Consider the following 57,671-nt stretch of genomic DNA (forward strand, 5'->3'; position numbering starts at 1 on the left):
ACGAAGATGTAGGCAGCCGCCGCACCTTGGCCGGAGGCCCATTGCCAGGCGCCCAGCAAGGCCAGCGGCAACAGCGCGCCCTTGATGATCTGGATCAAACGTTGTTTCATATGGACTCCCCGTTACGCTTCCAGCGCATCAGCCGCGCTTCCAGCGCATGGCAGGCACGGTCCAGGCCGAAGCCGATCACGCCAGTCAGCACCACGCCCACCATCACCACGTCGAGGCGGAACATTTGCCGGCCCATTTCCATCATCTGGCCCAGGCCGCTGTCGGCGGCCAGCAATTCCGCGCCCACCAGCACCATCCACGAGCGCGACAGGGCGATGCGCATGCCCGTCAGCGCGGCCGGCACGATGGCGGGCAAGACGATCAGGCGGATGCGCTGCCAGCGCGAAAAGCAATACACGTGCGCCACCTCAAAGTAGCGCTGCGACAGGTTGCGGATGGCGTCATGCACGGCCAGCGCCACGATAAAGAAACTGGCCTTGGCCACGATAAACACTTTAAAACTCTCGCCTATGCCGAACAGCAAGATAAACAGGGGGATCAGGGCCACCGTGGGCAGTTGGCGCAAGACATTGAAGGTGGGGTCGACATAGCTGCGCAAGCCAGGCGACAGGCCCAGCACGACGCCGAAGGCCAGGCCCGCGCTGGCGCCCAGGCCGAAACCGGCCAGCAGGCGGAACAGGCTGATACCCAGGTGCTGGCCCAGTTCGCCGCTCTCGGCCAGGTCTGCCGCCGTCAGCAGTACTTGCCACGGCGACATCAAGATGTGTGCGGGCATCCACTCGAAGGTGGTGGCCGCCGTCCACAGCAGCAGCAAAGCCAGCGGCGAAGCCCACACGGACCAGCGCGAGCGCACGAAACGTCGCAGCCAGGGGATAGGCGCCGCACGCACTGGAGCAGGGACGCGCGGCAAGGCGATGGCGTTGACGAGGGAAGTCATGGCGTCCAGTAGGTTTGCAGCTTCAGCTGCGCCAGCGCCTGGTTGACGAACTGGGGCGCGAACAGACTGTCGACTTGCAGGGGCCGCGCGATCAGGCCCGCGCTCTTCGCATACGCCGCCTCGCCCACGTAATGCTGGCGCAAGCTGGGCGTAAACAACGGCGACCAGCGCGCCTGCCATGGCGTATGGTCGCCCGCCAGTTCGCGCCGCACCACGCTTTCCACCTGGCCCGCCGCCGCCTCGCTGCGCACATAGTCATCTTCGCCGCCCGCGCCGGCCGCCCGGTGGTGTTCGCGCACATACGCCGTCACCACCAGCTGGGCCAGCTGCGGATAGCGTTGCAGGAAGCCGCTGTCGGCCCACAGCTCGGCGCGCATCTTCCAGTCCTGCGGCGGCACCTTGCTGGACCAGATGATCTTGCCCACCTTTTTATCTTCCAGCAGGAAGGCGTCGCTGAGGGTAAAGAAGGCGTCGGCGCCGCCCGTGGCCACGGCCGCCGCGCCTGCCTGCGGATTGAGGTTGAGGATCTTGACGTCGCGCAAGCTCATGCCATTGGCTTCCAGCAGGCGGGCAAATGGGTATTCCCACGGCCGCCCACGGTGCAAGGCGATCTTCTTGCCCTTCAAATCCTTGATCGAACGGGCCGTGGAACCATTCGGCACCACCAGATAGGTGTTATTGGCGCTGCCGCCGGGCAGTATCAGCCGCGTCTGCAAGCCCGAGGCATTGGCGATTATCGACGGCAAATCGCCGTACTGGGCCAGGTCGATCGAGTGGTTGGCAAACGCTTCGTTGACTTGCGTCGCCACGGAATTGGTGGTGACGGGCACCCATTCCAGCTTCACGCCCAGCTTGCCCAGTTCGGCCGCCAGCCAGCCCTGCGCGGCCACCTGGGCGGCCGAACCTGCAAACACGGTCTTGCCGGACGATGCCGTGCGGGCCACGACGGCGATGCGCACGGCGGCCGGCAGCGCTTCTGCCGCCAGCGCGATGGCGGGCGCCAGCAGGCTGGCCGCCATCGCGCTGGCGAGTACCTTGCGCCAGGTCAAACGTAAGAATTTCAATGACATCTCGGGCCCATTCTTGAAAGGGTTACACCAGATCGGTGGCAGGCAGCAAAGACAAAGCGCGCGCCGTATCGATCAGCTTGCTCATCTTCCATTGCTGCAGCAACACGCCGGGACCGAAATCGCGCGAGCCGCCGATGGCTTCGGCCGCGATCTGGATCTTGGCGCCCTCTTCCAGCAGCAGGATGAACTCGGCCAGCTTCAGCAAGCCCTGCTTGCCCCACACGGTGGCGCCGCCATTCGCTTCCAGGATGGCCGTCGCGTGCGTGTTGCGCGCGATTTCACCGAGGATGAAATCGACTTCCGGCTGGCGGCGGTCGATATAGATGGGAATTTCGCGGATCAGCTGGAAGCGCTGCACGGGCACGTAGCGGATCGGCAGGGTGCGGTGCGTTTGCGCCCACGCGCCCAGGGACGGCGAGTGCACGTGCGAGATCGACGTGACCTCGGGCCGTTCGCGGAACAATTTTAAATAGCGCGCGCCGCCGTTGTTGGCATCGCCCACAATCACCGTGCCATCGAGCGCCAGCACGGCCGCCTTCAGGGGCTGGCCGCGGCGGAACGGGCCCGGGTCGTTGACGACCACCACCTTGTCACCGCCAGGGGTGCGTTCGACAAAGCCCACCGTGCCGTTGGCCGTCAGGCTGCCCGTCTCGCGCAAGCCGTCGAAGGCCGTCTGCGCATCGCGCCGCACCTGTTCCACGAAGGCCAGTTCGGCCGCCGTCAACTCCTGCACCTGTACTTGTTGTGCTTGCGCTTGTGCCACGTCCGTCATGTCATGCTCCATTCTTTGAGGTTAAGGTACGAATCAGTCATGCCTCTACTTTTGCAAGACGCGTGCCAGCGCCAGGGCCGCATCAATGCTGGATGGCTGCTGCCTGTGCAACAGCGGCTGCTGGCGTGGCAGCAGCGCTGGACGCAGGCGCTGTCGCCAAGCCAGCAAGCGGCGCGGGCACGTTTCCTGCACAGCTCAAGGCTCCACCCACCACGAAGGAATCCCATGACTACCGCACCATCCCCTGAAGTCGATACCGTCTGGTTCACGCGCTGCCCCGTGCCCACGGCCACGGGCCTGGCCTACAAACTGGGCTGGCTGGACGAGGAATTCGCCCGCGACGGCATCGCCCTGAAAACCCTGCAGGAAGTGGGTGGAGAACTGGCGCGCCACCACTACGACCATGGCATGTCCACGCTCGTGCGCGAAGGGGGCAACCTGCTGGCCCTGCCCGCGCGCGCGCAAGGGGCGCCCACGCGCCTGATCGGCCTGACCTGGATCGACGAATGGCAAGCCATCCTCGTGCGCCCCGGTTCCGGCATCACCACGCCCGCGCAGCTGCAGGGCAAGCGACTGGCACTACCCGTGTTCCGCGCGGAAGACTTGCGCGAGAACCGGCGCGGGCGCAGCATCGCGCGCGGCATGAGCCTGGCCGGCTACAAGGGCGTGCTGGCCTCGGCCGGCTTGACGCTGGACGATGTGCGGCTGGTGGAAGTGGGTGGCGAGGCGCCAACGCAGGCCAATCTGGGCGCGGGCCTGTGGCAAGGCATCGCGCCGCTCTTGCGCGGCGAAGTCGATGCCGTCTACGTGAAAGGCGCGGCGGCGGCCGAAGCGGCCCGCGCGGCCGGGCTGGAAGTGGGCATAGACATCGACGCCCTGCCCGACCGGCGCTTCCGCGTGAACAACGGCACGCCGCGCCCGATCACCGTGCATGAAACGATGCTGGAACAGCATTTCGAGCTGGTCGTGCGCTTTTTGACGCAAACGCTGCGCGCCGCCCACTGGGCGCGCAGCCACCAGGCCGACGTGCTGGCCATCCTGCAGGGCGAAACGCGGGCCGGCGCCGACGCCGTGGCCGAAGCCTACCGCGACGGTTTTCATTTGACCCTGGCGCCCGACCTGTCCGACGAGAAGGTGGCCCTGTTCCGCCAGCAGAAGGATTTCCAATTGCAGCACGGTTTTCTCGACCGCGACGTGGATATCGACGCCTGGATCGACCGCCGGCCGTTGGAGGAAGCGCAGCGGCGCCTCGACGCGCTGCTGCGGCAAGCCGCATAAAGAAACGGGGCCAGCACATGGCAACATGTGCTGGCCCCGGGTACTACGGCATCAAGGCAAACGGCGCCCTAGGCGGCCAAGGCCTCGTGCGGCGCGCTAGCCGGTTGCGCCAGCCGCTGCAGCGAGTGGATGGTGGCCGCGCAGGCAGTGGCCAGTTCGACGCCCTTGACCTTGAAGTGCTGGAAGTAGAAATCCTGGTGCTCGTGGCCCGCATGGAAGTGGTGCGGGGTCAGCACGGCCGACAGCACGGGCACGCCTGTCGCCAGCTGCACCTGCATCATGCCGGAAATGACGGCATCGGCCACAAAATCATGCCGGTAGATGCCGCCGTCCACCACCAGGGCGGAAGCGGCAATTGCCGCGTACTGGCCGCTCCTGGCCAGCACTTGCGCATGCAGGGGAATTTCAAAGGCGCCGGCGACGTCGATGACATCGATATCGTCCTGCGTGAAACCCAGGGTCGCCATTTCGGCGATGAAGGACAATCGGCATTGCGCGACGATGTCGCGGTGCCAGCCCGCCTGGATGAAGGCGATGCGTTTGGCTGGTATTGCGTGTGACGGTTGTGACATATAAAAGACTCCTGTTTTCAAGAATGACAAAAAAACAGGGCATAAAATCGAAGGGGATATGACAGGCGCAAGAAAGCCACGCCCAACTGCGCATGCAGGCACGCGCGCCCGCGCACCGACGGCAAACGCAGGCCGTCCATGCGCCGGGCGTATGCCGGCACAGACACAATGATTCCATCCCGCTCTCTCTTTATCCGGACTATACCGTCGGCCCCGGAATCACACCGGGTCTGCTGACCTTGCCGGCATGGTCCAAAGACCATGCCGGCAAGCGCTCGCGGGCTAGGCACGCATGCCATTACCGCCGGTGGGGAATCGCACCCCGCCCTGAGAACGTTGCGTGGCCAGCGCACAGGTGCGGCAGCCACGCCCGGCGACTATAGCATATCGCCCCTGCCCTGCGCGGTCAGAACTGCACCGTGTACGACGCGCCCACCGTGCGGCCCTGGCCGATGATCACCGTGTCGCCGTTGACGGCACCGGGCACGAAGCTGGTGAGCGTGTGGTTGCGGTAGACCTTGTCGGTCAGGTTGTTCGCATACGCCGTGATGCGCTGCTTGCCGCCCGGGAGTACATACGACAGGCGCGCATTGGCCAGCGCGAAGCCGCCCTGGTTCAGCAAGTCGCGCGCGGCATTTTGCGGGTCGACATAGTAGTACTGCTTCGACGTGTAGCGCACATCGCCGCTGAAGACCAGCTGCGCGCCATTGCCCAGCGGGTAGCGGTAGTCGGCCGCCAGCAAGGCCGTCACGTGGGGCGAGCGCACGAATTCATTGCCGGAGCGGTCGCCGCCATTGTTCTGGATGGCGAAATCGTCGAATTCCGTGCGCAGCAGGCCCAGATTGGCATTGATGTGCAGGTTGTCCGTCGGCTGCGCCTCGATCTCGAATTCCGCACCATTCACGTGGGCCTTGCGCACGTTCTGCAGGTAATTGACGCTTTGCGTGGGGTCACCGTTGTACACGCCCGTGATATTCACCTGCACGTTCTTGTAGTCATAGTGAAAAACGTTGGCGTTGAAATTAAGGCGCCCGTCCAGCCATTCGGACTTGATGCCCGCCTCGAACGAGTTCAGGGTTTCCGGCTTGACCGTGTTCAGGGCCCGCACGTCCGTGGCACTCGTGTTGTAGCCGCCGGACTTGATGCCGTGTGCGTACTTCAAATAGCCGCGCAGGGTGCTGCTGAAGCGGTATTCGGGCGTGACGTCATAGGTCAGTGCATTCCACGTGGTGGACGGATTCGATGTGAAATTGTTGTTGGCGACCGAGGCGGCCGTGTAATTGCCGCCCCGGACCGTGGTCCACCAGTTGGCCGCGTCACCAAACGTCACCGAATTCGATGCGGCCTGCACGCGCTGCAAGTCCAGGTCCTTGGTTTCCGTGGTCCAGCGCAAGCCGAAGGTGGACAGCAACTGCTCGCTGAAGTTGACGGTCGTGCTGCCGAAGATGGCCGCGCTGCGCGCCTTGTGCTGGTAGATGGTGCGGTTGTAGCCGACAGGCTGCGTGCTGCCCGCCAGCGCCGGCACGCTGCCGTTGGGCAGGCGCGCGCCGGCCGAATCGGAATCGATCTTTTCATTGAAGTAGAACAGGCCCGCCACCCAGCTCACGGCACCGTTTTGCGGCGACGTCAAGCGCAGCTCCTGCGACACTTGCCGGCTGCTGGCCTTCGAACGGCTGCGGCCCACTTCCAGCGGCGTGTTGTCGCTGTCGCCCGTCGCTTCGTTGCGGAAGTTTTCATAGCCCGTGATCGACGTCAGGGTCAGCTCGCCCAGCGCATACTCGAGGTTCAGCTGGGCGCCGCCCTGTTTCACGTCGCTGTCGGCCGGCGCATTCGTGCTGACATCGTCGGGATTGGTGCTGGGGACGTAGCCGTTGCGGTACACGCCATTCGCGCCGTAGCTGGCCACCGTGGTGGTGGCGCCCTTGGTGGTGTAATCGCGATAATGCAGGTTCAGGTTCGCCGTCAGGTCGCGCCCGATCAGGGCCTTGAGCTGGCCGCGGATGGCGCTATCCTTGAGTTTTCCATCGCGCTCGCCCGTAAACTGGTTGTGGAAGCGGCCCTTGTCCTGCTGCTCCGTGTGGAAAGACAAGCGCCCCGCCAGCACCTCGTCGACCAGGGCGCCGCCGATGGCCCCTTCGGCCAGGGTGGTGTCGTAGCTGCCGTAATCGAGCTTGGCGTAGCCGCTGGACTTGAACGAGGGCTTGCGCGAAATCACATTGATGGCGCCGCCCGTCGTGTTCTTGCCCCACAAAGTGCCTTGCGGGCCGCGCAGCACTTCCACCCGGTCCAGGTCGAACAGGGGAAAGCCCGTGGCGCTGGAATTGCTGATGTAGACATCGTCGAGGTAAAAGCCGACGGGGTTCGGGAAATCGATCTGCTGCTGGCCCGCGCCCACGCCGCGTATCCACCAGCGCGGACGGCCATGCTGCTGCGTGCCGGCCGAGGCGTTCGGCACGTAATTGAGGATTTCGCTGGCCGAGCGGCCGATGCCCGTGTCAAGCAGCTCCTTGCCACCGAGGACCGTGATCGCGCTCGGTACTTTTTGCGCCGATTCTTCGCGCTTTTGCGCCGTCACCGTCACCGATTGCAAGGAGGCACCCTCGCCGGCGCCGTTGGCGTCGGCAGCGGCAATAACATCGGCGCCAGGCGTTTCCGCGTGGAGCATGCCATGGACGAGCATCAAGCCGCCGATGGCGAAGGCCGAGCGCAGCGCGCGGCGCAGCGGGGTCAGATGAAAGGGAAAGGAAGAAAAGGCGGCGGGGGAAGTCGAACGGCGCATAGGTGGTTATCCTTGAGTAAAGTCAAAACGCGAGATGGTGATGACTGTTATTGCAAGGCGCATGCCCGCTGCCGCAGTGCAGCAATATATACGTTAAGTGCTTGATTTAAAAGGAAGACTATCATGATGATAGTGCTGTTGATTTGGCAGCAGCGGCGCCGCCGCGTGCTGCCTGCGCGACAGCAGGCGGTGGCGCTGCTGTCGCGGCAACAGGGGATACTCAGGCGGCGCGCAAGAGTGCCGCCGTATGCCCACGCACCAGCGGCAGCACTTCTTCACCCACCCGGTACGCTTCTTCCAGGTGCGGCGTGCTGGCGAGGATAAAGGCGTCGGCGCCCAGTTGCACCAGTTCGTCGAGGCGTTCGGCCACCTGCTGGTAGCTGCCGACGATACCCTGCGTCTGCCCGCCGCGCAGCAGGTTGAAGCCGGACCAGATATTCGGCGCCGTGATCAAGTCCTTGTAGCTGTTCAGGGTGGTCGGACGGTTGCCCCGCTGGCGCGCCGCGCCCACGGAATCGCCGCCATCGGCGCCGAGGAACTGGCGCAGGGTGGCGGCATCGACGGCGTCAAAGCCCTTGCGCACCTCGTCCCACGCCTCTTCCTCCGTGGCGCGGGCCACGATGTCGACGCGCACGGCGCACTTGATCTTGCGCCCCAGGAGCGCCGTCTTTTCATGCACGCGGGCGAATTTCTCGCGCAGCTGCTCGAACGGCTCCAGCCACGTCAGGTAATAATCGGCGTGCTTCGAGGCGGAACCGAGGGCCGCATCGGACGAGCCGGAAAAGTAAATTTCGGGGAAGTCCTGTTCCGACAGGGGCGTAGCCAGGCCCGCGTCTTCCACCTGGTAGAACTTGCCCTGGTAGGAAAACGGCCCGCCACGCCACACGCCGCGCACCACGTCGAGGAACTCGGTCGTGCGCGTGTAGCGGTCGTCGTGGCCGGCCGAATCGCCCCACCACAGCTGCGCCGGGCCGCCACCGCCCGTGATCACGTTGTACAGGGCCCGGCCGCCCGTGGCCCGCTGCAGGCTGGCCGTCATGCGCGCCGCCACCACGGGGTTCAAAAAGCCGGGCTGGAACGGGATCATGAAGCGGAAGGTGCTCGTTTCGCGCGCCAGCAGCGCGGAAATGGCCCACGGTTCATCCGTCATGGGAAAGGACGGGATCAAGCCGCCCTGGAAGCCCGATAGCTCGGCCGCGCGGGCGATTTCGGCCAGGTAGTCGACGTAGGTAAAACCGTCGGCGCCGCCGCCACCGAGGCCCGCCTGGCGCAGGTTGTCATTGCCGGGAAACCAGTCGCCGCGAAACGGCGTGCGGGCGCGGTGCGAACTCGGTTCGCCATGTGTGGGGATGCGCCAGAAAAAATCGATTGCCATCAAGGTACTCCTTCAGTAGGTTGGATACAGGAACTCAAGCCGCTTGCAGCTGCGCGCTCAACGCTGCCCGCACGCGTGGCAGCACGTGTTCGCCGATGCGGTAGGCTTCCTCGAAATGGGGGATGGCGGCCAGCACGAAGCTCGACACACCGGCCTGCGCGTAGGCTTGCAACGCCGCGCTGACCTGTTCATAGCTGCCGACCAGGGCGCCGTGTGCGCCCGTTTGAGCTTGCGCAAAGCCGGGCCAGAAGGCGGCAGCATCATCCTCGAACGGAGCATCGTCAGGTAGCCCCGCCCCGCTGCGGTAGCGGCGCGCGTCGCGCAGCGCTTCTTCAAACGTTTCGCGCGCCAGCACGTCGATGCGCAAGCCCGCCGCCACGGTGCGGCCCAAGTGGCGCGCCTGCGCTTGCAGGCTGTCGATGGAAGGCTGCAAGTCCGTCGCGGGCGCCGCGTCAAACACGTGCACGTTGGCCTGGCGCGCCGACAGGGCCAGCGCCTCGGGCGACTCACCGGTCAAATAGATGCTGTTCACAGGATGGTTTGCCAGCGGCCCCTTGAAGCCGCCGTCCTGCACTTCGAAGAACTTGCCCTTGAAGCTGAACGGTGATGTGCTTTGCACGCCGCGCGCCACCGTGATGAATTCATCGATGCGCGGCAGAATATCGGCGTCCGGCGCCGCATCGCCCTGACGCCGGCGCGCTGCCGCATCGCCGCCATGACCGATTTGCCAGGCGAAGCGCCCGCCCGTGAAGCGCTGGAAGCTGACGGCGTTCTTTGCCGCGTACACGGCAGAACCCCAGGCGGCGTCGAATTCGGCGATCAGTTTCAGATGGCGCGTGCTGCGCGCCAGGTAGCCGGCGACGATCCAGCTTTCATCACCCTGCGTATCGTGGCGTATCTGGATGCCGTCGAAGCCGGAAAGATCGGCGGCGCGGGCGATCTGGTGCAGGTAGTCGAAATAATTGAACGGCGGACGCGCGCCGCGCGGGTCGCTCACGCCCGCCTGCAACGGGCTGGGGGAGCCAGCATTTCGCTCGCCCCTGCGCGTGATGCCGGGCGCCGCGTAACGGCCGTCGCCGCTGGTGGGCAATTGCCAGATGAATTCGATGGTCATGCATGGACTCCTGTCGTGGGTCGAAGAAAGGGCCTGCACGCGCATGGTGAGCAATGCGCGCACTGGCCTGCCCTTTCCTCCTCGCAGAAAACATGCCATGCCGCGTGCACCCGCCAGCGCCCTTCGCTGCTGATTTGGCAGCAATCCGCTGCACCCACGGCAGCAGCGTGCTGCGCGCGCAGCAGCAAAAAAAAGCCGGAACCGCATCGCTGCGGGTCCGGCTCCAGGAGATTGGTCATGCGCCTAGTCGATGGCGCCCGCCTTTTTCAAAAAAGTGCGCAGGATGTTACGGCTGAGATTCAGGTGCTTGGCCGTGCGCACCTGGTTGCGCTCATTGCGCTCCCACGCGGCGCGCACCAGTTCCTGCTGCATGGATTCGAATTCCACGGCCTCGCCCGAGTCGAGCAAGGCTTGCCAGGCACGGGCGAAACGTTCGGCCGCCAGCAAGTCATCCTGCCCGGCCGCGCCGTGGGCCGCGTAGGCGATATCGGCAGCGCCAGCCCAGGTGTCCGGCACAGGCACCGGGGCCGCTGCGGGTACGGAAGCCATCGGCCTGTGCCAGCCCGACAAACTCAAGTCTTCGGCGCGCACCACGCCGCTGCGGCAGACCAGCAGCGCGCGGTGGATGACGTTTTCCAGTTCGCGGATATTGCCCGGCCACGGATACGCCAGCAAGGCTTGCTGCGCGTCAGAGCCCAGCTCCACCTCGCCCAGGTGCAAGCGCTGCGCATAGATGGCCATGAAGTGGCGCGTCAGCGGCATGATGTCGCCCGGGCGCTCGCGCAAGGGGCGCAGCGGCAGGCCGATCACCTGCAGCCGGTAATACAGGTCTTCGCGAAAGCGTCCCGCCCGCACGGCTTCGGCCAGGTCCACATTGGTGGCCGCAATCAGGCGCACGTCGATGGGGATGGCGCGCCGCGCGCCCAGGCGCACCACTTCGCGCTCCTGCAGCACGCGCAGCAGCTTGACCTGCATCGCCAGCGGCAAGTCGCCGATTTCGTCGAGGAACAGGGTGCCGCCGCTGGCCGTCTCGAACCAGCCGGGTTTACCCTGCTGCGCGCCCGTAAACGCGCCTTTTTCGTAGCCAAACAGTTCGCTCTCGACCAGGGTTTCTGAAAAGGCGCCGCAGTTGATCGCCACAAAGGTCTGCTCGGCGCGCCCGCTCAAGCCGTGCACATGGCGCGCGATCAGCTCCTTGCCCGTCCCTGTTTCGCCCGTGATCAGCACCGTCGCCTCGCTGGGAGCGATGCGTTCGATCAGTTCGTGCAACTGGCGCGAACGGGGGTCGGCAAAGACAAAGGCCGTGGCGCGCACCAGCAAGCTCATTTGCTGCGGGTCGCGGAAGGCGACCAGCGCCTCGCTATCGCCGTCATCGCCGGCGCCGCGGGCCAGGTGGGCGCTGCGCGCGAAATCGCTGCTGAAATTGTGGGCTAAGAGTTCCATGAGCCGACTATACCGCGCGCCATCGCCAGGCGTGAACGAATGGTGCCGCGCTAGCTTATCCGGATTTTGCATATGCGGGGCATTGGCCCGAACCTTGCTGCAGCAAAGGCGCAGGCAATGTCGCCTCCCTACCACGGAGCCCCCATGCCAGCACGCCAGCTTGTCCTGAACGTCTTTTTGCAACGTCACGGCCACCATCCCGCCGCCTGGCGCCATCCGTCTGCCAGCGCCAACGGCCGCCCGACCTGGCCTGGTGGCTGCGCGCCGCCATCGGCCTGCCCTTCGAACCTTTTACCCTGCTGTCGGCGATTGCCGCCGTCACCAGCCACATCGGCCTGATCGCCACCGTCAACAGCAATTACGAACACCCGTATCACGTGGCGCGCAAATTCAGTTCGCTCGACCACCTGAGCGGCGGGGGTGCGGGCCGCCTGACCACGGCTTGACTAGGCTTGATCAGGATAGAAATGCTTGCGCAAGCCTTGCCAGCATTCGAAATAATCGTTTTGCAGCAGGCCGCCGTCCAGGGCGAACGGCGTGGGCTTGAGGATGGTGCGCGTCTCGAACATGAAAGCCATGGTGTCGGCCACCTTCGCGGGAGCGGACGTGTCACTATGCGACGCCTTCTCGAACGTTTGTGCATCGGGGCCGTGGCCGGACATGCAGTTGTGCAGGCTGGCCCCGCCCGGCACGAAACCGGCCGCCTTGGCGTCGTACACGCCGTGGATCAGACCCATGAATTCGCTGGCCACGTTACGGTGGAACCAGGGCGGGCGGAACGTGTGCTCGGCGGCCAGCCAGCGCGGCGGGAAGATGGCAAAGTCGATGGCGCCAAACAGCGGATTTTCGCTGGGCGCCTGCAGCACGAGGAAGATCGACGGGTCGGGATGGTCGTAGCTGATCGAGCCGATGGCGTTAAAACGGCGCAAATCATATTTGTACGGCGCGTAATTGCCGTGCCAGGCCACCACGTCCAGCGGCGAATGGTCGAGCGTCGTGCGCCACAGATGGCCGCCGAACTTGGCCAGCAATTCGCACTCGCCGTCGATATCCTCGTAGGCCGCGTGCGGCGTGAGGAAATCGCGGCTGTTGGCCAGGCCATTCGAGCCGATGGGGCCCATGTCGGGCAAACGGAAAGCCGTGCCGAAGTTTTCACACACATAGCCGCGCGCCTGGCCGTCCGGCAGGGTCACGCGGAAGCGCACGCCACGGGGAATCACGGCGATTTCCTGCGGTTCCAGTTCGATCAAGCCCAGTTCCGTGGCGATCGCCAGCCGGCCTTCCTGCGGCACGACCAGCAATTCGCCGTCGGCCGAGTAAAAGAAGCGCTGCATGGAGCGGTTGGCCGCATACACGTGGATGGCGCAGCCGCTCATCGCTTCGGCGCTGCCGTTGCCGGCCATGGTTTGCCAGCCGTCGATGAAGTCGACCGGCGTGCCGCTGTCGGGCAACGGCAGCGGGTCCCAGCGCAGCTGGTTAGGCGGCGTGGGGGGCATGGCGTGAAAATCGCTGACGATGCGGGTGCTGGCAAGCAAAGTGAATGGCGGATGCTGGCTGGCGGGGCGGATGCGGTACAGCCAGGAACGCCGGTTCTGCGCGCGCGGCGCCGTGAATGCCGTGCCCGACAATTGTTCCGCATACAAGCCCAGGGGCGCCTGCTGCGGCGAGTTTTGCCCCTGCGGCAAGGCGCCGGCGATGGATTCCGTGGCAAATTCGTTGCCGAAGCCGCTTTGGTATCCGGCGCCTGTCATGCGCTCTCCGCCAGGCCGTCGGCAGCGTCGCGCAGCAAGCCCTGCACCACATCGGCCTTGCCGATGGCGCCCATGGCCAGCAAGGCAAAGCGGGCCAGGAACAGCGGCGAGCGCTGTTCGCCCAGGCCACCCATGGTGTGGCACAGCTCGGTGTACAAATTATCGAGTTCGATGTCAGTCATATTATCTCCTGATCTTGATGTATTACATTCGCCCATTTCAACCCGAAAGGCGGAACAGCTGGGGTCGGACCCTCAGGGTCCGACCCCGGAATTTGCCGTTGGGCTTAACTCGCTAATATCCTCGCCAGCGCCTGCGCCACCTGCCCCGCCCGCACTTGCCGCCAGCGCCCCAGCACGTGGCCGTCCGGACGCACGAGGTAAAACGTGCCTGGCTGCGCGTCGAATAGCGAGAATACCCGCGCCGTGTGGTCCCAGGCGCACTCTTGCGCCCCGCTGCGGCTGATCGCCACGGTACTCAACGGCAATGTGTCGCCCAGCGCCAGCAGTTCGGCTGGCACGGCCCCATCCCCGCTGAAATACAGGCCCGTGAAAGCACCAGCGGCGCGCCGCACCAGATCGGTAATATACCCCGCTTTTTGTCCGCCGTTGTGCGGCAGCGCCAGCGGGCATTCGGGCAAGACCGTGCCCGGCGCGGGACCAGTTGCAAACACGTCCGCGTCAACCGCATTCAGGGGCGACTGCGCATACGCGATGGCGCTGGTCTGGCGCGGGTTGATCAGCGAGCGCACGTGCGCATGCTTGCCCGCCAGGCCCAGCACGGCCGTGCGCATCAACTCGAAGGCAAACGTGGGCGGCGCCATGAATTCCGTGCTTTTGCTGCCGTGGCGCAGGTTTTCACGGGCGGCGAACACGCGTTCGTCCGAATAGCTGTCCAGCAAGCCCTGCGGCGCCTGGCCCTTGACCACATACGCCAGTTTCCAGGCCAGATTGTCGGCATCGTCGATGCCGGAGTTCGCGCCACGCACGCCGAAGATGGGCACCAGGTGGGCCGCATCGCCCGCGAACAGCACGGGGCCGTGCCGGTACTTGTCCAGGGTCAAGGCGTTGGCCTTGTAAATGGTGATCCACACGGGATGCCAGGGCGCTGTTTCCCCCATCATGGCCAGCAGGCTGTCCACGCGGGGCGCCACGTTTTCCAGCAGCACGGCCGCCTGCGCATCCTCGTCGTCGCGCAGCTGGTAATCGATGCGCCAGATATCGTCGTGCTGCTTGTGCACCAGCACGGTCGAGCCGGGATTCGATGGCGGGTCGAAATACGCGAGGCGCTCCGTCGGGCGCTCGCTTTTCAGGTGGATATCGACGATCACATAGCGCCCTTCATAGCTGGTGCCTTGCAATTTGAGGCCCAGCGCCTCGCGCACGGCGCTGCGCCCGCCATCGGCCGCCACCAGCCAGTCCGCCTCGATTTTGTAGGTTGCATCGGGCGTGGCCACGGTGACCGTGGCGCCATCGGCGCGCTGCTCCACGCCGGTCACCCGCGTTTGCCAGCGGATATCGATCAGCTCGCTCTGGCGTTCGGCCGCATCGAGCAGGAATTGCTCGATATGGTATTGCGCCAGGTTGAGCATGGGCGGCAATTTCTGCTGCGCGTCTTGCGGCATCGTGAAGTGCAGCACTTCCTCGTCGCGGTAAAAGCTGCGCCCGCCCGCCCAGGGCAAGCCTTTGCTCATAAAACCGTCGAGCGCGCCCAGGCGGTCGATGATTTCCAGGCTGCGCCGCGAAATGCAGATGGCGCGGCTACCCGTGCAGACGCCATCGTCCGCTTCGATCAGTACCGAGCGCACGCCGTGGCGCGCCAGGCCCAGGGCCGTGGCCAGGCCCACGGGACCGCCGCCGACGATCAGCACCGGCACGTGCTGCGCGCCGGCACAGGCAGGTTTGCCGGGCGGATACACCTTCGGCACATGGGGATAAGGGTGAAATGTATCGCTCATGATGCGTTCCTCTTCAAGATGGTTCTTTGTTACCGCCGCGCGCGATGGGCAGGGTCAACACGATGGCCGCGCCCGCCACCAGCAGCACGCTGGCGTACAGCAAGCCCGTGGCAAAGCTGTGCGTGACATCCTTCAGCCAGCCCACCACGACGGGGTTCAGGGCCGAGCCGATATTGCCCGTGGCATTGATGACGGCGATGCCGATGGCACGCGCACCCAGGCTCAGGGCCCGGTCCGGCGTGGTCCAGAAGACGGACATGGCGGTATACGCGCCCGTCGAGGCCATGCACACGCCCAGCAACTGCACCACGGGATTGCCGGAGTACGCGGTGAAGAGCCAGCCGCCGGCCGACAGCAGCATGGGCCAGACGATATGCCAGCGGCGCTCCTGCAAGCGGTCCGAGCGGCGGCCCCACAGAATCATGCCGATCACGGTGCATACTTGCGGAATGGCGGCCAGCAGACCGATCTGCGTGTTGCTGGCGTTGCCGCTGAAACTTTTCACGATCAGCGGCGTCCACACGGCCACCATTGCCAGGGTGTTGACCAGGCAAAAATAGGCGATGCCGAATTTCAGCACGGTGGGCGACAGCATTTCCGCCAGCACGGAGGTCTTCTGCTGCTGCGCGAGGTGTACGACGGCAGGCTTGTGCTCGGCCGCCAGCATGCGCGCCAGCACTTGCTGTTCCAGCTTGCCCAGCCAGCTCGCCTTGCTGGGCGCATCGTCCAGATAGCCGTACACGGCCAGGCCCAGCAGGACGGATGGCATGCCTTCCAGCAAGAACAACCATTGCCAGCCCTTCAAGCCCCAGTGGCCGTCCAGGCCCAGGATCAAGCCCGACAGGGCCGAACCGACGGCGGCCGTGACGGGCATGGCGATCATGAACAGGGCATTGGCACGCGCCCGGTAGGCGCTGGGAAACCAGTAGGTCAGATACAGCAGCATGCCGGGCAGAAAGCCCGCCTCCGTCACGCCGACCAGGAAGCGCAGCGCATACAGGCTGGCCGGGCCGCTGGCGAACAGGGTCGCCGTCGAAGCCAGGCCCCAGGCGATCATCATGCTGCCTATCCATTTGCGGGCGCCGATGCGGGCCAGCACGATATTGCTGGGGATGCTGCACGCGATGTAGGCAATGTAAAACAGGGTGGTGGCAAAGCCAAACTGGGTGCCGGACAGGCCCAGGTCTTGCATCATGGTCAGGCCGGCGAAGCCGATGTTGATGCGGTCAAGAAAGGAAAAGACGAACAGCAGGAACAAAAATCCCAGCAAATGGCGCGATACCTTGCGCATTACCTGCTGTTCCAGTTGATTGGTGGCCGCGTCGAGAACGGGCGCGTTGGTGGCTTGTGTGGCGGGGGCATGCTTGTCTCCATAAGGTGTCGCCCTCCCCTTGTTGTTGTTCTTGGGTAAGGGCGGCCGGGTAATCCCGGCTTGAAACACAGTATGCAGACGACGATGCCGGCGGCTGTCCCCATTTTGGGGACAACTGCCGGGCAAAACAGTCAAAAAGGCGGAGCCATCCCTACGCCGAAGGGACTAGACAGGCGCTGGCGCCATGCACAGGGCGAACAACTGACGCTGGCTGGAAATGCCCAGGCGTTTATACGCGCGCTTTTGATACGTGACGACGCTCGATGGCTGCACGCCCATGGTCTCGGCGATTTCCACAGCCGTGAGGCCTTCGAGCACACAGCGCAGCACGTCGAGTTCGCGCTTGCTCAAGGCGGGGCAATGCTGGCGCAACCTGGCCAGCATCATGGGCGAAACGCCTTGCGCGGGCTGGCCATTGACGCTGTAGTGGTGTCTGGCCGCATACGCGAACAGCGGCGACAGGGTTTCGATGGCGGCGATTTCGCCGGGCTGGAACTGGCCCTGGCTGCTATCGCGGTAAAAATTGACGGACAGCCAGATGTCGCCGGCCGGCTGCACCAGCAGGGACAGCCGGTCCGACACATTCGGTCTTTGATAGCAGACGGCGCGGTAGCCAGGGTGGCCGATCTCGTCGCTGGCCTGCTGGTGCAGCACGATGGCGGGGTCCAGCTTCGGCTGGCGGGCAGGCGCGATGACGCTCTGGTTGCCGTCGAGCGCATAGTAATGGCGCGCGTAGCTGTCGGCGATATCCTGCAAGAAACGCCCGCCGCGCCGGTCGGCCACGGCCACCGTGCGGGGCCGGTTGCCGAATTCATAGGCAAAAATCGTGCACTGGGCGATGGAGGCGGCCGCGCCGGCCGTTTTCAGGATGGCGCCCGCCATGGCATTCACGTCGGCATGGCCGATGGCGGCCACCAGGTCGAGGGCGCGCCCCAGGTCCAGCTGGCCCTCCGCCTGCCGCCGCTCCACCTGCCAATAGCGCATGGCCGCCTCCTGTGACGCTTATTGTTGACGCTGCGGCAAGACCCAGTCCGGCCGGATGTAGTGACAGGTGTAGCCGTGCGGCAAGCGCTGCAGATAATCCTGGTGCTCCGCTTCCGCTTCCCAGAACGGGCCGGCCGGCGCCACTTCGGTCACCACCTTGCCGGGCCACAGGCCGGAGGCGTCGACGTCGCGGATGGTGTCTTCGGCCACCATCCGTTGTTCTTCGCTGGTATAAAAGATGGCCGAGCGGTAGCTGGTGCCGCGGTCATTGCCCTGGCGGTCCGGCGTGCTGGGGTCGTGGATCTGGAAGAACAATTCCAGGATCTTGCGGTAACTGATGGTGTTCGGGTCGAAGATGATTTCGATCGCTTCCGCATGCGTGCCATGGTTGCGGTAGGTGGCGTTGGCCACGTCGCCGCCGCTGTAGCCTACGCGCGTGGCAAGCACGCCCGGATAGCGGCGCAGCAAGTCTTGCACGCCCCAAAAGCAGCCGCCGGCCAGGATCGCGGTCTCGTTGTCTTGTGCCATGGTGTCGTTCCTCTTCATTCAGAAGCAGCTATCTTACCGCGTCGCGCCATTTCCTTCAGGCCGCGCCAAAAGGCGCTTCAGCTGCGCCGCCTGGTAGGCGCCGATGGCGTCGTTGAACAGGCAGCGGATCAGGGGGTCGTCGACGATGTCGGCCTCTTCCAGTTCGGCCCGCGTGGCCGCATCGAAAGGGCCATCGTTGATGCGCATGTACATCGAGGTCAGCGATTCACCCAGCACCAGCGCCGCATGACATTTCACCAGCGGCACTTCCGTCGTCCAACTGGGCGCCTCGCCCGTGTCCGGCACCAGGTCGATCAAGTCGCCGTGCGTGCGGTAATGCAGGACGGTGACTGCGCCGTCATGGCCGTACAGGGCCAGGCGCCACAGGCGTGGGCTTTGGAAGTAACTATCCTCGGGCAGTTCCATGTCGCGGTAGCGTTCGAGCAAGCCCTCCTGGCAAAAATCGCGCACCAGCGCCGCATCGGCGACGCTCAGGGGCGCGAAACGGCGCGCGATGTCGGCGGTGGCGGGCGGCGGCGCGTCGGGACGGTAGTCGAAATCCACGTCCTGCGGCCCGACGGGGATGACCCAGGCCAGCGGCGCGGCCGGCGCCAGGCCCTGCGCGTCGAGCAGCACGGACGTCGACGGATCGAGGCGGAAGATGTGCGCCTCAGGCAGCGCGGCGCCGATCTCCTGCGCAAACTGGCGGTAGGTAATCGGGAACATCGCGTGGTTGTACCAGGACCAGTCTTCCTGCACGAACTGGCAAGAGCTGGGCACGAGGTAACGGGGCGCCAGCGCGCGCAGCTGCGGCACCCAGTCGTCGGGAAGCTCGACTGGCCCCCGCGCTGCCAGCGACGGCGCGATGACGGCGAGCTCGCGCATGGTCTGGAACGGCCACAAGACCATGTCCCAGGGCGCAAACGCGGCCAGCTGCGCCAGGGTTTCGGGTCCGATCCAGGAATCGACGACGTTGAGCACATTCAGGCCGGCGGCGCGCACCTGGAACAGCGAGTCGACATCGTCGTCCAGCGCGCGGCGCGGGATCACCTCGATGGCGCCCACGCGCACGGGCACGTCCACGTGCAGGCGCTCGACGGTGGTAAAACCCAGCGCCCGCAGCATGACGAACAGCTCGTCGAAGACGCAGTACAGGTAGATGGGCGTGGCGCGGTCGAGCACATCGAGACTGTCGAGCGAGCAGTGGTCATCGTGGAAGTGCGAGATGAAGACGGCATCCCAGCGCAGCCGGCGCACGGCGTCGAGGTCGAAGCGCACGGACGGAAACGCGTGGCAATTACGGCTGAACGGATTTTCGACGATGGGGTCGAAGGCGATGGCAGTGCCTTCGCATTCGAAGACATAGCCGGCGTGCAGGATGCGGGAGATTTTCAGGGGCATGGGAAGTTGAATAAACCCAACGGCATAGAAACCGGGGTCGGACCCTGAGGGTCCGACCCCAGACTTTGCTTTTGGGGTAAAAAAGGGCGCTAGCTGTGCGCCAGAGACAAGGCTTAATACGGATTATTCAGCACATCCATCGCGAAGTAAGTAAAGATCATGTCTGCGCCCGCGCGCTTGATGGCGCCCAGGGTTTCCTGCACCACGCGGCGCTCGTCGATGGCGCCGGCCTGTGCGGCGAACTTGATCATCGCGTACTCGCCGCTGACCTGGTAGGCGCCGATCGGCAGGCGCGTCACTTCGCGCAGGTCGCGGATGATGTCCAGGTAGGCACCGGCCGGCTTCACCATCAGCGCGTCGGCACCTTCGGCTTCGTCGATCAGCGACTCGCGGATCGCTTCGCGGCGGTTCATCGGGTCCATCTGGTACGTCTTGCGGTCACCCTTCAGGGTGCTGCCGGCCGCGTCGCGGAACGGGCCATACAGGCCCGAGGCGAACTTGGTCGAGTATGCCATCACGGGCGTGTCGTGGAAGCCGGCCGCGTCCAGCGCGCTGCGGATCGCCGCCACCTGGCCATCCATGGCGGCCGATGGGGCGATGATGTCGGCGCCCGCCTGGGCCGCGATGACGGCCTGCTTGCCCAGGTTCAGCACCGTGCTGTCATTGTCGACCGTGTCGCCATGCAGGATGCCGCAATGGCCGTGGTCCGTGTATTCGCAGAAGCAGGTGTCGGACATGACCACCATTTCCGGCACGGCGTCCTTGATGATGCGCGACATGCGCGCCACCAGGCCGTCCGGGTTCAGGGTGTCCGTGCCGTGGCTGTCCTTGTGGTGCGAAATGCCGAAGGTCATGACGGAACGCAGGCCAGCGCGCGCGTAGCGTTCGACTTCCTGCGCCAGCTTCGCTTCGGGAATGCGGCGCACGCCAGGCATGGACGTGATGTCGATGAAATCGCTGGAACCTTCGTCGACGAAGATCGGCAGGACCAGGTCGCGCGGATTAATCTCGGTCTCGCGGAACAGCTCGCGCAGTTGCGGGGTCGCGCGCAGGCGGCGCATGCGCGAAGTTGGGTAGTGTGCTGGCATGGGATGACTGGCTTCAGGTTAAGAACGCCAATAAGTATACGCCCATCGCGCCGCTTGCGCCGGGCCGCCCGGCAAAAAAGCTGCGCAGGTCAAGAAACACGGCCCCGCGTCGTCATTGCGCGTGCAACAGGGCCGCCACTTGCCAGCGCATGTCCGCCGCCAGCTGCAGCAGCATGGCGCCGCGGCGGCGCGCGTCCGCCCGCTTTTTCGACGGCACCAGTTCGATGTCCGGCATCCGGCAAGGGCCGCATGACAGGCGGTAATTGCCGTCGCTGGTGGGCAGCGCATGCAGCTCCTGCCACGCCAGGTCGTAGTCGCACGAAATGTGGCGGCGCCGGCGCCAGTTCAGCGCGATGCGGTTGGCATTGCTGACCAAGTGCAGATGGCCGCAGCCGAAAAAGTCGCCCAGGTCGCGCAAGGCGGCCACCATCAGGTTTTTCGGCCGGCAGCCATGCAGCGCCCGCGTGGCCTCTTTCACCGCGAGGGCGCCGGCAGGCGAGCGCAAGCCCTGCAAGGCGCCCAGCTGGATGACGGCGCCGCCAGGCTGGGGCCGGAACAGAAAACTGGCCAGATACAGCGAGACGCCGTCGCGCGTCAGGCGCAGGCATAGCTCCCCTTCGCGGTGGCTGTCATGGATGGCGGTCAGCTGCAAGCGGTAGGTCGCGCCATCCTTGCCCTCGATGCTGGCCAGCACCAGCGCGCGGCGCGCCGCGTATTCCACCAGCCCCCGCGCGCTGGCCTGCCACAGGAAGCGGTAATGCCCGCGCAGCAGGTCCACCCTCGCCGCGCAGCCAAGCTGGCGGCTGGCGTAGGGACGATAAATCTTGTACAGCAGGCTGGGATGGGCTTGCGCCAGCGCCGCCAGGCCCGGCGTGCCGGCGATGAAGGCTTGCCAGCGCGCGCGCTGCACGGGAAAGACGATGGCGCCCAGCGCAGCCTTGATCCGGTGGCCATGCTGGCGCAGTGGCGCCTGTTGCGGCGCAGCGTTGTCGCCGGTGGCGATAAAAGTATGCATGAAAACGGCTCTACGACGTGTCGGGAAAGGCAAGCCGCAGCAAGCCGCGGACAGCCCGAAACAGGCGGCTGCGCGCACGCAGCCGCTCTACGCCGGGTAGAACGGATGATAGGGGGAGGTGAAAACGAAGGGGGTTACAAGTTGGTAATGTGCTGCCTGACTAGCGCAGCAGGCGCAGGCGCAGGCGCAAGCCCGGCGCCGCATCCTCGATGTCCAGGCTGCCGCCGTGCAGGGCCGCGATGGCCGCCACGATGGACAGGCCCAGGCCATTGCCGGGCAAATGGCGGCTCTTGTCGAGCCGGTAAAAACGCTGCGTCAGCTTCGGCAATTCTTCCCGGGGCACGCCGGGGCCGTTGTCGCGCACGGCCAGCCAGCTGCCCTGCGCGTCCAGGCCGGCCGACACTTCCACCGTGGCGCCCGGCCCAGCATACTTGATGGCGTTGTCGACCAGGCTGGCCAGGGCGCTGCCCAGCAGGTTGCGGTCACCGCGCGCCGGCACGCTGTCGCCAACCATCTGCACCAGCAGCACGCCCTGCTCGTCAGCCGTGGCTTCATACATTTCCACGATGTCGGCACCGATCAGTTGCAGGTCGATGTCATCGAAATTCTCGGGACGCATGCCCGATTCGGCCGCCGCGATCTGCAGCAGCTTGTCGAACACGCGCGTCAGGTCATCGATGTCGTCGATGGCCGCCTGCGCCGCGCTCTCGTAGCCAGCCACGCTCTGCTGCTGGCGCAAAGCGCCATCGAGCTTGTTGCGGATGCGACCCAGCGGCGTGCGCAAGTCGTGCGCAATGGCGTTCGAGACGTGGCGCACGCCTTCCATCAGGTGTTCGATGCGGTCGAGCATGCGGTTGATATCGCGGCTCAGCAAGCCGAATTCATCCTCGCTGGCGACGGGAATGCGCCGGGAGAGGTCGCCCGCCTCGATTTCCCCCGCCGTGCGGCGGATTTGCCCGATGCGCGCCTCGAGCTGGCGCCGGAACAGCCAGGCGCCCGCCACCACCAGCAAAATGGCCACCCCGCCGCCATAGGCCAGCGAGCGCAGCACCAGCGTGCGGATGGACTTGCCCTCTTCCATGTCGCGTCCGACGAACAGGCGCGCGCCGCCCGCCAGGTCGCGGATCAGCATGCGCGCGGGCACCCTGCGCCCTTCGCGCGTGACGTCGCGGTGCAGCAAGCGGTCCACGGGACTGGCCGTGTCGGGCCAGGACGACAGATTGCCCGCCACGCGGTGCCCATCGGCATCCACCAGTAAAAAAATCTCCGTGTCGCTGTCGGTGCGGTCGGTGAGCAGATGGGCGATTTCCGCCGTCGTGTGGCTGCTGCCACCCTGCTGGTACAGCGTGGCGAGGCGCTCCGAGAGCAGGGTCAGCTTGCGGTCCACACTGCGATCGAGCACGCCGATGGTGCCGAAATAGAAGACGGCGCAGACGATGCTGATCGAGACGACCACCAGCACGCCATAGCCGAGCGCCAGGCGGGCCGCAATGGAGCGGTGCCAGTTACGCACCATCGAGCACGCCCAAGGTATAGCCGACGCCGCGCACCGTGTGGATCAGCGGCGGTGAAAATTCCTTGTCCACCTTGGTGCGCAAGCGGCTCACCTGCACATCGATGACGTTCGTCTGCGGGTCGAAATGGTAGTCCCACACGGCTTCGAGCAGCATGGCGCGCGTGACGGACTGGCCCTGGTGGCGCATCAGGTATTCCAGCAGGCGAAATTCGCGCGGCTGCAGGGCGATTTGCCGGTTGGCGCGCGTCACGCGCATGGTGCGCATGTCGAGCACCAGGTCGGCCACCTGCAGCTGCGTCGATTCGGGCACGGGCGCGGCGCGCCGCAGCAGCGCCTCGATGCGCGCCAGCAGTTCGGCGATGGCGAACGGTTTCGACAGGTAATCGTCGCCGCCGCTGCGCAAGCCGCGCACGCGCTCGTCGACGCTGGACAGGGCCGACAGCACCAGCACGGGCGTGTTGCGGCCCATGCCGCGCAGGCGCGCGACGATGGCCAGGCCGTCGATTTCGCCGGGCAGCAGGCGGTCGAGCACCAGCGCATCCCAGTCTTCGCCGCAGGCCAGGCGCATGCCGTCGATGCCATTGTCGCAAGCGGTGACGTCGTGGCCCGCCTCGCGCAGGCCAGCACAAATATAGCGGGAAGTTTCGGCTTCGTCTTCGATGACCAGGCAGCGCACGGGAGATTCCTTGTAAAGATCGGGACAGCAAACAGGCGCAGCATACGCCAGGCGCGCGCCACTTGCCAGCCCTGTCGCGTGCGGCAAACGCTGACGGGGTCGGGTACAATACAGCCTAGACAATGTTTGGCCGCGCCCGCGCGCCCTGTTTCCAGGCGCCATGCGGATTGCGGCGGCCGGCACCAATACCACTGCCACTAACGAACCGCAGGTGCGCCCGGCGCGCGCCACAGACCAATACAGCCATGAAATCGACCCCCTCTCTCGCACTGGCGCTGGCCATGGCCATCACCTGCGGCAGCGCCGCCGCCGCAGACGTAAAACAAACCATGCTGTTCGATGAAATTCCCATCGGCAGCTGGAGCACTTCCGCCGAACTGGGCGCCATCACCACCTCGGGCAATACGGTCGGCACCTCGGTGACGGGCAAGATCGACGCGCGCCAGGAACTCGATGACTGGAGCAACCAGTACATCTTCAGTGGCTACTTCAAGGAAGACGAAATCACCGATGACGACGGGCAGAAAGTGCGCGAACGCTCGGCCGAACGCTTTTCTGCTTCCGCCAAGGCCGCCTACAAACTGATGGCCGACCATGAAAAACTGTTCGTGCTGGCCTCGCACGTGAACGACAAGTTCGGCGCCTATACCAAGTACTCGACCCTGGCCGTCGGTCATGGCTCGCGCTGGTACCAGTCGAGCGACAAGAGCGTCGACGTGGAATTCGGTCCTGGCTATTTCAGCGGCACCAACGACACGGGCGAATCGGAGCACGGCCTGACGGTGCGCGGCGCGGCCGCCATGAAGTGGAAAATCAGCCAGTCGGCGATGTTTTCACAGACGCTCAGCGTCGAACGCGGTACCTCGAACACCCACTCCATCGCCGAAACGTCCCTCAGCACGAAAATCAACGGCACCATGCAGATGAAGGCCGCCTTCAGCGCGCGCAACGACACGCGCGTACCGGACGACAAGAAGAACACGGATACGCAGACATCGCTGACCCTGGTCTATTCGTTCTGAGATGCCGGCCAGGCTGATGCGGCGACTGCGCCTGGGTGCCCTGCTGTGCGCTGTGGCGCTGCTGAGCGGCTGCGCCGCCGTCACCGTCAGCGCGATCTCCCCGGCTGACTACCTTCAGCAGCGGCGCGGCGACATCCTCACCACGGGTAAATTGAGCGCCGCGGCCAGCGAAGTGCTGCGCATTATTGGCAGCGACATTGCCGCCTGCGAAAGCAATACGGGCAGCTGCCGCGCCGACCTGGCCCGCTCCGATCTGCTCAGCGACGAGCAGCGCCTGGCGACGCTGTCCGAATTGTGGCTGGAAAGCGCACTGGCGGAAGAAAAACAAGGTGGCCATGCCAGCGCCGAATTGCTGGCTGCCTGGCTGGAATCGGCCCGCTACGCCTACGCCTACCTGTTCTACACGACGCGCACGCCGGGCCAGCGCGCCTTCGAGGAGCGCCAGACGCAAATCCGCGACTACTATAACTATGCAGTGCAAAAAGCCGTCGGCAACCTGTTCCGCCACCGTGGCGAATACCGCCCTGACGGCCATGTGATCCGCGTCGCCGGCTGGGAAATCGACAGCGAATTGTCGGCCCTGCGCCTGCCCGAAGACGGCACCCTGCCAGAAGAACTGCTGCCGGCCACCTCGCTGTCGTTTTCCGGCCTGCGCAATGTGTACCGGCGCGACGGCTTCGGCGCCGACCTGGTCGCCGTCATGCCCAGGCCAGGCGCATCGAAAGGCGAGTATGTGCCCTACCAGGAAACCCGCTTCCCCGTCGTCACGGCGCTGATCCGCTTCGACGGCAACAGCTTGCAGGAGGTATTGGCCACGCAGCAGTTGATGGTGATGCTGGTCGACCCGACGCGCAGCGACTCGACGCGCATGGCAGGCCAGGAATTGCCGGTGGCGGCCAACTTCACGGCCGGCTATGGCCTGTGGCTGGCCCGTTCCGGCTTCGGCGTGCAGGCGCTGCGCACCCTGTTCGGCCGCGCCGACGGCATTTCGCGCCCGCAGGTGCACCTGATGCAGCCCTACGACCCGAACAAGCGCACCATCGTCATGCTGCACGGCCTGGCCAGCAGTCCGGAAGCGTGGATCAATGTAGCGAATGAACTGATGGGCGACGAGCAGCTGCGGCGCCGCTACCAGATCTGGCAGGTGTACTACCCGAGCAATGCGCCACTGGCGGCCAACAATGCCGCCATCCGCCAGGCGCTGGCCGCCACCCTGGCGCATTTCGACCCGTCAGCCAAGGCGATTGCTGCGAACGACATGGTCTTGATCGGCCACAGCATGGGCGGCGTGCTGGCGCGCCTGATGGTATCGGATGCCAGCAACACCCTGCTCGACGCCATCACGGAAGAATACCATTTGAAGGGCCAGAAGGCGGAAAAAGTACGCGCAGGACTGGCGCCCTACCTCAATTTCACGGCCATGCCGCAGGTGAACCGCGCCATCTTCATCGCCGCGCCGCACCGCGGTACCTCGTTCGCCAACCACAAGGTGGCGCGCTGGATCGCCAACCTCGTCACCCTGCCCATCAATATGCTCGAGCAGCTGTCGGACGCGGCCGGCAGCCTGGCGCAGCTCGACACGGGCAGCAGCGAGCCGCTGCGCATCCCCAACAGCATCGATAACCTCAGCGACAAGGACCCGTTCGTGCGCCTGGTGGCCGACCTGCCCATCAGCCCGAAAGTGCGCTACTACTCCATCATGGGCAACGACACGCCGGACCTGCCGCTGGCGCAATCGAGCGACGGCGTGGTGCCCTACGCCAGCGCCCACCTCGACGGCGCCCTGTCGGAAAAAGTCATCCCGTCCTGGCACAGCGTGCAGGAAAGCCCGCAGGCGATCCTGGAGATACGGCGGATTTTGCGGTTGCCGGACACTTTGCCTTAAGGCACTTGGCATGCTCCCCGCATGGCTTAACGCTGGATAAGAAAGTCGCGCCGCACGATAAAGTTGCGAAACATGAGAATCTTGTATATGGTGTTCTTTACCACGCTACTGTAAAGGATTCATCATGACAGCGCATCTGCATCACGATACTCTGGCGACAGAGCTTCAGGAATGGACAGATAAGGACCTGCAAGTGGTGGAACAATTCTCGCAGCTCGTGACCGCACAGCTCGGCATACTGGCGCAAGGCCCCGAGCGCCAGCGCCTGATCGACCTGGCCACGCGCGCGCTCCATCAGGCGCGCGCCGCTCTGGGCGCCGCGCCACCGCTCACGCCGCTCCAGCTTTCCGTGTCAAAACTCAAGGTGTCGGATGTCATTGGACAAGGATGGGTGGAACTGTCGCAGGCGTCGCTGTATCGCGCAGTGGAAAGCCGGCGGTTTTATTGCGTGACGCCCAAGGGGCGCAGCATCGGCAAGGAATTTCCAGCCTGGCAATTTGTCCAGCCCGTGCCGGAACTGATTGGGCCGGTACTGGCCATCCTTTCCGACCAGCCGACTAGTGAAATCCATGCCTTCTGGGTCAGTAGTGTCGACGAATTTAACGAACTGTCGCCGGCAGAGATGCTTGCAGGACAATCATTCGAGACGCGGGTCGAGGTACATCCCAGTCAGCAAGCGCTGCTGGATCTGCCGGCAAACGAGAGATTGCGCAAGGTGCTGGCGGCGGCCAAGTGGCAGCATAGGGGGATGGCTGACATCGCAGGCTAGTCCGGCATGACGCCTGAACTGGAAGAAACACCTATCCCGCCAGAAATGGCTGCACGCCTGCCGGCATTGGCCTTGCTGCGCGCTGAATTATTGCGCAATCTTGCCACCCAACACCGGCTCGCGCCACTTGTCCTTGATCTCCAGCATGGCCGGCAAGTGTTCCACAAACAGCGCCAGCAGTTGCGGGTCGAAGTGCGTGCCGCTGTCGCGCTGCATGGTGGCGATGGCCTCTTCGACCGTCCAGGCGCGCTTGTAGGGGCGTTCGCTGGTGAGCGCGTCGAAGACGTCGGCGATGGCGACGATGCGGCCTTCGTGGGGGATTTCCTCGCCTTGCAAGCCTTGCGGATAGCCGCTGCCATCCCATTTCTCGTGGTGCGTCAGGGCGATGATGCGCGCCATTTTCAGCAGGCCGCCCGCGTGCTCGCCGATGATGGCCGCGCCGATTTCTGCATGGCGGCGCATGACGCTCCATTCGTCCGCATCGAGCTTGCCCGGCTTTTGCAGGATGGCGTCGGGGATGCCGATTTTGCCCACGTCGTGCATGGGCGCCGCATTCAATAAATCTTCCGCCCTGGCCGCGCTGTAGCCGGCCGCCAGCGCCAGCTGGCGCGCGTAATAGCTCATGCGGATGACGTGCATGCCCGTCTCGTTGTCCTTGTATTCGGCCGCCTGGCCCAGGGTCTGGATCACCTGCAGGCGCGAGCGGCGCAATTCCTCGGCATCGACCAGCGACAAATGCGTGCGCACGCGGGCGCGCACGATGGGCGGGCTGACGGGCTTGGTGATGTAGTCGACGGCGCCGGCGTCAAAACCATCCGCCTCGTCCTTCACGTCGCACAGGGCCGTCACAAAAATGACGGGGATGGATGCGGTCGCCGGCATGGCTTTCAGCTGGCGGCACACTTCGTAGCCCGTCATGGCGGGCATCATGATGTCGAGCAGGATCAGTTCGACGGGATTGTTCTGCGCCAGTTCCAGCGCCTTCTCGCCATCCTTGGCATACAGCAGGCGATAATCATCCTGCAAAATTTGCCGTAGCACCTGCAGATTCGTCGCTTCGTCGTCCACCAGCAGCAGGATCGGTTTGTCTTCGTGTAAGGTCATCGTTAGCCCAATATCAGGAAAGGTCGGCCGGCGCGGAAGCCTCAAGCCACGCCAGCAGCTGGCGCAGCACGTCCGCAGCGCGCGCAAATTCAAAATCGTCGATAGCGCTGGCCAGCGCCTGCAGGCGCTGCTGCTGGCCGTGTGGCGCCAGCATGGCGGCGATCTGCGCCATCAGGGCATCGTCCAGCTGTCCGCCTTCCAGGCTGGCGATGGCTTGCCGCAGCAAGGCGCCAGCGGCGGGCGCATCGAGCGGCGCGGCGGCATCAGGCGTTGCGTTGCCCGGCACCGGCATCGCCCCGGCGTCCGTCTCCAGCTCGCCGGCGAGCGCCATGAAAGCAGCCGCCAGTTGATCCAGCAATTCGGTGGCCGGCAACTGGCGCGCGATGGCTTGCTCGATGCGTCCCAGCAGGCTTTCCATCTGCACCAGACACAGGTTGCCCGCCGCGCCCTTGATACGGTGCAGCAGGTGGCCCGCCACGCTGCCATCGCCACGCTCCAGTTCCGCCGCCAGCATGGCGGCGCAATCGCCATTGGCTTGCACGAAACGCGCGATGGCCCGATGCAGGGTTTCGCGACCGCCCCACAGGGCGATGCCGCGCTGCCAGTCCACCTGGCCTGCGGCGGTACGCGCCGCCGAGCCGGCCGCCGGCGGCGGCATGGCCACGGCGATATCGAGCAGGCGGGCGATTTCCGCCGTCAGCTTGTGCATTTCCAGCGGCTTCGAGGCAAAACCGTTCATGCCCGCCGTCTGCGCGGCGCGCCGGTCCTGTTCCAGTACGCTGGCCGTCAGGGCGATGATGGGCGTCGCCTTCAAGCCCTGTTCGCGCTCGTACACGCGGATCAGGCGTGTCGCTTCCAGGCCATCCATGCGCGGCATCTGCACGTCCATCAGGACGATGTCGAAGCTGCCACGGCTGAACTCGCGCACGGCGCTCTCGCCATCGCTGGCGGCGATCACCTGGTGGCCGGCCGCGCCCAGACTGATCTGCAGCAGCTCCACGTTCTGCGGCACGTCGTCGGCCACCAGGATGCGCAGCGGCGGCAAGGCCACCACGGGCTGTTCGCTGCGGCGCGCCACGGCCTTGCCCGGCGCCAGCGGCAGCAAGACATGGAACACGCTGCCCACGCCCAGGGTGCTTTCCACCGTGATGGTGCCACCCATCAGTTCGACCAGCTGCAGCGAAATCGTCGTGCCCAGACCCGTGCCGCCAAAGCGGCGGCTCATGGAAGAATCGGCTTGCGTAAATGGGGCGAAGATCTTGTCCAGGCGGTCGGCGGGGATGCCGATGCCCGTGTCGTGCACGGCGATATGCACCTGCTCGCCCTGCATGGCGACGGCCACGCGCACGTGGCCCACCTCCGTGAACTTGACGGCGTTGCCGATCAAATTCGTCAACACCTGTTGCAGCCGGCGCGCGTCGCCCAGGAAGAACTGGCCCATGCCCGGATCAACGTCGACATGCAGCACCAGGTCGCGCGCCTGCGCCGTGATGCGCAGGGAGGCCGCCACGTGGTCAACCAGGTCCGGCAGCGAAAAGTCCACCAGTTCCAGCTCGGTGGCGCCTTTTTCCAGCTTGGCCGTGTCGAGGATGTCGTTGAGCAGCTCGAGCAGCGAACGGGCCGACTGGCGCACCGTGCCCAGATGGCGGCGCTGCAGGCTGTCCAGGGCGGTCCCCAGCAGCACTTCCGTAAAGCCGATGATGGCGTTCATCGGCGTACGGATTTCATGGCTCATGTTGGCCAGGAAGCTGGTTTTCGATTCGGCGGCCAGCTCGGCGCGGTCTTTTGCCGCGCGCAGGCTTTCCTGCATGGCGCGCCGCTCGCTCACGTCGGTGGCCAGCTTGACCACCTTGAACGGCTTGCCGTCCGTGTTGAAGATCGGGTTGTACGAGGCCTGTATCCACACTTCCCGGCCATCCTTGTCGATGCGCTTGTACTCGCCCGTATTGAATTCGCCCTGCGCCAGTTGCTGCCAGAACGCGATGTAGTCGGGCGAAGTGACATAAGCCGGTTCGCAGAAGATGCTGTGGTGCAGACCCAGCACGTCATCGCGCTGGTAGCCGAGCAGGTCGAGGAAGTTCTGGTTGACCGCCAGAATGCGCCCCTGCAGGTCGAACTCGATGACGGCCATCGCGCGCGAGATGGCCGTCACCTTGCCTTCGTATTCGGCGTTGCGCAATTCGCTTTCCGTGATGTCGAGGATGACGCCGTCGATCCAGCGCACCACACCGTCGTTGTCGAGCACAGGGCCGCTGCTTTCGCGCACCCAGCGCTCGCGCCCGTCGCGGTGGATCAGGCGGTAGACGTTCTCGAAATCGCGCTTCTCGCCGGCCGCCTGCACGCAGGTGTCGTTGACGCGCTGGCGGTCGTCCGGATGCACGAGCTCGAACAGGCTGACCCGCCCTTCGACGAAGTCCTGCGGCATCCAGCCTGTCAGGTTGAAGACGGCATCGCTGATGAAAATCATCTTCCATTCGGGCGCGAAGCTGCAATGGAAGGACACGCCGGGGATATTGCGGATCAGGGTGCGGTACTGGCGCTCGCTGTCCTTCAGCGCCTGCTCCATGCTGCGCGAGGAGCGCATGTCCGTGACAAAGGCCACGAACAGGGGCTGGCCCGGCGTGTCGATCTTGCCGATCGCCACGCGCATGGGCAGCACGGCGCCATCCTTGTGGCGGCCATCGAGTTCGCGTCCGCTGTCGAGGATGCGCGAGGCGCCCGTTTCCAGGTAGTCGCGTAAATAACCCTCGTACGCGGCCGCATCGGCTGCTTGCAGCAGCACGCTGGCGTCGCGCCCCACGATCTGCGCTTCGGACCAGCCAAACAGACTTTCCGCGGCGGGATTGAAGGAGCGCACCTTGCCCTGGCCATCGATGGTGATCAGGCCATCGGCCGCCGTATCGACGATGGCGCGCAGGCGCGACTCGCTGGCGCTGGCATGGCGCAGCAACTGGCGGTAGCGCAGCAAGCCGTTCGCGGCGGCCACGAAGACGGTCAGGGTCACGGTGATCAGGGCCACGGCCAGGGCCACGAACGAGGCTTGCACCACAATCGTGTTCTCGCCTGCCGTGGGCGTGCCGGAAAAGCGCGCCGCCAGCATGCCCGTGTAATGCATGCCGGAAATGGCCAGGCCCATCACGACACTGCTGACCAGCAGCGCCGTCAGCGCACTGAGGCGCTGACGCATGGCGCTCAGGCCGAAGCGTATCCACAGCGCCAGCATGGCCATGGTGACGGCCACCAGCAGCGACAGGGCAAACAGCCACGGCTGGTAGTGCAGGGTCAGCGACGTTTGCATGGCGGCCATGCCGCTGTAATGCATGGAGCCGATGCCCACGCCCACCAGCACGCCGCCCACCACCAGCTGGCGCCAGCTGATGCGCGGACGCGCCAGCAGGTTCAGCGCCACCCACGACGCGGCCACGCCAGGCAGCATCGACAGCAGGGTCAGAGCGGGCTCGAAGGACACGCGCGTGCAGATGTCGAAAGCCAGCATGCCGATGAAGTGCATCGACCAGATGCCGCCACCGAGCGCGATGGCGCCCGTGATGATGGCCGTCTGGCGCTGGAAGCCGCGCTCGCTGCTGCGCGCCATGCCGGCGATCTGCAGGGCCATGAACGAGGCAAAGATGGCGATAGCGATGGAAAACAGCACAAGCCAGGCATCGTGCGTGCCGTAGATATACGGCACGGTATCGGTCGAAAAGGCAAAGATGGAACTCAGCATACTGTCGTGAACTACATAGAGTGAAACGTGACGTCGCAAAACATGACAGCGTACCGCGCGCCGGCGCCAGGCTTTTTAGTAAAGCGGCAACACAGCGAAAATGACAACGGTAGCAGTCGACCAGGGCAAGGCTCGGTCATCACGCCCGCGCCTGCCGCGCGGGGGAAAGGTGCCCGTTCAGAGAGAACAAGCGAATACGGTCGAACTCTGGCGCGGATAGCTGGCCGCCAGCGTGACGATGATTTTTTAAAGAGCTATGAGTATAGTTGCTTTGTAAACATATTCATAGGACTTCAGCAATACAATTGCCAGAAAATATATTTTTTGCGGCGATATGGCGACAGTTGCCCGTCGCGGCCAGGCCCTGCCCCTGCCGGCCCGCCGGGCCCGGCTCCGCATACAGGGCAAAGCCGGCCAGCACCTCGCCGGCATAGATAGTGCGCGCGTGCATGTGCGGGTGTGCGGCGGCAAGCGCCAGCGCGCGCACGTCGTCGATGTTGCCCGCAATGACGGCGCGCGGAGACAGGTCCGGCAAGGCTTGCCTGGATATCACTTATTTGTTCGCGCGGTGCCCGTAGCTGAGCACGCGCGTCATGTGCCAGCCTGCCGGGCTTTGTTTCCATATGATGGTGAAATCGGCCAGGCCGTCGCAGCTACCCGTATCGAAGTGGCAAAAACGGTGCGAACCCTGCTCGATGGCGCCAAAGTCCTGGATCGGGTAGACGCGCTGTGAGCCAGCGACAATTTCCCGGCGAAATTTGCCGCAGACATGCTGTTGCGTGTTGGCCAGCATCGCATCGCGGTTCCAAGTGACGCCGCCCTGGTCGTGGTAAAACTCCACATCCGGGGCAAAGTAGCTCGCATGTTCCTGCAGGCGTCCCGCTTCGGCACAGTGATTGAAGGCATCGAAAGCCTTGGCGTCGAGCGCGACAATGGTCGCTTCCAGCGTGGGCTCGGCGGCATCGGCCTGCAGGGAAAAGGCGGCGCAGGCAAGCAGCGTGCAGACTTGCGGCAAGCCGCGGCAGAAGAAACTATTCATGGACAATTCCTTTTCACCGGCGTTCACGGGGCCAGCGTGCGTGCATCATAGCAGTATCAATTACGCCTGTGGCCAGCGCGCGCGGATGGCGGCGCACGACTGGTAATGCGGGCCGGCCGTCTCGCTGACGGCAATGCCGGCCAGCGCACAACGGCGGCTCAGCTCGTCCTTGATCTGCCGCAACGACCAGCGCTGCGGCACGGGCAAATCCATGCCCACCACGCGGATCAGCGGGCAAGCGTCGAGGGTCGTGTGCAGCAGCAACTCCAGGCGCGCCATCGGCGGCCCGCCGCGGTAGACATCCACCGGGCCCGCGTAGCTGACCACCTCCAGCGCGCGTATCTGCTGCGGCGCCAGTTGCAGCTCCTTGCCATGGCCGGGCAGGCGCCGCGCCACCCGGCGCAGCAACAGGCCAGCGTCGTTGATTTCGACATGAAAAGACAGATTGCGATCCGGCAGCAGGACCAGGCCGATGGTCCACGCGGCCAGCGCCGGCAGGAGCAGCAGCACTGCCTCGCCCGCGTACGACACATCGCGCCAGACGGCTTGCAGGACAAAGGCGAGGATCAGGGCGCAGCCGCCCAGCAGCACGCTGCGCCACAGCACGGGACGCAGATTGGCCATCATCGCCGCATGGGAGCTGGCATCGTCGGCCGGCGCAAAGCGTATCCATTCGGCGCGCACCGGCTTGCAGGGCCTGGCGGGAATGCCGCTCAAGCGTTGGATGCCAACATGCGGCGGAACCACGCCAGTTGCTCGCGCGTCAGGTAGTTGGCGCCATCGCCATGCAGAATAACGATCTCGATCTCGGGCGGAATCGAAGCGACTAATTGAGCGCCCGTGACGGGAAGCTTGGGAAATGCGATGCCGGCCAGGAAAGCCGGGTCTTCCGCCACCGTCACGCACTGGCGCTCCGGGTTCGGCGACGGCACGAGGAACAGGTCGATCTGCTCGCTTTGCCCGCCGATGACGACGTGCAATTGTGCGGCCAGCAGTTCGGGCAGGATCAGCTCGATGTTATTCTCGGTGCGCGATAGCTGGAAAGCGCTTTTCAGGGGCGTCAGGACTGGCGTGGCGGACATGGGAGCAGTGTGAAAGTGAAGACGGCGGCAGTGTAGCAGAGGCGCCCGCACGGGCGCGCTCTGCTGGCGCAGCGGCTACAGCTTGTAATTCAGGGACAGCAGCACGCTGCGCGGCGCGCCGTAGCGTTCGAGCCCGCCCGACCAGGAATAGCCGAGGCCCTGGTAATAACGGCGGTCCAACACGTTGTCGACACTCACGCGCAACTGCAGCTGCTCGCTCAGGCGGTAGCCGGCCGTCAGCCCGACGATGGCGTAGCCGCCCTGCTGCGTCAGGTAAGCCTTGTCGCGGCGCTCAATCTTGTCCTGGGCGTAGACGGAAGCGCCCAGGTTCCATTTTGCCAGGCTGCCGCTCAGCTGCACCGTCGTGTACAGCTTGAACAATTGCTTCGGCTCATCGGTGGCGATGCGCTGGCCGATATTTGCCGCCACGCTATCCTTCGTGTACTTGGCCAGCACATAGGTGTAGCCGCCCGCGATCTGCCAGCCCGGCAGAGGCGAGCCCGACAACTGCAAGTCGACGCCTTCACTTTTTACCTGCCCGGCCGCGCGGGCGCAATAGATGGCGCCGCCCGTGGGGCAATTGACTTCATCGGCCATGGCGCGGTTATTCTGCTTGATGCGGAACAGCGCGCCGCTGGCATTGAGCCTGCCGCCGAAATACTCACCCTTGATGCCCGCTTCCAGGTTGGTGCCGCTCAACGGCGGCAAGGTATTGCCCTGTACATCGAGCACGCTTTGCGGCTGGAAGATCTGCGTGCCGCTCGCATACACGGAATGGTGCGCGTCCAGGTCGTAGACCAGACCCGCGTACGGCGTAAACTTCGCGTTTTCCGTCAGGTCGCGGCGCCACGTCGGCTTGCTGGCATACCAGCCCGTGACATCCTGCGCATACCAGCCGAAGCGCCCGCCCAGCACCAGGCGCAGCGGATCGGCCAGGCTGAAGTTGCCGGCCGCATACAGGCCCTTCTCGTCCGTCTTGCGGCCCCAGTTGTACGGCTCGAACGGCGCGCCGCGCATCGGGTAGGCACGGGGATTCCACTGGCGCAGGTCGAACACGCGCTTTCCCGCACCTTCCCAGCTCTGCGCCGCGTCCGAATCGTCATGGCGGTAGCTGGCGCCGACGATGACGTCATGCTGGCGGCCGAACCAGGTGACGGGGCCGCTCAAGCGCCAGTTGGCCACCACTTGTTGCGTGTTGTACTTCCAGCCCGTTTCCGACTGTTCCAGCAGATACGTTTCGCCATCGACACGGCTGTTGGTGGTATTGCGCGTGCTCGACGAGGCATCGATGTGGGTGATGGCGAAGCGGCTGCGCCAGCCCTTCTCCAGCTGCGTTTCCAGGTCGGCAAAGACGACGTTGTTGTCGCGTTTCTGGAACGAGTCGGCATTGTTCAGGAAAGTCGAGCGGGGCAAGGCCATGTGGCGGCCGTCGGGCAAGGTCGGCAAGCCGACGAACACGCCGTCGGTGCGGCTGTGCTGGCGCGAAAAACCGATGCCGGCCGTGGTCGACGGCGTCAGGTCCGCCTCGACGATCGCATACACGGTGCCATTGGTATTGTTGACCACATCGACAAAGCTGTCGCTGTCGCGCCAGCTGGCTGCCACGCGCCCGCGCAGGCTGCCCGACTCGTTCAGCGCATTGCTGGCGTCCACCGTCAGTTGCCGGTCCTTCCAGCTGCCCAGGTGAGCGGACGCATTGAGCAAGGGCGTGGCCGTGGGGCGCTTGCGTATCATGTTGATGCTGCCCGACGGCGCGCCCGCCCCTTCCATCAGCCCGGTGGCGCCGCGCACCACTTCCACGCGGTCGTACATCAGCATGTCGGCCGAGACGTTGCGCTCATTGAAACCCGTGACATCGAGCGGCAAGCCATCGACACTCACGTGGCTCAAGGCAAAACCGCGCGCGAAATACGTGGTTTCCTGGTCGGACACGCCCTGCGTCTTGCCGTACAGGCCGGGCGTGGCGCGCGCCACGTCCTGCAAGGTGGTCAAATCGAAATCTTCCATTTGCTGGCGCGACATCACGCTGACCGTTTGCGGCGTGTGGCGCTGCGACAGATTCAAGCCCGTGGCCGTCGACAGATTCCTCGACGTGTATAAACCCGTGCCTTCCGTGGCGCGGTCGGCCTCGGCGCTGACGATCACGGCGGGCATGCTGTCCAGGCCGCCATCGGCCGTACTGCTACTGATTTTACGTAACAGGTAATTGCCATTGCCGTTTGCAAGCACTTCCAGCCCGCTGCCCTGCAGCAGTTGCTGCAGGCCGGCCGCGACGCCATGGCGGCCCTGCAAGCCCGGCGTCGCCAGGCCGTCGAGCGCCACGCCCTGCGTGGACAGGTTGATCCCGGCAGCGATGGCAAACGTGGACAGCGCATCGCGCAGGCTGCCGGCGGGAATGCTGTAATCGCGCAGCTTGGCGGCCGGGCTGGACTCGGCCGCCAGCGCCATTTGCGGCAAACCGGCGCCGGCCGCGCCCACGGCCAGGAACAGGACCAGCGCGGCGCGCACGGCGCCGGTGGTGGGATGGAGCGTCATGCGTGCTGTTGTCAAGCTGCGGTACTGCAAAGCCATGTGGACCCTTTCGATGGTTCGGATTGTTCGTTCTCTACCTTGTATGACGGAGCAATCTGAAAAAAGGGACAGGCAAAATGTAAATAGTGGCGCTTGCTCTCAAGCCGCCTCGACACTGATCCAGTAGCGCGTGCGGCGCACCAGCCGGATCGGCAAGGATCGCTGCAGCAAGAGCAGGATGTTGTCCGGGTTGTTCAGTTGGAAGATGCCGTCCACGGGCATGGCGGCCAGCGCAGGATCGCAGCGCAGCACGCCGTAGCGATAGCGCGCCACCTGCGCCAGCACCTCGCCCAGCGGCATGCGCTCGGCGATCAGCACGCCCTGCAGCCAGCCGGCAGCGTGCGGCGCCAGCGGCGACAAGGAGGAAACGGCACGCTCATCAAAACTACCTTGCCGGCCCGCATTGACCCTGCGCACGGTATCGGGCGCCTGCGCTGGTCGGATCTCGACGGCGCCCTCGCTGACCGCCACCTGCGTGCGCGGTGCGAGCACGCTGCCACCCTGGCGCACGCTGAAGTGCGTGCCCAGCGCGCGCACGCTGCCATTGCTGCTGCGCACGAGGAATGGGCGCGCGGGCACGGCCCCGTCGTGCGCCGTGGCGACATGGAGTTCGCCCCCATGCAAGACCACCAGCCGGGCCGCGTCGTCAAAGTGCACGTCGATGGCCGTGTCCGTGTTGAGCACCAGTTGCGTGCCGTCCGGCAAGGTCATGTGGCGGATCTCACCGCGCGCCGTGCGGATCGCGGCGCGCCAGACCTGCCATGGGGCCGACTGGCTGGCCAGCCACAGCGCCGGTCCGGCCGCGATCAGCCCGGCCAGGCCGTAGAGCACGGCACGCCGCTGCGGCGACGGCGCCGCGTCCGCCGTCTGGCGCAGCGCGGGCGGCACGCTGGCCAGGGTACCGCACACCAGCTCGGCCCGCTGCCAGGCTGCTGCGTGCGCGGGATCGCTGGCGCGCCAGGCCTGGAAGGCTTGCTGCTCATCTGGACTCAAGGTGCCCCCATGCAGGCGCACCAGCCATTGCGCCGCCGCGCGGGCGGCGCGTGGGTCGATCGCGGCATTCACAGGATCAAGAGGATACAGCGTTCAAACGCCTGCACCATGTAGCGCTTGATGCTGCGCTCGCTCACGGCCAGGCGCCGCGCGATTTCCCCGTAAGCGAGGCCGTCAACATGCGCCAGCAGGAAGGCGTTGCGCACCAGCGGCGGCAAGCCATCGAGCATGGCATCGATGCGCTGCAAGGCCTCCAGTACCAGCAAGCGCTCTTCAGGAGACTGCATCAGCAGATCGGGCTGCTGCGCCAGGGTTTCCAGCCACGCCTGCTCCAGCGACAGGCGCCGGTAATGGTCGATCAGCAAGCGCTGCGCCACGGTGGTCAGGTAGGCGCGCGGTTCGCGCAAGGTCTGCCGGCCTTCCGGCGGCGCCGTCAGCAGGCGCAGGAAGGTATCCTGCGCCAGGTCGGCCGCATGGTCGGCGCACTGCAGCTTGGCGCGCAGCCAGCGCATCAGCCAGCCGTGGTGGCTGCTGTAGATGCCTGCTATCGACTCGCTGGACTGCGCAGTATTCACTAGGGGACTCCGATGCGCGCAAGGCAAGGCGCGACTAATTGATAATAATTCTCATTATCACAAATCCTTGCCTCCGGCGTCAATGCCGGCGCCTGCCTATCGCTGGAAACCGTTGTTTCAGCGCGGTTGCCAGCGCTTATCGGTTGATATACAAGCTCTTCATCACCATGCCGCCACGCATTTTCTTCGCGCCCGGCGCCAGCCCTGCCGGGCAAGCACCGAGGAACACGCCCGCCAGTTCCGTGCGCTGCACCTCGGTCTTGCCGTTCAGTTCCACGGTGGTGTCGGCGATCAGGGTGTACGCCTTGGCCAGGTCGCCCTTGAAGGTGCCCGCCAGCCTGGCGCCCGGGCAGCTGGACTGGAAGGTATAGCTGTCGCCCTCGCGGCTTTGCGACGCCATCGTGCACTCCTGCTCGAAGTCGCTCCACAAGTCGTCATCGATCAGGCGGTCGCGCTGCTGGTCGACGCAGATTTCCCAGGAAAACGGCGAGGTGGCGGGCGTCACCTTCCACAGCCCCGTGGCGCGCTGCAGGCGCTGCGCAGGCTCGGCCGCTGTGGCGAACGTGGCGGCGCACAGGGGAAGAATAGTCATCAGGAACAAGGTCGCGCTGCGCTTCATGGGTATGTCCTCTGCTAAAAGGTGAAAATATAGCAAAGGGACAAGCGTAGCGGCCGCACGTTTAGCGGCGCCTGAGTCAAGCCAGCTTGCATTGATCCGGTTTTGCGGCCAGCACGAAGGGAATGGCAAGCGGCCCCGGCAAAGCTACCAGGACGGCCCCGACAGCCGTTGTTTTCAAGGATAGGCGTTTGGCAATGAAGAGGCAGGCGAAGGCCGACAGGGACCAGACCAAGGCAGGCAAATAGGTCGTCATCATGCACTCCGCAGTCGCCTGGTGAGGCGGGAAAGACTCGGGCCGTCACTAAGTCAGCGCGTTGTGCAGCCCGTAAATGCGCTTATCAATATTGATTGCCAGTTTCCGTTAATTGGCTTGGCTCTAATTCGCTTAAAACTAACCTTTAAAGAAGTTATGTAAAAGTCAGGCGTCTGGTTATTGAATTTTGACGACTAAATAAGCGGCAATAAAAAGAGTGATCCAAAAGACCCAGTCTAGTCGCTTAACTACTTTATTATTATCCATCTCGTTTTTCAAGAGAACGAATGCCTGAGCCAGATCTGCTCGCGTCGCGGGCACATCGTCAGGATTGACTGCGCCTTCGACATCCTGAGGCTTGCTTGGCTCGTCTTTGAACCAGTCTGGATGCAGCTTCTCCATATGCGCTTCAGTACTTCTGAACTGATTCGGCGCGTCCAAGTGGCCTGAGCCGTCTGCTTCATTCACTATCCACGCAAGCGATCGCAGCATCTCCCTTCCATCAGTGGTGCGCCACAAATGCTCGTTGCCGATTGAGTATTGAAAGGCCATCTCGCCGTCCTTTTCGTACGCGGCGTCGATCATCTCTTGCGTTAGCGGATAGTCGATGTAAGCGGCAGCGCGGAAGGCCCGATCTTCGTGTGTGAGCAGGTCTTGCAGAAGTTTGTCATTATTTTCACCAGCCAAGCGTGCAAGGCCCGCGCGGACCATCTCGTATTGGGACAGGAAGCCGGGGGACGCCTCAGTCACCTCCTTCGCCATGATCTCGACGTTCGTTGGGTCAGGGCGCCACCGTTCTGCGATTTCGAGCGGCTTCATCTTATATGGGGCCTTGCGTAGCGTATTCGCATATAGCCAGCTTAACGCATGCGCCCACTGGCTGGTTGGCTCCACCTTGTCGGCAAGGGTCCACGCAGCATCAAAGACCGATTCGTAATTGTATTCGTCTTGGCCGTCCATGTAATCTGATTGGCGCTCTGTGCTCATGCGCGGGTTATACGCCAAGATGCTAACAATGTATCTGAATCGATCTTCTGGAACCTTGGCGAACTCCGCTTCCTGCTCCAACACTGATCTGAGGAACCGATCTTCGAGAGTAGGGTTGCTGAACAGTGCCTCGAGCTCGACCTTCTCGGCGTTGATGAACCATTGAATCTGGTCTTCGGGGTCCCCAAACAGCCCGCTTGGGAAGTGCGAGAGGAAACCGTTTCTGAAATTCTGGTTTGCGAGCGTGGCTAATCTCACCGCGGAGCCTGGCGGATTGCAGTGAAAAATCGGCTTAATGGAATCGAGATAGCGGCCGTATTGCGCCAAGGACAGGTCAATGAGCGGATCCCGCCGTAGCCGCAACGCTTCCTCTGCTTCCTCGTCGAGCGGGTATTTGGGATCGTATCCCTTAGCCTGGCTCGCATACTCTATAAGCCTGACTCTCACAGTTTCCGGTGGCAAGGCCAGCAATTCCGCTTCTACAATGATTGACTCATAACTCCGCATGCCGAGGCCTGTCCGCATTTATTGCAATTTAGACATATTACACGAAGAAGAACCTCTATAGCCCTCAAAATCATGCCAAATTGGGAAACTGCCTCAGTATTGAACCTCACGGAATCAGCTGCGAGTGCAAGCGAAAGTTAGTTCGGTACACATAGCCTAGCGCGCCCATTTTGTGCGACGTGTTGTAGGTGTTCTCGCAACTCAAATTGTGCGCAGTAAAGCCCATTGGTATGTGGGTCGCCGCAATCACTCATTCATAGGTGGAAGGCTGGACGCTTGTGAAAAGACATGCTTCCACGGAAATACGGGCACGGCAACGGCAACTTGTGTATTTGCGCGGCGGTGCACCGCTGCGGCCAGCTTTTTCATGCCTTCTTAAGCTGGCCGTCCATCGCTCAGTGCTGGCCGATCTTCATGATTTTCAGCGCGTTCGTGCCGCCGACCTTGCCCATCGGCTCGCCCCAGGTCAGCACGACGGTGTCGCCCTTGGTCACGACCTTATGTTCCAGCAGCAAGTCTTCCGCCTGCTGCAAGACCTTGTCGCGGTCCGTGCCGGAGGTCAATTCCAGGGTGCTGACGTTGCGGTACAGGGCCAGCTTGCGGCGCGTGCCCACGCTGGGGGTCAGCGCGACGATGGGGATGTCGATGTTGCAGCGGCTCATCCACAAGGCCGTGGAACCCGATTCCGTCAAGGTGGCGATGGCTTTCACGCGCAGGTGATGGGCCGTAAACAGGGCGCCATAGGCGATCGACTGGTCGATGCGCGAGAACGTGGCGTTGAGGAAATCGGCGTCCAGCTTGCAGGTATCCCACTTTTCCGCGTCCAGGCAAATGGCGGCCATCGCTTCCACCGTCTCGATCGGGTAGCGGCCCGAGGCCGTTTCCGCCGACGTCATGACGGCGTCCGTGCCGTCGAGCACGGCATTGGCCACGTCAGACACTTCCGCGCGCGTCGGCACTGCGTTGACGATCATCGATTCCATCATCTGCGTGGCCGTGATCGCCAGTTTATTTGACGCGCGCGCCATCTTGATCATGCGCTTTTGCAAGGCCGGCACGGCCGCATTGCCCACCTCGACCGCCAGGTCGCCGCGCGCCACCATGATGCCGTCGGAAGCGTCGAGAATCTCTTGCAGCGCGGGAATGGCTTCCGCCCGCTCGATCTTGGCGATCATCATCGGCTTGTGATCCCACGCTTCGCCGGCGATATTGGCCAGCTGGCGCGCCATGACCATGTCGGTGGCGTTTTTCGGGAAGGACACGGCCACGTAATCGGCCTGGAAACTCATCGCCGTCTTGACGTCTTCCATGTCTTTCGCCGTCAGGGCCGGCGCGGACAGGCCGCCGCCCTGGCGGTTGATGCCCTTGTTGTTCGACAGTTCGCCGCCGATTTTCACGGTGGTGTGGATTTCGCTGCCGACGACCTTGTCGACTGTCAAGACGATGAGACCATCGTTCAGCAGCAGCACGTCAGCCGTACGCAAGTCGCGCGGCAATTCCTTGTAGTCGAGGCCGCAGCGTTCGATGTTACCCAGTTCACCGTTTTCTCCCCATTTCGCGTCAAGGATGAACTTCATGCCATTTTCCAGGAAAATCTTGCCTTCTTCAAACTTGCCGACGCGAATCTTCGGGCCTTGCAAGTCGGCCATGATGGCCACTTCGCGGCCGCACAGGGCTGCCGCTTCGCGCACCATGCGGGCGCGGTCGATATGGTCTTGCGCCTTGCCATGCGAGAAGTTCAGGCGCACGACGTCGACGCCGGCCTTGAACATGCGGACCAGGGTTTCGATATCGTTCGAAGCGGGGCCGATGGTGGAAACGATCTTGGTGGCGCGTTGCTGTACTTGCATGGTCATGGTGTGCTGCTTTCTATAATGAGTTGCTGAGTTACTACATGGGCCAGCCTTGTGGGCCGGCCGTCCTGGTGCGCTGGATCAGCGGTGGTTCTTGTTACTTGGCCGCCATCAAGGCGACCGTGGTGTCCAACATGCGGTTCGAGAAACCCCACTCGTTGTCGTACCACGACGACACTTTCACGAGGCGGCCCGACACCTTGGTCAGCGTCGAATCGAAGTTCGACGACGCCGGGTTATGGTTGAAGTCGATGGAGACGAGCGGTTCCGTCTGGTACGTCAGAATACCCTTCAGCACGCCTTCCGACGCCGTTTTCAGCAAGGCGTTGACTTCATCGACCGTCGTATCGCGCTTGGCGATGAAAGACAGGTCGACCAGCGAGACGTTGATCGTCGGCACGCGGATGGCGAAACCGTCCAGCTTGCCGTTCAATTCAGGCAAGACCAGGCCGACAGCGGCCGCCGCGCCCGTCTTGGTGGGGATCATCGAATGCGTGGCCGAGCGGGCGCGGCGCAAGTCTTCATGCATCACGTCGGAGAGTACCTGGTCGTTCGTGTAGGCGTGCACGGTGGTCATCAGGCCCGATTCGATGCCGATGGCGTCGTTGAGCGGTTTGACTAAGGGCGCGAGGCAATTCGTCGTGCACGAGGCATTCGAGATGACCGTGTCCGTGGCTTTCAGCACGTGCTGGTTGACGCCGAACACGATGGTGGCATCCACGTCCTTGCCGCCCGGTGCGGAAATGATGACTTTCTTTGCCCCGCCCTTCAGGTGGGCCGAGGCTTTTTCCTTGGTGGTGAAGAAACCCGTGCATTCGAGCACCACGTCGACGCCCAGTTCGCCCCACGGTATCAGGGCCGGGTCGCGCTGCGCGAAGACGCGGATGCGGTCGCCATTGACGAGCATGTTGTCGCCATCGATGGTGACGACGCCGGGAAACTTGCCGTGCACCGTATCGTAGCGCGTCAGGTGCGCATTCGATTTGGCGTCGCCCAGGTCGTTGATGGCGACGATCTCGATATCCTGCTGCTTGCCGCCTTCATAAAAAGCGCGCAAGACGTTGCGGCCGATGCGGCCATAGCCATTGATGGCAACTTTGATGGTCATGCTGTCTCCTTGTTGTTTTGCTTAGAACCAACCCAGGTGCCAAAACCGGGGTCGGACCTTAAGGTCCGACCCCAGCATTTGCCATTGGGTTAAAAAGAATTAACCACTATTGCGCAACCCCGCCGCAATGCCATTGATCGACAAATGAATCCCCGTGCGCGCCGCCGCATCCTGCTTACCCTCGCGGAAACGTTTCAACAGCTCCACCTGCACGTGGTTGAGCGGGTCGATGTAGGGGAAACGGTTGCGGATGGAGCGCTGCATCAGCGGATTGGCTTGCTGCAATTCTTCCTGGCCCGTGATCAGCTTCAAGGCGTCCAGCGTGGCCGCGTATTCGGCGCGGATGCGTGTAAAGATGGCTTCGCGCAAGACCTTGTCCTTGACGAGTTCCGCATACTTGCCGGCGATGGCGATGTCGCTCTTGGCCAGGACCATATCCATGTTCGACAGCAAGGACGTAAAGAAGGGCCAATCCGTGTACATGCCGCGCAGCACGTCCGCGCCGTCCGCCGGATGGGCGACCAGGTAGGCTTGCACGGCGGAACCGAAACCGAACCAGCCCGGCAACATCAAGCGGCATTGCGCCCAGCTCAAGACCCAGGGAATGGCGCGCAAATCCTCGATGGACGTGGATTTCTTGCGCGAGGCGGGACGACTGCCGATGTTCAGGGCAGCAATTTCCGCGATCACCGTCGATTCCCAGAAATACTGCTCAAAACCATCCGTGCCGTAGACCAGGTCGCGGTAAGCGTTCAGGGCCGTGCCAGACAATTCTTCCATGGCGGCCAGATGGCCCGCGCCGGCCGAAGCCTTCGGCTGCAGCTGTGCCTGCGGCAGCAGAGTCGACTGGATGGTGGCGGCTACCAGCACTTCCAGGTTGCGGCGCCCTACTTCGGGATTCGCATACTTGGCCGTGATGACTTCGCCCTGCTCCGTCAAACGGATCTGTCCCTGCACGGCGCCGGCTGGCTGGGCCAGGATGGCTTCATAGCTGGGGCCGCCGCCGCGCCCGACGGAACCACCACGGCCGTGGAACAGACGCAGCTTGATCTGATACTGCTTGAAGACCGTCACCAGCTCGATCTCGGCCTTGTAGAGTTCCCAGCCGGAGGTGAGGAAGCCGCCGTCCTTGTTGCTGTCCGAATAGCCGAGCATGACTTCCTGCTGGTCCGCGCGCGACTCGAGCAATCCCCGGTAGAACGGCAAGCCGAAGGCGCGCGCCATGATGGCGGGACCGGCGCGCAAGTCGGCTATGGTTTCAAACAGGGGAATGATGTTGACGTCCACTTCGCGGCTGTCCTGGCGCAGCAAGCCCACTTCTTTCAGCAGCAGCGCCACTTCCAGCAAGTCCGAGACGCTGGCCGCCTTCGAGATGATGCAGTTCGGCACCGATTCCTTGCCATATTTGACGTGGGCCTCGCGCACGGCGCGGAAGATGTCGAGTTCGGACGTGGTTTCGTCCGAGTACTGCGCATATGGCGACGTCAGCAGGCGTGGCGACTCCAGCTCGGCCAGCAGCACGGCGATGCGCTGCTCTTCATCGAGGTCCAGGTAGACCAGGCCCGGCTGGGCGCCGGCAAACAATTCGTCCACGACGCGCTCGTGCACGTCGGAATTCTGGCGCAGATCGAGCGGCGCCAGCGAAAAGCCGAAGACCTTGACGGCGCGGCGCAGCTGGCGCAGCCGGCCACGTGCCAGCGCGCGCAAGCCATTGCTGACGAGCGAATGCTGCACCACGTCCAGGTCGGCCAGCAGCTCAAACGCGGCAGCGTAGGGTTGCACGCCTTCGGCTGGCTTGCCCTTGCCGCACAAGGCGACGCGCGTCGCTTCCAGACGCGCATGAATACCATGCAAGGCGCGGCGGTACGGCTCGTCGACGCGGTGCGGCGAGGCATCGGCCGAGCGCTCGGCCAGCGCGCGCAGCGGCTCGCTGCAGGCGTTCAAGATTTGCGCCAGCGACAGCTGCGAGGCGAGCTTGCGCAATTCGCCCAGATAAAAGTCGAGCACCTTGTCGGCCTGCGTCTGCAGGGTGCTGCGCAGGATGTCGGCCGTGACGAACGGGTTGCCGTCGCGGTCGCCGCCTATCCAGCTGCCGACCTTCATGAAATTGGGCAATTCCGCATCTTCCCAGCGGGCATCGCGCTGGGCCAGCATGGTTTCCAGCGAGGAATACAATTTCGGCAATTCGCGCAAGATCGTGTGGTCGTAGAACGACAGGCCATTGGCCACTTCATCCATGACGGACAGTTTGCTGGTGCGCAACAAACGCGTCTGCCACAGGGTGACGATGCCACGTCCCAGCGCTTCTTCGTTTTGCTCCGCCTCTTCCGGCGTCATTTGCACGCGGTCGCGCTCGCTCAACAGGCGGGCGATGGCCATCTGGCAATTCTGGATGCTCTTGCGCTGCACTTCCGTCGGATGCGCCGTGAACACGGGGCTCACAAACGCATCTTCAAAGAAGGTTTCCAGCGCATCGGCCTTGCCCGCGTCAAACACGTTGCCGACGGCATGGCTGAGGCTACCCTGGCGCGGCGGCGAACCGGCGATCAAATGGGCGCGCGTGCGGCGGATGTGGTGTTGGTCCTCTGCAATGTTGGCCAGCAGCGAAAAATAGCTGAAGGCGCGCGTCAATTGCGTGGTTTCTTCCTGCGACAGCGCTTGCAGCGCGTCCGACAGCTGCGCGCGCGCCGCTTCATCATTGTCGCGGCGGAAACGGATGGCCAGCTGGCGCACATGCTCGATGCGCTCGAAGGCAGGGTCGCCCAGGTGGTTGCGGATGGCGTCGCCCAGCAGACGGCCCAACTGGCGGATATCGCTGCTCAGCAGCTCGTCTTTCACTTCATTCATTTGCATGGTATTCATTTCCTGGGGCGGCCACGGCGGCACCGCACAGATTGCGTAGTACGCGCTTCCCGGCCCGGGAAACGCCCATCATCCATTTTGTAGTAAATTTACCTTATTGTCTCACCATCCTCTTGATTTTCATCAATAAAATCCACGCCAAACGGGCCTTAAAGGGCTTGCGAGCTGTTTGCCAGGGCAACAATATGAAAATTTACTACGCATTTACGCGAAAGGCAACCAAATTTGTCTTTCCAGGCTGAAAAGTGATGGCGCAAGTCACATGGCGGTGGCGATGGCGAGGCACTCTCCTGTATGCTGGCGGCTTGAAACAAGGATGTAATCCACATCTTTATAAGTGAACCCCATGCGACTGACTGCCTATACCGACTACACCCTGCGCACCCTGATGTATTTGGGCGTGCACCGCGACCGCCTCGTGACCATCCAGGACATCGCCGACCTGCATGCGATTTCAAAGAATCACCTGATGAAGGTGGTGCACCAGCTGGGCCTGTCAGGCATCGTGGAAACCGTGCGTGGGAGGAATGGCGGACTGCGCCTGGCGCGCGACCCGGCCGAGATCAATATCGGCACGGTGGTGCGCGAGACGGAAAACGATTTTTTCATGGCGGAATGTTTTAACAAGGAAAACAATACTTGCCCGCTGACGCCCGATTGCCTGCTGAAAGCCAAGCTGGGCCAGGCCACGGCCGCCTTCCTGGCCGTGCTCGACACGGTGACCCTGGCATCGATACTCGAAGCGACGCCGGGCGTGCCGGCGCTGGCGGCGGGCGTGATTCCCCTGCGCGTGGCGAAGTAAGCGCGCGCCAAAAACAACAATGCCCGGCAAGCCGGGCATTGTTTCCTGCAGTAACGATCTAAAACATCAATGCGCGCTGGCACCGGAGGCGCCGATACCCGTTTCCGAACGCATCTGCTGCGCTTCGTAGCCGGCACGGTCGATGCGCGCGCGCGGGCTCTTGTCGAGCACCGAGAACAGCCAGATGCCGACAAAGCCTGCCGTCATCGAGAACAGCGCCGGCGAGGCATACGGGAACAGCGCCGCCGGATGACCCAGCACGTCGACCCACACGGACTTCGACACCACCGTCAGCGCGACGGCCGTGGTCAAGCCCAGGAAGCCGCCGATGGTAGCGCCCCGCGTGGTGCAATCTTTCCACAGCACCGACATGAACAGCACGGGGAAGTTGGCCGATGCAGCGATGGCGAAGGCCAGCGAGACCATGAAGGCGATGTTCTGCTTTTCAAACGCGATGCCCAGCACGACGGCGATAATGCCCAGCACGATGGTGGTCACGCGCGACACTTTCAATTCGTTGGCGCCCGTGGCCTTGCCCTTCTTGATGACGGTGGCATACAGATCGTGCGACACGGCCGAAGCGCCCGACAGGGTCAAACCAGCCACAACGGCCAGGATGGTGGCAAACGCGACCGCCGACATGAAGCCCAGGAAGACGTTGCCGCCCACAGCCTTGGCCAGATGCACGGCCGCCATGTTGTTACCGCCCAGCAGCTTGCCGGCAGCATCCTTGAACTCGGGATTGGTGCTCACCAGCACGATGGCGCCAAAACCGATGATGAAGGTCAGAATGTAGAAGTAGGCGATCCAGGTGGTAGCCCAGAACACGGATTTGCGCGCTTCCTTGGCGCTCGGCACCGTGAAGAAACGCATCAGGATGTGCGGCAAGCCTGCCGTACCGAACATCAGCGCCATGCCAAACGAGATGGCCGAGATCGGGTCCTTGATGAAGGAACCGGGGCCCATGATGGCTTCCTTGGCGGCGTGCACGTCCACCGACTTGGCGAACAGCGCTTCCGGGCTGAAGTTGAATTGCGCCAGCACGGCAACGGCCATGAAGGTGGCGCCGCCCAGCAGCATGACGGCCTTGATGATCTGCACCCAGGTGGTGGCGGTCATGCCGCCAAACAGCACGTAAATCATCATCAATGTACCGACCAGGACGACGGCGATCCAGTATTCCAGGCCGAACAGCAGCTTGATCAGCTGGCCCGCGCCCACCATCTGCGCGATCAGGTAAAAGGCCACGACGACGAGGGTGCCGGAAGCCGAGAAAATGCGGATCGGCGCCTGCTTGAAGCGGTAGGCGGCCACATCGGCAAAGGTGTAGCGGCCCAGGTTGCGCAAGCGCTCGGCCATCAGGAAGGTGATGATGGGCCAGCCGACGAGAAAGCCGATGGCATAGATCAGGCCGTCATAGCCGTTGAGGAAGACGGCGGCGGAAATACCGAGGAACGATGCAGCCGACATATAGTCGCCCGCAATGGCCAGGCCATTCTGGAAGCCCGTGATGCCGCCGCCGGCCGTGTAGAAATCGGAGGCCGACTTGGTCTTCGCGGCCGCCCACTTGGTGACGAACAGGGTGAAGATGACGAAGGCGGCGAACATGGTGATCGCCGTCCAGTTGGTAGGTTGCTTGACTGCCTGGCCCAGATCGGCGCCGGCCGCCAGCACGCTGCTGCTGGCGCCCGCCAGCAAGGTCAGGGCTGCCAGGCAGGAAAATGTGCGTTGAATCGATGGGGTGCGGTTCATGCTTGCACCCGTGCCTGGATGGCGCTGGTCAGTTCGTCGAATTGCTTGTTGGCGCGGCGCACATAAATGCCGGTGATCACCACGGTAAACAAGATGACGAACAAGCCGATCGGCATGCCCCAGGTCATCACGCCGGTGCCCGTTTTGGTGGCAAGGAATTCCTTGTTGAAGGCGATGAGCAGAATGTAGCCGTAATACACCAGCATCATCAGGCCCGTCAGCGCCCAGCCGAAGCTGGAACGCACCCTGACCAGCCGATGATAATTGGGGTCGCCCTTGATTTTTTGAACCAGATCGTCATGCATGGTGTTGCCTCCTGTTATGTAAAAGCCTGCTCTTTTATGCGAGCTTGGGTTCACAGTACAGCGCGAGGCTTACCCGCCCCTTACGGCAGCGATTTTTTCTCGCAGAAGCAACACAAGACAGACAAGGTCAGTTCAGCGCGGCTGCCGGTCCGAAGAATTCATGGTGCGTCTGCCGCTCCGGCACGCCCAGCTCGCGCAGATACTGCTTGACGGCCCGCATGAACGGCTGCGGCCCCAGGAAGTAGGCGTCGACGTCGCGCGAGGCTGGCAGCCAGTGATTCAGCTGCTCTTTACTCAGCAAGCCGACAGCGTCCGGTGCATCTTGCTCACCGTCATGTTCCGCGTAGCAGTAATAACGCTGCAACTGCGGGTGCTGTGCGGCCAGTGCGTCGATCTGCGCGCGGAACGCATGCACGCTCTGGTTGCGCGCCGCGTGGATGAAATGCACGGGACGCTTGCCGCGCAGGGCCGCCATCAGCATGGCCAGGGTCGGCGTGATGCCCACGCCGCCGCTGATCAGCACCAGCGGCTTGTCACTGTCCGTCAGCACGAAGTCGCCCGATGGCGGCGTCAGCTGTACGGTGTCGCCCGCCTGCACGTGGTCGTGGAAGAAATTCGACACCTTGCCGCCCGCTTCGCGCTTGACGCTGATGCGGTAGGTCTGGCCATTGCTGGCAGCGGACAAGGAATACTGGCGGCGCATCGGCACGCCATCGACGCTGGCCAGCACGCCGATATACTGGCCTGGTGCAAAGTCGAGCACGCTCTGGCCATCGGCGGGCGCCAGCAGGAAGGACGTGATCTCGCCGCTTTCCACCGTCTTGCTGCGCACCAGAAAATCGCGCGCGCCGCTCCAGCCGCCCGGCGCGCCAGCCTGCGCCTTGTAGATACGCCCTTCTTCGCCGGCCAGGATGTCGGCCAGCTGGCCGTAGGCCGCGCCCCAGGCATCGATGACGGCGTCGCTGGCGACTTCGTCACCCAGCACTTCGCGGATCGCTTGCAGCAGGCTGGCGCCCACCAGCGGATAGTGCTCGGCGCGGATCTGCAAGGCCACGTGCTTGTTGACGATGGTGGCCACCAGGTCGCCCAGCGCCGCCAGTTGGTCGATATGCTTGGCGTACATCAGCACGCCATTGGCCAGCGCGCGCTGCTGGTCGCCGCTGTGCTGGTGCGCCTGGTTAAAGTACGGCAGCACTTCGGGATGGTCGCGGAACAGATTCTTGTAGAAGTGGCGCGTCAGCGCTTCGCCGCCCTGTTCGAGGATGGGGACGGTGGCCGTGATGATGGCGCGTTGTTCTTGGGTCAGCATGTAAAACTCCTGTGTATATTGGTAAGCGGTCTCAGGCCAGCGTTTCAACGGCTGGATACAGCTCATGGTCTTCGCGCCGCATGCGCTGGAACAGCGCGTGCAGCACGCTATTGGCTTCGCTGCGGAAGGCATCCGGCTCGGCCGCCAGGCGCACGGGCGTATTCCAGCGGCCGGCAAAATCGAGGTAGGCGCCGGCGATGCCGTGCATCTCGTTTTCGTACTGGCGGCCCAACTGGGCCACCCTGGCCACACCGCAACTCTGCGCGGCTGGATACAGGTAGCGCTGCTCGACGGCCAGGTGCAGCTTGATCAAGCCGCTCATGGCGATGATCTGTTCGGCAATGGCCTGCGCCTGCGCGGCCACACCGCCGCGCGCCAGCTGGCGCAAGGCATCGATGGAGGCCAGGATGGCCAGATGCTGCTGTTTGAATTTGTCGATATTCATGGCGTGTTTCTCTTGTTGAGTGTTGCCAGTGTAGCGGAATTCGCTTAAACATGCAAACCATATACATCTTTAAAGCGGCAGGTTTGCGGCGGAAATCTGGATCGACATGCGCCACTATGTGCGGCACAGAACACAAGCAAAAGCCAGTGCTACCTATAATTTATCCATCACAGCGCGTGCCCGTTTGCGGCCGTGCCGCCCCCTCCACTCCCGCCAAGGATGAGCATGAAAAACAATACGGACACGGGCCAGGCGCAGCAACTGGCCGGCATCATCAACGAGCACCACACGGCACTGCTGGACGGCTGGATGGCCGGCCTGGTCGCCCGCCTGGTGCGGCGCGACAAGATCGCGGAAAACGAACTGCGCCAGCAGGCGTCGCAATTGTTGCCGCTGCTGGCGGGCGCCCTCGACAGCGGCGACTCGTTCGACATCGAAGGCGGCGCCTGGGACGATACGCGCCAGCTGATCGCTGAAATATCGCAGTCGCGCGTGCGCCAGGGCTATTCGCCGATCGACACGGCCAGCTTCATGTTCGCCCTCAAGGAACCGCTGTTCGCCTACCTGCGCAAGGAAATCACGGCGCAGCCGCAAGAGCTGGGCGACGCCATCATCAGCACCAGCAAATTGTTCGACGAACTGGGCCTGCTGACCATCGCCATCTACCAGAAGGCGCGCGAACAGGTGATTCTGCGCCAGCAGCAGGAATTGCTGGAACTGTCCACGCCCGTGGTGCAACTGTGGCAAAACGTGCTGGCCCTGCCCCTGATCGGCACCCTCGACAGCGCCCGGACGCAGGTGGTGATGGAAAGCCTGCTGCAAAAGATCGTCGACACGGGTGCCCTGATTGCCATCATCGACATCACGGGCGTGCCCACCGTCGACACGCTGGTGGCGCAGCACCTGCTGAAAACCATCGCCGCCGCGCGCCTGATGGGCGCCGACTGCATCATCAGCGGCATCCGCCCGCAGATCGCGCAAACCATCGTGCACCTGGGTGTCAACCTGGAAGACGTGATCACCAAGGCCACCCTGGCCGACGCCTTCGTCGTGGCCCTGAAACGCACGGGTTCCAGCATCACTTACCAGCAGCAGCAACACTGAGGCGCCTATGGAAAGAATCCCCATTTTACGTATGGGCCGGCTGCTGCTGGTGACGATCCAGGTGGACATGCACGACCGCCTGGCGATGACCTTGCAGGACGACCTGACTACGCGCATCGTGACGGACCGCGCCACGGGCGTGCTGATCGACATTTCCGCGCTCGACATCGTCGACTCCTTCATCGGCCGCATGATCAGCAACACGGCGGCGATGGCGAAAATCCTCGATGCACGCACGGTGGTCGTCGGCATGCAGCCGGCCGTCGCCATCACGCTGGTGGAACTGGGCCTGACCCTGGAAGGCGTGTGCACGGCGCTGAACGTGGAACGCGGCATCAAGCTGCTGGAACAGGGCGGCGCATGCACATGACGGGGGGCGCCGTGCTGGGCGCGCAGGCACAGGCAACCGCGCAGATCCTGCCCCTGCACAGCGACGAAGACGTCGTGCGGCTGCGCAAGCAGGTACGCGACAGCATGGTCGCCATGGGTTTTGGCCTGATCGAACAGACCAAGATCATCACGGCGGCAAGCGAACTGGCGCGCAACACCTTGCGCTACGGCGGCGGCGGCGAAGCGCGCATCGCGCGCGTCAGCGATGGCGCGCGCCAGGGACTGGAGCTGCGCTTTGTCGACGCAGGACCGGGCATCGACGATATTGCCCTGGCGCTGACCGATGGCTACACCAGCGGCGGCGGGCTGGGACTGGGGCTGGGCGGCGCCAAGCGCCTGGCCGACGCCTTTCACATCGACACGGCGCCCGGCGCGGGCACCACTGTCACCATCGCGAAATGGAAGCTGTTTTGAACCACCAGGAACCACAGCCTGACATTGCCAGGCAAAGAACTTTCCCCATCGGCGAACCGAGCGAGATCGCCGCGGCCCGCCGCGCCGGCAACGAACTGGCGCGCCGCATCGGTTTCGACGATGTGCGCACGGGCCAGCTGGCCATCATCATCAGCGAAGCGGCGACCAATATCGTCAAGCACGCGCAGCGCGGCGAAATCCTGCTGCGCAAGGTGCTGCGCGGCGGCACCAGCGGCATCGAAGTGCTGGCCATCGACAACGGCCCCGGCATGGCGAATGTGCGCCAGCACATGCAGGACGGCCACTCCACCACGGGCACCTACGGCGTGGGCCTGGGCGCGATACGCCGCCTGAGCCAGGAATTCGACCTGTACACGGCACCTGGCAAGGGCACAGTGCTGATGACGGTGGTGTGGGGGCCGAACGCCAGCAGCACCATTCCCGCCCATCCGAACTGGCAAATCGGCGCCGTGTGCCTGCCGCTGGCGTCCGAGCAGGTGTGCGGCGACGCCTGGAACGTCGTGTGCGAAGGCCATGAACTGAGCCTGATGGTGGCCGATGGCCTGGGCCACGGTCCGCTGGCGGCGCGCGCCTCGGAATGCGCCAGCGCGCTGCTGGAACACGCCACGCCCGGCCTGCCGCCCCTGCCCGCCCCCTTCATCGAACTGGCCCACGGCGCCCTGCGCACCACGCGCGGCGCGGCACTGGCGGTGGCGCACATCGACAGCGCGCGGCGCGAACTGCGCTATGCGGGCGTGGGCAATATCGCCGCCTGCGCCTTCGACGCGCAGCAGCGCCGGCATCTGCTGTCGCATAACGGCATCGTCGGCAGCAATCTGCGCAAGGTGCAGGAATTTTGCCATGCATGGCAACCGGGCACGACCCTGATCATGCATTCCGACGGCCTGCATACGCGCTGGGACCTGGAACAGTATCCGGGCCTGGCACACTGCCACCCCAGCCTGGTCGCCGCCGTGCTGTACCGCGACTTTGCGCGCGGGCGCGACGACATCACGGTGGTGGTGCTGCGCGAACATGAGGAGCACCGACCTGCCGGTGCGGAAAGGAACGACACGCCATGACACAACGCATATTGACGGCGCATATCGGCAGCGAACTCGATGTGGTGGGCGCACGCCAGCGCGCGCGGCAGATCGCCGCCCTGTGCGGCTTCGGCGTGCAGGACCAGGTGCGCATCGCCACGGCCGTGTCGGAACTGGCGCGCAACGTCTACAACTACGCGGGCAGCGGCAAGATCCACTTCGCCATCGATGGCCAGACGGCGCCGCAGGTACTCAGCATCCGCATCGAGGACCAGGGCCCCGGCATCGCGCAGCTCGACCAGATACTGGCCGGCACCTACCGTTCCCCCACGGGCATGGGCCTGGGCATCCTGGGCGCGCAGCGCCTGATGGACCGCTGCCATATCCACAGCACGCCGGGCGCCGGCACGCACATCACGCTGCAAAAACTGTTCCCGCGCGACGCACCCCTGCTCGACGGCAGCATGATCGGCGCGCTGTCCGGCAGCCTGCAGGCGCTGCCCTCGGATATCACACTGTCCGAAGTGCAGCAGCAGAACCGCGAACTGCTCGCCACCCTGGCCGAACTGAAGACGCGCCAGGACGATTTACTACAACTGACGCGCGAACTGGAAGACACCAACCGGGGCGTGGTGGCGCTGTTTGCGGAACTCGATGAAAAAGCCGACCACCTGCGCCGCGCCGACCAGATGAAATCGCGCTTCCTGTCGAACATGAGCCATGAATTCCGCACGCCGCTCAGTTCCATCCGCGCCCTGTCCAAGCTGCTGCTCGACCGCATTGATGGCGAGCTGTCGGAGGAGCAGGAAAAGCAGGTGCTGTTCATCCTGCAAAGCGCCGTCAGCCTGAGCGACCTGGTCAACGACTTGCTGGACCTGGCCAAGATCGAGGCGGGCAAGGTCGACGTGCACGCCAACAGTTTTCAAGTAGCCGACCTGTTCAGCGCCCTGCGCGGCATGCTGCGCCCGCTGCTGGTGTCCGAGTCGCTCACCTTGACCTTCATCGCCCCCGATCCGGCGCTGCAGATCCATACGGATGAAGGCAAGCTGTCGCAAATCCTGCGCAACTTCATCGCCAACGCCCTCAAGTTCACCGAGGCCGGCGCCATCGTCGTCAGCGCCACGTCCTTGCCGGAGCAGGACGCCATCCGCTTTTCCGTCTCCGACACGGGCCTGGGTATCGCCGCCGACGACGTGCAGCTGATCTTCGAGGAATTCAGCCAGGTGGAGAACCACATGCAGCGCAAGGTCAAGGGCACGGGCCTGGGACTGCCCCTGTGCCGCAACCTGGCCACGCTGCTCAACGGCACGGTGGCCGTGGAAAGCACGCCGGGCCAGGGTTCGCTGTTTTCCGTCATCCTGCCCACCAGCTACCATGCGCCCGAGGGCAGCCTGCCGCCGAGCGCGCCGGCCAACGACAACGGCAACGACCAGCGCATCGGCGTGCTGGTGGTGGAAGACAATCCGCCCATCCGCCTGCTGTATGAAAAATTCCTGGCCGGCAGCGAATTTCGCGTGGTCCCCGCGCGCAGCGTGCGCGAGGCGCAGGAACGCTGGGAACAGCAGCGCCCCGCCGCCGTCATCCTCGACATCCTGCTGCACGGCGAAACGGCCTGGCACTGGCTGGCCGAGCTGAAAAACGACCCGCTGCGGCGCCAGGTGCCCGTCATCGTCGCCACCGAGATCGACGATGTGCGCAAGGGCCTGGCCCTGGGCGCCGACGCCTACTACGTCAAGCCGCTGTCGCGCCAGCAATTGCTGGCGACCCTGCGCGCGCTGATCGGCAATCCACACCACCGGCAAGAGCCGGTTCCGCCGCAAGGCACAACCACCTGGGACAATGCGCATGCTACCGGATAACAATAGCGATGCTCTGATCCTCAACGTCGATGACAGCGACGGCGCCCGCTACGCCAAGTCGCGCATCCTCAAACGCGCCGGCTTCAAGGTCATCGAAGCGTCGAACGGCGGCGACGCGCTGCTGCGCGCCCGCCAGGACCGCCCCAACCTGATCCTGCTCGACGTCAAGCTGCCCGACATCAACGGCCTGGAAGTGTGCCGCCAGTTGAAGGGCGGCGCCGAAACGAACACCATCCTGGTGCTGCAGACGTCGGCCTCGTGCATCGGCACGGCCGACAAGATCCGCGCCCTCGATGGCGGCGCCGACAATTACCTGGTCGAGCCGATCGAGGCCGATGAATTGATCGCCAACGTCAGGGCGCTGCTGCGCCTGGGCCGGGTCGAGCGCGAGCTGCGCGACGTGGACCGCCGCAAAGATGAATTCCTGGCCACCCTGGCGCACGAGCTGCGCAACCCGCTTGGCCCCATCCGCACGGCGCTGGCCCTGCTGTGCAAGCTCGACCCCGTCGTGCCGGACATGCAGGACAATGCGCGCCGCACCATCGCCCGCCACACGGACCACCTGGTGCGCCTGGTGGACGACCTGCTCGACGTGTCGCGCATTTCGCAAGGCAAAATCTCGCTGCAATGGGAAAGCGTGAGCCTGGCCAGCGTCATTCGCAGCGCGCTGGAAACCAGTTCGCACAGCGTCGAGGCGCGCGGCCATGCACTCGACGTGAACCTGCCCCAGGAAGAACTGTGGGTCTGCGGCGACGCCGTGCGCCTGTCGCAGATCGTCGCCAACCTGCTGCTCAACGCGGCCAAGTTCACGGCGCCGGGCGGGCGCATCGCCATTTCCGCCGTGCGCGAAGGTGACAACGTGCGCATACGCCTCTGCGACAACGGCATCGGCATTGCGGCGGCCAGCATCGACAGCATCTTCGGCCTGTTCGAGCAGAGCGGCCACTCGCCCGACCGGGTGCAGGACGGCCTGGGCATCGGCCTGTCGCTGGTGCGCAAACTGGTGACCTTGCACGGTGGCCAGGTCAGCGTGAGCAGCCCCGGCGTCGGGCTGGGCAGCACCTTCGAAGTCACCTTGCCGCTCGACGCCAACGTGCCGCAGGCGGCCGCGCCAGCGCCGCAGGCGGCCAGTGGCGCCAGCCAGCGCATCCTCGTCGTCGACGACAACTGCGATGCGGCCGACACCCTGGCCGAACTGCTGGAAATGTACGGCCACACGGTGCGCACCGCCTACACGGGCGCGCAAGCGACCGAGCGCACGCTGGAATTCAAGCCCGACATCGTCTTCCTCGACATCGGCCTGCCCGACATGAGCGGCTACGAGGTGGCCGTCAAGCTGCGCCAGCTGCCGATCCCGCAGCAATTCCTGCTCGTCGCGCTGACCGGCTATGGCCAGGAGCACGACCGCCAGGCGGCCCTGCAAGCGGGTTTCAACGAGCACTTCGCCAAGCCCGTCGATTTCGGCAAGCTGGCCATGCTGGGTCTGCATATCGCATCATGACGCTGGACTGGCTGCGAAATTGGTCATTTACATAACGCGTCGACTATAATCGGCAGTGCGAAACGCGACTGTTTCGGGCCAACCGGGATGAACAATTGCAGCAAAAAACGACAGGTAATGGCGCTGCTGTGCCTTTTTCCACATGGCTGCG

At 64.1% G+C, this 57,671-nt stretch carries 51 protein-coding genes, 1 pseudogene and 1 riboswitch (2 of these 53 only partly in view); of the genes and pseudogenes, 13 read left to right on the forward strand and 39 right to left on the reverse strand.

Annotation, left to right across the window (positions count from 1 at the left end; all coding sequences use genetic code 11):
- The 4 genes in view from CNX70_RS16800 to CNX70_RS16815 are tightly spaced (at most 22 nt apart) and all read right to left on the reverse strand, a layout consistent with a single transcriptional unit that may run on beyond the window.
- Positions 1-110 carry the 5' end (the start) of an ABC transporter permease gene (locus CNX70_RS16800; RefSeq protein ID WP_096235641.1) on the reverse strand. Its footprint begins 655 nt before the window's first position, so only the first 110 of its 765 coding nucleotides appear in the window; the start codon lies at positions 108-110; its stop codon lies beyond the left edge, outside the window.
- The gene (locus CNX70_RS16805; protein ID WP_096235642.1) at positions 107-949 is read right to left on the reverse strand and encodes an ABC transporter permease; all 843 of its coding nucleotides are present in this window, start codon (positions 947-949) and stop codon (positions 107-109) included. The genes CNX70_RS16800 and CNX70_RS16805 overlap by 4 nt, the downstream gene beginning before the upstream one ends.
- A complete protein-coding gene (locus tag CNX70_RS16810; protein WP_096235643.1) occupies positions 946-2,019 on the reverse strand; it encodes an ABC transporter substrate-binding protein in 1,074 nt (357 codons plus the stop codon). Before CNX70_RS16810 ends, CNX70_RS16805 begins: the two co-directional genes overlap by 4 nt.
- A gap of 22 nt (positions 2,020-2,041) precedes the next feature.
- A complete protein-coding gene (locus CNX70_RS16815; RefSeq protein ID WP_071077139.1) occupies positions 2,042-2,791 on the reverse strand; it encodes a class II aldolase/adducin family protein in 750 nt (249 codons plus the stop codon).
- A gap of 225 nt (positions 2,792-3,016) precedes the next feature.
- On the opposite strand from CNX70_RS16815, the gene CNX70_RS16820 reads away from it, so the two are divergent.
- On the forward strand, positions 3,017-4,069 hold the full coding sequence (locus CNX70_RS16820) for an ABC transporter substrate-binding protein (RefSeq protein WP_096235644.1): 1,053 nt from the start codon (positions 3,017-3,019) through the stop codon (positions 4,067-4,069).
- Positions 4,070-4,137: 68 nt separating this feature from the next.
- On the opposite strand, the gene CNX70_RS16825 is transcribed toward CNX70_RS16820, so the two are convergent.
- The 5 genes from CNX70_RS16825 to CNX70_RS16845 form a co-directional block, all read right to left on the reverse strand.
- Positions 4,138-4,641, reverse strand: a complete 504-nt coding sequence (locus CNX70_RS16825) for a 6,7-dimethyl-8-ribityllumazine synthase (RefSeq protein ID WP_096235645.1) — start codon at positions 4,639-4,641, stop codon at positions 4,138-4,140.
- Positions 4,642-4,818: 177 nt separating this feature from the next.
- Positions 4,819-4,980, reverse strand: a riboswitch (FMN riboswitch).
- Between the two features lie 67 nt (positions 4,981-5,047).
- Positions 5,048-7,420, reverse strand: coding sequence for a TonB-dependent receptor (locus tag CNX70_RS16830; RefSeq protein WP_096235646.1), 2,373 nt, complete (start codon positions 7,418-7,420; stop codon positions 5,048-5,050).
- Between the two features lie 220 nt (positions 7,421-7,640).
- A complete protein-coding gene (locus tag CNX70_RS16835) occupies positions 7,641-8,795 on the reverse strand; it encodes an LLM class flavin-dependent oxidoreductase (RefSeq protein WP_096235647.1) in 1,155 nt (384 codons plus the stop codon).
- Positions 8,796-8,829: 34 nt separating this feature from the next.
- Positions 8,830-9,909 (reverse strand): LLM class flavin-dependent oxidoreductase, encoded by a 1,080-nt coding sequence (locus CNX70_RS16840; RefSeq protein ID WP_096235648.1) that lies wholly within the window; start codon positions 9,907-9,909, stop codon positions 8,830-8,832.
- A 243-nt stretch (positions 9,910-10,152) separates the two neighbouring features.
- Positions 10,153-11,352, reverse strand: a complete 1,200-nt coding sequence (locus tag CNX70_RS16845; protein WP_096235649.1) for a sigma-54 interaction domain-containing protein — start codon at positions 11,350-11,352, stop codon at positions 10,153-10,155.
- Positions 11,353-11,496: 144 nt separating this feature from the next.
- Here CNX70_RS16845 and CNX70_RS16850 point away from each other — a divergent pair.
- A pseudogene (locus CNX70_RS16850) lies at positions 11,497-11,780 on the forward strand (LLM class flavin-dependent oxidoreductase); the annotation flags it as partial.
- Between the two features lie 18 nt (positions 11,781-11,798).
- Here CNX70_RS16850 and hmgA read toward each other — a convergent pair.
- From hmgA to CNX70_RS16905, 11 genes are all read right to left on the reverse strand, one after another.
- The gene (gene hmgA, locus CNX70_RS16855) at positions 11,799-13,103 is read right to left on the reverse strand and encodes a homogentisate 1,2-dioxygenase (RefSeq protein ID WP_096235650.1); all 1,305 of its coding nucleotides are present in this window, start codon (positions 13,101-13,103) and stop codon (positions 11,799-11,801) included.
- The gene (locus tag CNX70_RS16860; RefSeq protein ID WP_096235651.1) at positions 13,100-13,285 is read right to left on the reverse strand and encodes a DUF2783 domain-containing protein; all 186 of its coding nucleotides are present in this window, start codon (positions 13,283-13,285) and stop codon (positions 13,100-13,102) included. Before CNX70_RS16860 ends, hmgA begins: the two co-directional genes overlap by 4 nt.
- A 104-nt stretch (positions 13,286-13,389) precedes the next feature.
- On the reverse strand, positions 13,390-15,060 hold the full coding sequence (locus tag CNX70_RS16865; protein ID WP_096235652.1) for an FAD-dependent oxidoreductase: 1,671 nt from the start codon (positions 15,058-15,060) through the stop codon (positions 13,390-13,392).
- A gap of 13 nt (positions 15,061-15,073) precedes the next feature.
- A complete protein-coding gene (locus CNX70_RS16870) occupies positions 15,074-16,351 on the reverse strand; it encodes an MFS transporter (protein WP_096235653.1) in 1,278 nt (425 codons plus the stop codon).
- Between the two features lie 246 nt (positions 16,352-16,597).
- Positions 16,598-17,416: a helix-turn-helix domain-containing protein gene (locus tag CNX70_RS16875; protein ID WP_096235654.1), complete on the reverse strand. Its 819-nt coding sequence runs from the start codon at positions 17,414-17,416 to the stop codon at positions 16,598-16,600.
- Positions 17,417-17,434: 18 nt separating this feature from the next.
- Complete coding sequence (gene msrA / locus CNX70_RS16880) at positions 17,435-17,944, reverse strand: peptide-methionine (S)-S-oxide reductase MsrA (protein ID WP_096238509.1); 510 nt, start codon at positions 17,942-17,944, stop codon at positions 17,435-17,437.
- Positions 17,945-17,977: 33 nt separating this feature from the next.
- On the reverse strand, positions 17,978-19,345 hold the full coding sequence (locus CNX70_RS16885) for an MBL fold metallo-hydrolase (RefSeq protein ID WP_096235655.1): 1,368 nt from the start codon (positions 19,343-19,345) through the stop codon (positions 17,978-17,980).
- 113 nt (positions 19,346-19,458) lie between these two features.
- The gene (gene hemB / locus CNX70_RS16890; protein ID WP_096235656.1) at positions 19,459-20,433 is read right to left on the reverse strand and encodes a porphobilinogen synthase; all 975 of its coding nucleotides are present in this window, start codon (positions 20,431-20,433) and stop codon (positions 19,459-19,461) included.
- A gap of 112 nt (positions 20,434-20,545) precedes the next feature.
- The gene (locus CNX70_RS16895; protein WP_096235657.1) at positions 20,546-21,448 is read right to left on the reverse strand and encodes a VirK/YbjX family protein; all 903 of its coding nucleotides are present in this window, start codon (positions 21,446-21,448) and stop codon (positions 20,546-20,548) included.
- 160 nt (positions 21,449-21,608) lie between these two features.
- A complete protein-coding gene (locus tag CNX70_RS16900; RefSeq protein WP_096235658.1) occupies positions 21,609-22,964 on the reverse strand; it encodes a sensor histidine kinase in 1,356 nt (451 codons plus the stop codon).
- Complete coding sequence (locus CNX70_RS16905; RefSeq protein WP_071077124.1) at positions 22,954-23,640, reverse strand: winged helix-turn-helix domain-containing protein; 687 nt, start codon at positions 23,638-23,640, stop codon at positions 22,954-22,956. The genes CNX70_RS16900 and CNX70_RS16905 overlap by 11 nt, the downstream gene beginning before the upstream one ends.
- A 245-nt stretch (positions 23,641-23,885) precedes the next feature.
- On the opposite strand from CNX70_RS16905, the gene CNX70_RS16910 reads away from it, so the two are divergent.
- The 3 genes from CNX70_RS16910 to CNX70_RS28940 all read left to right on the forward strand — a co-directional run bounded on the left by CNX70_RS16910 (position 23,886) and on the right by CNX70_RS28940 (position 27,316).
- Entirely contained in the window at positions 23,886-24,662 is a 777-nt protein-coding gene (locus CNX70_RS16910; protein WP_096235659.1) for a DUF481 domain-containing protein, read from the forward strand.
- A 16-nt stretch (positions 24,663-24,678) separates the two neighbouring features.
- On the forward strand, positions 24,679-26,547 hold the full coding sequence (locus CNX70_RS16915) for an esterase/lipase family protein (RefSeq protein WP_167389674.1): 1,869 nt from the start codon (positions 24,679-24,681) through the stop codon (positions 26,545-26,547).
- Positions 26,548-26,671: 124 nt separating this feature from the next.
- The gene (locus tag CNX70_RS28940) at positions 26,672-27,316 is read left to right on the forward strand and encodes a hypothetical protein (protein WP_244198834.1); all 645 of its coding nucleotides are present in this window, start codon (positions 26,672-26,674) and stop codon (positions 27,314-27,316) included.
- 87 nt (positions 27,317-27,403) lie between these two features.
- On the opposite strand, the gene CNX70_RS16925 is transcribed toward CNX70_RS28940, so the two are convergent.
- From CNX70_RS16925 to ppc, 15 genes are all read right to left on the reverse strand, one after another.
- The gene (locus CNX70_RS16925) at positions 27,404-28,420 is read right to left on the reverse strand and encodes an HD domain-containing phosphohydrolase (RefSeq protein ID WP_096235661.1); all 1,017 of its coding nucleotides are present in this window, start codon (positions 28,418-28,420) and stop codon (positions 27,404-27,406) included.
- Positions 28,421-28,433: 13 nt separating this feature from the next.
- A complete protein-coding gene (locus CNX70_RS16930) occupies positions 28,434-32,147 on the reverse strand; it encodes a PAS domain S-box protein (protein ID WP_096235662.1) in 3,714 nt (1,237 codons plus the stop codon).
- Between the two features lie 283 nt (positions 32,148-32,430).
- Entirely contained in the window at positions 32,431-32,682 is a 252-nt protein-coding gene (locus CNX70_RS16935) for a hypothetical protein (protein WP_096235663.1), read from the reverse strand.
- Between the two features lie 18 nt (positions 32,683-32,700).
- Positions 32,701-33,186 carry a nuclear transport factor 2 family protein gene (locus tag CNX70_RS16940; protein ID WP_096235664.1) on the reverse strand — a complete coding sequence of 162 codons (486 nt, stop codon included), beginning with the start codon at positions 33,184-33,186 and terminating at the stop codon, positions 32,701-32,703.
- A 60-nt stretch (positions 33,187-33,246) separates the two neighbouring features.
- Positions 33,247-33,903, reverse strand: coding sequence for a hypothetical protein (locus tag CNX70_RS16945; RefSeq protein ID WP_096235665.1), 657 nt, complete (start codon positions 33,901-33,903; stop codon positions 33,247-33,249).
- Complete coding sequence (locus tag CNX70_RS16950; RefSeq protein WP_096235666.1) at positions 33,900-34,268, reverse strand: hypothetical protein; 369 nt, start codon at positions 34,266-34,268, stop codon at positions 33,900-33,902. The genes CNX70_RS16945 and CNX70_RS16950 overlap by 4 nt, the downstream gene beginning before the upstream one ends.
- Before the next feature lie 75 nt (positions 34,269-34,343).
- Complete coding sequence (locus CNX70_RS16955) at positions 34,344-36,803, reverse strand: TonB-dependent siderophore receptor (RefSeq protein ID WP_244198835.1); 2,460 nt, start codon at positions 36,801-36,803, stop codon at positions 34,344-34,346.
- A gap of 135 nt (positions 36,804-36,938) precedes the next feature.
- On the reverse strand, positions 36,939-37,904 hold the full coding sequence (locus tag CNX70_RS16960; protein ID WP_096235668.1) for a FecR domain-containing protein: 966 nt from the start codon (positions 37,902-37,904) through the stop codon (positions 36,939-36,941).
- The gene (locus tag CNX70_RS16965) at positions 37,901-38,407 is read right to left on the reverse strand and encodes a sigma-70 family RNA polymerase sigma factor (RefSeq protein WP_096235669.1); all 507 of its coding nucleotides are present in this window, start codon (positions 38,405-38,407) and stop codon (positions 37,901-37,903) included. The genes CNX70_RS16960 and CNX70_RS16965 overlap by 4 nt, the downstream gene beginning before the upstream one ends.
- 136 nt (positions 38,408-38,543) lie before the next feature.
- Entirely contained in the window at positions 38,544-39,026 is a 483-nt protein-coding gene (locus CNX70_RS16970) for a DUF3617 domain-containing protein (RefSeq protein ID WP_096235670.1), read from the reverse strand.
- Positions 39,027-39,102: 76 nt separating this feature from the next.
- Complete coding sequence (locus CNX70_RS16975; RefSeq protein ID WP_096235671.1) at positions 39,103-39,282, reverse strand: hypothetical protein; 180 nt, start codon at positions 39,280-39,282, stop codon at positions 39,103-39,105.
- Between the two features lie 174 nt (positions 39,283-39,456).
- Positions 39,457-40,773: an RNA-binding protein gene (locus CNX70_RS16980; protein ID WP_157751074.1), complete on the reverse strand. Its 1,317-nt coding sequence runs from the start codon at positions 40,771-40,773 to the stop codon at positions 39,457-39,459.
- 395 nt (positions 40,774-41,168) lie between these two features.
- A complete protein-coding gene (gene pyk / locus CNX70_RS16985) occupies positions 41,169-42,623 on the reverse strand; it encodes a pyruvate kinase (RefSeq protein ID WP_096238511.1) in 1,455 nt (484 codons plus the stop codon).
- A 100-nt stretch (positions 42,624-42,723) separates the two neighbouring features.
- Entirely contained in the window at positions 42,724-43,734 is a 1,011-nt protein-coding gene (gene gap / locus CNX70_RS16990) for a type I glyceraldehyde-3-phosphate dehydrogenase (RefSeq protein WP_096235673.1), read from the reverse strand.
- 99 nt (positions 43,735-43,833) lie between these two features.
- Entirely contained in the window at positions 43,834-46,587 is a 2,754-nt protein-coding gene (gene ppc, locus CNX70_RS16995) for a phosphoenolpyruvate carboxylase (RefSeq protein ID WP_208624435.1), read from the reverse strand.
- 355 nt (positions 46,588-46,942) lie between these two features.
- Here ppc and CNX70_RS17000 point away from each other — a divergent pair, with 355 nt between their 5' ends.
- Positions 46,943-47,398, forward strand: a complete 456-nt coding sequence (locus CNX70_RS17000; RefSeq protein WP_071077110.1) for an RrF2 family transcriptional regulator — start codon at positions 46,943-46,945, stop codon at positions 47,396-47,398.
- 66 nt (positions 47,399-47,464) lie between these two features.
- Here the strand turns inward: CNX70_RS17000 and CNX70_RS17005 are convergent, their stop codons facing one another.
- From CNX70_RS17005 to CNX70_RS17020, 4 genes are all read right to left on the reverse strand, one after another.
- Positions 47,465-49,150 carry a cation acetate symporter gene (locus CNX70_RS17005; RefSeq protein ID WP_096235674.1) on the reverse strand — a complete coding sequence of 562 codons (1,686 nt, stop codon included), beginning with the start codon at positions 49,148-49,150 and terminating at the stop codon, positions 47,465-47,467.
- The gene (locus CNX70_RS17010; protein WP_096235675.1) at positions 49,147-49,455 is read right to left on the reverse strand and encodes a DUF485 domain-containing protein; all 309 of its coding nucleotides are present in this window, start codon (positions 49,453-49,455) and stop codon (positions 49,147-49,149) included. Before CNX70_RS17010 ends, CNX70_RS17005 begins: the two co-directional genes overlap by 4 nt.
- A gap of 127 nt (positions 49,456-49,582) precedes the next feature.
- A complete protein-coding gene (hmpA, locus tag CNX70_RS17015) occupies positions 49,583-50,764 on the reverse strand; it encodes an NO-inducible flavohemoprotein (protein WP_096235676.1) in 1,182 nt (393 codons plus the stop codon).
- A gap of 31 nt (positions 50,765-50,795) precedes the next feature.
- Positions 50,796-51,209, reverse strand: a complete 414-nt coding sequence (locus tag CNX70_RS17020; protein WP_096235677.1) for a hemerythrin domain-containing protein — start codon at positions 51,207-51,209, stop codon at positions 50,796-50,798.
- A 219-nt stretch (positions 51,210-51,428) separates the two neighbouring features.
- Here CNX70_RS17020 and CNX70_RS17025 point away from each other — a divergent pair, with 219 nt between their 5' ends.
- From CNX70_RS17025 to CNX70_RS17055, 7 genes are all read left to right on the forward strand, one after another.
- Positions 51,429-52,313, forward strand: coding sequence for an STAS domain-containing protein (locus CNX70_RS17025; protein WP_425269189.1), 885 nt, complete (start codon positions 51,429-51,431; stop codon positions 52,311-52,313).
- 7 nt (positions 52,314-52,320) lie between these two features.
- Positions 52,321-52,683, forward strand: a complete 363-nt coding sequence (locus CNX70_RS17030) for an STAS domain-containing protein (RefSeq protein WP_096235678.1) — start codon at positions 52,321-52,323, stop codon at positions 52,681-52,683.
- Positions 52,680-53,117, forward strand: coding sequence for an ATP-binding protein (locus CNX70_RS17035; RefSeq protein WP_096238514.1), 438 nt, complete (start codon positions 52,680-52,682; stop codon positions 53,115-53,117). Before CNX70_RS17030 ends, CNX70_RS17035 begins: the two co-directional genes overlap by 4 nt.
- Positions 53,114-54,199, forward strand: a complete 1,086-nt coding sequence (locus CNX70_RS17040; RefSeq protein WP_244198836.1) for an ATP-binding SpoIIE family protein phosphatase — start codon at positions 53,114-53,116, stop codon at positions 54,197-54,199. Before CNX70_RS17035 ends, CNX70_RS17040 begins: the two co-directional genes overlap by 4 nt.
- Positions 54,196-56,019 carry an ATP-binding protein gene (locus tag CNX70_RS17045; RefSeq protein ID WP_096235680.1) on the forward strand — a complete coding sequence of 608 codons (1,824 nt, stop codon included), beginning with the start codon at positions 54,196-54,198 and terminating at the stop codon, positions 56,017-56,019. Before CNX70_RS17040 ends, CNX70_RS17045 begins: the two co-directional genes overlap by 4 nt.
- Positions 56,006-57,520, forward strand: coding sequence for an ATP-binding response regulator (locus CNX70_RS17050; protein ID WP_096238515.1), 1,515 nt, complete (start codon positions 56,006-56,008; stop codon positions 57,518-57,520). The genes CNX70_RS17045 and CNX70_RS17050 overlap by 14 nt, the downstream gene beginning before the upstream one ends.
- A 128-nt stretch (positions 57,521-57,648) precedes the next feature.
- Positions 57,649-57,671 carry the 5' portion of a substrate-binding periplasmic protein gene (locus CNX70_RS17055; RefSeq protein WP_157751076.1) on the forward strand. Its footprint extends 796 nt past the window's final position, so only the first 23 of its 819 coding nucleotides appear in the window; it begins with the start codon at positions 57,649-57,651; its stop codon lies off the right edge, out of view.

The sequence above is a fragment of the Janthinobacterium svalbardense genome, assembly GCF_002327145.1.
Taxonomy (GTDB): domain Bacteria; phylum Pseudomonadota; class Gammaproteobacteria; order Burkholderiales; family Burkholderiaceae_D; genus Janthinobacterium; species Janthinobacterium tructae.

Coding starts and splice junctions, on each gene's coding strand:
- CNX70_RS16805 (WP_096235642.1), bottom strand. CDS start 949: ATGACTTCCCTCGTCAACGCCATCGCCTTGCCGCGCGTCCCTGCTCCA.
- CNX70_RS16810 (WP_096235643.1), bottom strand. CDS start 2,019: ATGTCATTGAAATTCTTACGTTTGACCTGGCGCAAGGTACTCGCCAGC.
- CNX70_RS16815 (WP_071077139.1), bottom strand. CDS start 2,791: ATGACGGACGTGGCACAAGCGCAAGCACAACAAGTACAGGTGCAGGAG.
- CNX70_RS16820 (WP_096235644.1), top strand. CDS start 3,017: ATGACTACCGCACCATCCCCTGAAGTCGATACCGTCTGGTTCACGCGC.
- CNX70_RS16825 (WP_096235645.1), bottom strand. CDS start 4,641: ATGTCACAACCGTCACACGCAATACCAGCCAAACGCATCGCCTTCATC.
- CNX70_RS16830 (WP_096235646.1), bottom strand. CDS start 7,420: ATGCGCCGTTCGACTTCCCCCGCCGCCTTTTCTTCCTTTCCCTTTCAT.
- CNX70_RS16835 (WP_096235647.1), bottom strand. CDS start 8,795: ATGGCAATCGATTTTTTCTGGCGCATCCCCACACATGGCGAACCGAGT.
- CNX70_RS16840 (WP_096235648.1), bottom strand. CDS start 9,909: ATGACCATCGAATTCATCTGGCAATTGCCCACCAGCGGCGACGGCCGT.
- CNX70_RS16845 (WP_096235649.1), bottom strand. CDS start 11,352: ATGGAACTCTTAGCCCACAATTTCAGCAGCGATTTCGCGCGCAGCGCC.
- hmgA (WP_096235650.1), bottom strand. CDS start 13,103: ATGACAGGCGCCGGATACCAAAGCGGCTTCGGCAACGAATTTGCCACG.
- CNX70_RS16860 (WP_096235651.1), bottom strand. CDS start 13,285: ATGACTGACATCGAACTCGATAATTTGTACACCGAGCTGTGCCACACC.
- CNX70_RS16865 (WP_096235652.1), bottom strand. CDS start 15,060: ATGAGCGATACATTTCACCCTTATCCCCATGTGCCGAAGGTGTATCCG.
- CNX70_RS16870 (WP_096235653.1), bottom strand. CDS start 16,351: ATGCGCAAGGTATCGCGCCATTTGCTGGGATTTTTGTTCCTGCTGTTC.
- CNX70_RS16875 (WP_096235654.1), bottom strand. CDS start 17,416: ATGCGCTATTGGCAGGTGGAGCGGCGGCAGGCGGAGGGCCAGCTGGAC.
- msrA (WP_096238509.1), bottom strand. CDS start 17,944: ATGGCACAAGACAACGAGACCGCGATCCTGGCCGGCGGCTGCTTTTGG.
- CNX70_RS16885 (WP_096235655.1), bottom strand. CDS start 19,345: ATGCCCCTGAAAATCTCCCGCATCCTGCACGCCGGCTATGTCTTCGAA.
- hemB (WP_096235656.1), bottom strand. CDS start 20,433: ATGCCAGCACACTACCCAACTTCGCGCATGCGCCGCCTGCGCGCGACC.
- CNX70_RS16895 (WP_096235657.1), bottom strand. CDS start 21,448: ATGCATACTTTTATCGCCACCGGCGACAACGCTGCGCCGCAACAGGCG.
- CNX70_RS16900 (WP_096235658.1), bottom strand. CDS start 22,964: ATGGTGCGTAACTGGCACCGCTCCATTGCGGCCCGCCTGGCGCTCGGC.
- CNX70_RS16910 (WP_096235659.1), top strand. CDS start 23,886: ATGAAATCGACCCCCTCTCTCGCACTGGCGCTGGCCATGGCCATCACC.
- CNX70_RS16915 (WP_167389674.1), top strand. CDS start 24,679: ATGCGGCGACTGCGCCTGGGTGCCCTGCTGTGCGCTGTGGCGCTGCTG.
- CNX70_RS28940 (WP_244198834.1), top strand. CDS start 26,672: ATGACAGCGCATCTGCATCACGATACTCTGGCGACAGAGCTTCAGGAA.
- CNX70_RS16925 (WP_096235661.1), bottom strand. CDS start 28,420: ATGACCTTACACGAAGACAAACCGATCCTGCTGCTGGTGGACGACGAA.
- CNX70_RS16930 (WP_096235662.1), bottom strand. CDS start 32,147: ATGCTGAGTTCCATCTTTGCCTTTTCGACCGATACCGTGCCGTATATC.
- CNX70_RS16940 (WP_096235664.1), bottom strand. CDS start 33,186: ATGAATAGTTTCTTCTGCCGCGGCTTGCCGCAAGTCTGCACGCTGCTT.
- CNX70_RS16950 (WP_096235666.1), bottom strand. CDS start 34,268: ATGTCCGCCACGCCAGTCCTGACGCCCCTGAAAAGCGCTTTCCAGCTA.
- CNX70_RS16955 (WP_244198835.1), bottom strand. CDS start 36,803: ATGACGCTCCATCCCACCACCGGCGCCGTGCGCGCCGCGCTGGTCCTG.
- CNX70_RS16970 (WP_096235670.1), bottom strand. CDS start 39,026: ATGAAGCGCAGCGCGACCTTGTTCCTGATGACTATTCTTCCCCTGTGC.
- CNX70_RS16975 (WP_096235671.1), bottom strand. CDS start 39,282: ATGATGACGACCTATTTGCCTGCCTTGGTCTGGTCCCTGTCGGCCTTC.
- CNX70_RS16980 (WP_157751074.1), bottom strand. CDS start 40,773: ATGCGGAGTTATGAGTCAATCATTGTAGAAGCGGAATTGCTGGCCTTG.
- pyk (WP_096238511.1), bottom strand. CDS start 42,623: ATGCAAGTACAGCAACGCGCCACCAAGATCGTTTCCACCATCGGCCCC.
- gap (WP_096235673.1), bottom strand. CDS start 43,734: ATGACCATCAAAGTTGCCATCAATGGCTATGGCCGCATCGGCCGCAAC.
- ppc (WP_208624435.1), bottom strand. CDS start 46,587: ATGCAAATGAATGAAGTGAAAGACGAGCTGCTGAGCAGCGATATCCGC.
- CNX70_RS17000 (WP_071077110.1), top strand. CDS start 46,943: ATGCGACTGACTGCCTATACCGACTACACCCTGCGCACCCTGATGTAT.
- CNX70_RS17005 (WP_096235674.1), bottom strand. CDS start 49,150: ATGAACCGCACCCCATCGATTCAACGCACATTTTCCTGCCTGGCAGCC.
- CNX70_RS17010 (WP_096235675.1), bottom strand. CDS start 49,455: ATGCATGACGATCTGGTTCAAAAAATCAAGGGCGACCCCAATTATCAT.
- hmpA (WP_096235676.1), bottom strand. CDS start 50,764: ATGCTGACCCAAGAACAACGCGCCATCATCACGGCCACCGTCCCCATC.
- CNX70_RS17020 (WP_096235677.1), bottom strand. CDS start 51,209: ATGAATATCGACAAATTCAAACAGCAGCATCTGGCCATCCTGGCCTCC.
- CNX70_RS17025 (WP_425269189.1), top strand. CDS start 51,429: ATGAGCATGAAAAACAATACGGACACGGGCCAGGCGCAGCAACTGGCC.
- CNX70_RS17030 (WP_096235678.1), top strand. CDS start 52,321: ATGGAAAGAATCCCCATTTTACGTATGGGCCGGCTGCTGCTGGTGACG.
- CNX70_RS17035 (WP_096238514.1), top strand. CDS start 52,680: ATGACGGGGGGCGCCGTGCTGGGCGCGCAGGCACAGGCAACCGCGCAG.
- CNX70_RS17045 (WP_096235680.1), top strand. CDS start 54,196: ATGACACAACGCATATTGACGGCGCATATCGGCAGCGAACTCGATGTG.
- CNX70_RS17050 (WP_096238515.1), top strand. CDS start 56,006: ATGCTACCGGATAACAATAGCGATGCTCTGATCCTCAACGTCGATGAC.